Here is a 57,671-nt window from a genome sequence, read left to right on the forward strand (position 1 = left end):
TCCCGGTTCTGGCCGGCCGCGGAATGGGAGCCCGGCCGCTCGCAGCCGTCGTTCGACAAACAGTTCGTCCGCGATTGGGCCACCTCGACCGGCTGGGACAAGGAACCGCCCGGCCCGGAGATCCCGGCCGATATCGTCGCCGCGACCAGGGAAAAGTACGTCCAGGCCTACGAACTGATCACCGGCCGCACCTGGTGAGGTGCCCGGCCGTTTCAGTGGCAGGCCGGCCACTGCCTCGGGCGCAGCGGCCGCCGGATGAATACGACCGATGTGGTGTGTGCGGTCAGAGCGCGGTCGACGTGTCCGCGAGACGGTCCGGGTCGACCGGGTCGCCGGAGTGGATGAGTTCCTTGATGCGGTCGCCCGCATCCCAGATGTTCACGTTCATCCCGGCCAGGACCCGCTGCCGGTCGTCGAGCCAGAACGCCACGAATTCGCGGCCGCCGAGATCACCGCGCACCACCACCCGCTCGTAGTCACCGGGGGCGGCGAAACCGGTGTATTCCATACCGAGGTCGTACTGGTCGGTGAAGAAGTAGGGGAGGCGGTCGTACGGGGCGGCCTTGCCGAGCATGGTCCGGGCGGCCGCCGCGGGCTGATTCAGGGCGTTCGCCCAGTGCTCCACTCGGATCCGGCGGCCCAGTACGGGATGTTCCTGTTCGGCGATATCGCCGATCGCGACGATATTCGGGTCGCTGCTGGTGAGTCCCGCGTCGACGAGGACGCCGGTACCGGTGAGCAGGCCGGCGGCTTCCGCGAGTTCGATACGGGGCCGTGCACCCACCGCGACGAGGACGGCGTCCGCCTCGAAGGTCGTACCGTCCGCCAACCGCACGCCGCGCGCCCGCCCGTCGGAAACAGTGATCTGCTCGACGCGCGCATCGAACCGGAACTCGACGCCGTGCTCCCGGTGCAGGTCGGCGAAAACCTCGCCCATCTCCGGGCCCAGCGCGCCCAGTAGAGGCGTAGAGGTCCCTTCGACCACGGTCACCGCCACCCCGGCCGCGCGCGCCGCCGCGGTGACCTCGAGCCCGATCCAGCCCGCCCCGATGACCACCAGCCGGCGCGCGGTGCCGAACAGTTCGATCAGCGCGTCGGATTCTTCGACGGTACGCAGGGTGTACACGCCGGGCGCATCGGCGCCCGGGACGGGCAGCGAACGGGATGCGGCACCGGTGGCCAGCGCCAATTTGTCGTAGGGCAGCGTCGAACCGTCCGGTAGCGCAACCGTGCGGGCGGCCCGGTCGACGGCGGTGACCTCGGTACCCGGCAAAAGTTCCACATTGTGGTCCCGATACCAGGCGGCGTCGGCCACGGTGAACTCGTCGAGGGTTTTCTTCCCGGCCAGGTACTCCTTCGACAGCGGCGGACGTTCGTAGGGCAGCCGCTCCTCCGCGCCGATGAGGGTGATGTGGCCGTCGAAATCGTTGGCACGCAACTCCTGTGCCAGTTTCGCTCCGGCCAGGCCGGCGCCGACGATCACGAAACGCTGTGCAGATGTCATGGACGGACTCCCTTGTCGTGAGTTGTTCCAGCGACGATCCGAACCTCTGTTGCCAGCGTACTGAGACCGCCCGCGATGTTCGCCCGGGATCGGGAACGAAAACGGCGCGGCGGCGGTTGCTCGGTGAGAGGCCGGGCCTGCGGCGCAGTGCCCGTCGACGACCGAACGAGAGGAACCGTCCGTGACCGATACGGCCGATAAGAAGGACCTTGCCGAATTCTGGTTCGACCCACTGTGCCCGTGGTGCTGGATCACCTCCCGCTGGATCCTCGAGGTCGCGAAGGTGCGCGATATCGAGACCCGTTTCCATGTGATGAGCCTGGCGGTGCTCAACGAGGGCCGTGATCTGCCGCCGGAGTATCAGGAGCTGATGGCGAGCGGATGGGGCCCGGTGCGGGTCGCGATTGCCGCCGCCCAGCAGCACGGCGACGAGGTCCTGCCGGCGCTGTATACCGCTATGGGCACCCGCTTCCACGATCGCCGGTCGGAGTACGAGAAGGAGGGCGATCTGCGAGCCACCTTCGCGGCGATCCTCGCCGACGCGCTCGCCGAGGCCGGGTTGCCGGCCGAACTGTCGGCCGCCGTGGACAGCGGCGAATACGACGAGGCGTTGCGGGCCAGCCATCACGCCGGGATGGACAAGGTCGGACCCGACGTCGGTACGCCGACCATCCATGTCAACGGTGTTGCGTTCTTCGGTCCGGTGCTGTCGCGGATTCCGCGGGGCGAGGAGGCGGGGAAACTCTGGGACGCGGTGGTCACGCTGGCGGCTTATCCGCACTTCTTCGAGCTCAAGCGCACCCGCGACGAGGATCCGCAGTTCGACTGAGGATCGTGCGGGCCGGTCCCGGCCGTCCGGCCGGAACCGGCCACCGGGACCAGGTCAGTGCGGGGTTTTCGACATCGTCACCGGTTGCCCGCCGGGAGCTCCCGGCGGGGGCGGCGGTGGCACGGTGAGCGGCCGTGACCCCGGCGCGGGCCGCCAGAACAACCGGCCGTGGCTGCTGCGGTCGCGTAACGCCCACATCCGCCAGGTGAGCACGGGATGGGAGGCCATGGCGTTCACCATCCAGACGAAGAAGCCGCGTTCCTGGGCCGCGCGGTCGGCCATTTCGTCGAAACCCACCGAGGTGTTGAGGTATTTACCGGCCGCCAATGTGCCCATCGCCGGCGCCGCGCCCTGCGGCCGGTGGCAGTAACCGTGGTTGTCGGCCGTGTACTCCTGCGACCGGATGAGCGAATTACCCAGGATGGGCAGGAACGGGACGAGGAACATTCCCAGCTGCCGCCAATAGGACGCGTGCCCGGCCGCGATATGGCCGACCTCGTGGCCGATGATGAACGCCAGCGCATCCGGTTCGCGGGCGGCGCCGCTGACCTCGAACAGGTCGCTGTAGACCACCACGTAACGGCGGAATCCGTGGCCGGAGGCGAACGCGTTGATCTGCCCGTTCCCGAGTACCACGTAGGCATCCGGCGCCGCCGCCATCCCGAACCGGGCCGCGGCCTCCTGCACCATCCGGTACCCCTCGGGGAACTGGGTCGGCGACATCTTCACGCCGTTGACCCGCTGCCGCGAATAGTTGAGTCCGCGGCCCAGCCAGATCAGCAGGGGCGCCCCCACCAGGATCAGGATGTACTCGTTGACGGCGCCGAGGACGAGCAGCAGAAAAGCCAGCAGATACGCAACCCCCGTGAACAGCACCACAACGGTCAGCAGCGGGATCTCCCAGCTGTGCCGGGCGGGCATCCCGAACGGCGAGAGTCCACGCGGCTCGTGCGCCGGCCCCGGCGGCGGAGGATAACCGGCCGGTAGGGCCGCCGGGGTACCCGGACGGTCGGTGAGCCACGGGTAGGGCCCGGGCTCCGGCGGAATCGCGCCCCAGTGGGGGCCGGACCCGGACGGTTGCTGTGGGTCGTGCGGCTGCATACCCCGACTCTAAGCGGACCTCCGCATCCGTTCGGCCGGGTGCGGAAGGTCACGCCGGGTTCGCGCGGTGCTGCCCGCCCGCCGTCATCGCCGGTTTCCGGGCCTGACACAATCGCGGCATGCGCGTATACCTGGGTGCCGATCACGCTGGTTTCGAACTGAAAAATGTCGTCAGAGACCACCTCGAGAAGGCCGGTCACGAGGTCGTCGATTGCGGCGCCCTCGTCTACGACGCTCTCGACGATTACCCCGCCTTCTGCATCGAGGCGGCCCGTCGCACCGTCGCCGACCCGGGCAGTCTCGGACTGGTCTTCGGTGGTAGCGGCAACGGTGAGCAGATCGCCGCGAACAAGGTGCCCGGCGCGCGGTGCGCGCTGGCCTGGAGTGTCGAAACCGCCCGGCTGGCGCGGGAACACAACAACGCCCAGCTGATCGGCATCGGTGGCCGGATGCATTCGCAGCAGGAGGCGCTGGAGATCGTGGACGCCTTCGTGACCACCCCGTGGTCGGACGAGGAGCGGCACCAGCGTCGTATCGATATCCTCGCCGCCTACGAGAAGACCGGCGAAGCGCCCGCCCTGCCCGCTTCCTGACGCGAGTGCCGGAGGGGCATACCCTGCACCGGCTCGCCTACCGGCACGAACAGCGCCTGGCCGGTGCGATGGTGCGGGTATCGAGTCCGCAGGGAAAATTCGCCGCGGGTGCTGCCCGGGTGGACGGGCGTATCCTGCTGCGGTCGCAGGCGTGGGGCAAACATCTGCTGCACGAGTACGAGGGCGAGCTGTTCGTCCACGTCCACCTGGGGCTGTACGGCACGTTCACCGAATCCGGTCTGCCGATGCCGGATCCGGTGGGGCAGGTGCGAATGCGGATGTCGGGTACGGGTCGCGACGGGTCCGGGTTCGGCACCGATCTGCGCGGGCCGACGGCCTGCGAGATCCTGACACCGCCGGAGGTGACGGCGCTCGTCGACCGGCTCGGACCCGACCCGTTGCGTTCCGATGCCGACCCGGACCGGGCCTGGGCGCGGATCAGCCGCTCCCGGCGCAGTATCGGCTCCTTGCTGATGGATCAGAGCGTGATCGCGGGGGTCGGTAATGTCTACCGTGCCGAAGTGCTGTTCCGGCACGGTATTTCCCCGTCGCGACCCGGTACCGGGGTCACCCCGGACGAATGGTCGGCGCTGTGGGCGGATCTCGTCGGCCTGATGCGGGTGGGGGTGCGCCGCGGGAAGATGCACGTGGTGCGCCCCGAACACGATCACGGCGCGCCGTCCTACGCTGCCGACCGGCCCCGTACCTACGTCTACCGGCGGGCAGGCGAGCCGTGCCGCTGCTGTGCCGCGCCGGTGCGGCACAGCGTTCTGGAGGGCCGGAACCTGTTCTGGTGCGCCGGCTGCCAGCCCGGCTGAGCCTGCACGTTCGGGTCCGCGCGGTCGGTTACGGCGGCATCCACCCGGCCGGCCAGGGCGGTATCGACTCAGCCCGCCACGGCGGCACCGACTCAGCCGGCGACGGCGGTATCGACCGCCTCGTCTGCGGGTTCGGCGCCGACGTAGCGGCGCCCGCCCGCCGTTTTCGCCGAGTACATAGCGAGATCCGCGCGGCGCAGTAGTTCGGCCAGTTCGGCGCGGTCCTCGGGCGGCGAGTAGGTGGTGCCGACACTGGCCGATACCGGTACCGGACCCGCCGCGGTCCATACCGAATCATTGAGGGCGAGTACGATATTCGCGGCCAGTTCGGCGACGCGATCCTTGTCGAGACCGGCCGCGAGTACGAATTCGTCGCCGCCGTAGCGGCAGACCACGGTCCCCGGCGGCGCCACCTCACGCAGGCGTTGTGCGAGTTCGACCAATACCTCGTCGCCGACGGCGTGGCCGTAGTTGTCGTTGATCTGCTTGAACCGGTCCAGATCCACCACCAGCAGCCCGACCCCGCGTTGCGGGTGATCGGCCATCTGCCGGACCCGTTTGCGCAGCAGGGTGCGGTTGGCCAGGCCGGTGAGCGCGTCATGGGTGGCTTCGTGTTCGAGCCGCTGTTGGAGGGCGGCGAATTCACGCACCCGTTGGGTGGCTTCGTCGGAGAAGTTCTTCTTCTGCTGAGCCAATGCCAGCTCCTGCAATGCCTGCGCGTAGCTGTCGATGGCCTGACTGGCCACGAGCGGCCACTGGGTGGCCACCAGGGAGCCCCGTGGTCCGGCGGGGAAGCCCAGCAGGGTGCGGGTCACCAGGGCGAGCATCCGGACCTGGTGCAGCGGCTCCGCGCACAGCCGCGCCCCGAGCCGGCGGGCAGCGCGAATCGGGAACGGATCGGACACCGTGAGCTCGAGTAGCTGCTCGAGGATATCGACGAGAACAGGTTCGATCTCGGCCGCGGTGATATCGGCATCGGGCTGGGCACCGGCCGCCACGGCCCATTCGCGGGCGGTGGAATGGATGGGGGGCCGGCTCTCAGCAGGCATTGCGATCACCGCAGGCGGAGGTAATCGCGCCGCGAATACGCGGCTTCGGTGCCGGGGTCACCCGGCTCTGTAGTACTGCTGTGCGGATGGTCCACCTTGTCGGGTGCACGCTACCGCCCCCTTTCCAGATACCCCGTCCGGCAAGAAGATCGTAGCAAGATGGTGGGGCCCGGAGACCTACGTTCTAGAACAAGTTCTCGAACCCCGGAACAACAGCAATCTCTGGCGTATCGTTCGGAATCCGCCGGTGTTACACACTTTCGCGAAATTTTTTCCCGAGCGCCGGGGGAATGCCCGGCCATCGTGTTCGGGCGCCCGATCGTGCCGGTCCGGTTCCGCCGGCTCACAGGGGCGGCCGGGCGGCCGCCGGCGGTGCACCGGGAGCAGGAACGGGGGCTGATTGGCGAAAAGAAAGTGGTATTCGGTACAGTCGCTCATGCACACGGCATCATGGTGATCACGCTGCCGGACGCATGCGGGTGTAGTTCAATGGTAGAACCTCAGCCTTCCAAGCTGATGGTGCGGGTTCGATTCCCGTCACCCGCTCTCTCCGAGACCGGAAACCACCCCTTCGGGGGTACTACGGGGTGTGGCGCAGCTTGGTAGCGCACCCGCTTTGGGAGCGGGTGGTCGCAGGTTCAAATCCTGTCACCCCGACATTTCTCGTCGATTGCCGGAGCCGACCCGGTGGCCTCAGCTACGCGCCCGGAACGGCTGCTTACCGTTGGGTGCCCCGTTCCGGCGGGCCGGGTAGGCGCGTGGCGGTGGCGGAGTCTCCACGGGGAGTTCGGCCCGGCGGCCGAAAGCCTGGTCGATCAGCTCCGATGCGGCCCGGGTGACGATGAGGCGCGCGATGGCGAGATCGGTTTCCAGTTTGGTGCGGTCTTTGATGCTTCGCTCGGACTGCTCGTAGCTCTTTCCGGCGAGGATATGGAAGATCTCGGCGGCATAGCGATCGGCGATACGGTCGCAATCGGCGCGGAGGCGCTCGATGAGCTGGAAGGTGGCATTGGGGGGCAGGCCCGCGTCGTCGAGTCGGGTGGCCAGATCGCTGCACCGCGGGTTGGTGACCCGGTAGACGTCGAACGGGTCGTCGCTGGCGGCGAGAGCCTGTTGAACGTACTCGGGTAGTTCGTAGGCCGGTTCCTCGGGTTCCGGCGCGGGAGGATGGTCCGGTGACGGGTGCTCGGACGCGTTCGGGTTCTGATCGGTGACGCCCAGGACGTCGGCGAGGCCGTCCCCGCGGTCCCAGGCAGAGAGCAGCTCGCGGATGCCGTTGAGTTTCATACCGCGGCCCAGCAGCCGGCTGATGGTCTGCAGCCGGTTCAGGTGATCGGAGTCGTAGTAGCCGATGCGTCCCCGGACATCAGGTGAGGGCAGCAGCCCACGCTCGTGGTACACGCGGACACTGCGCACGGTGGTCTCGGCGGCCCGCGCCAGCTCGTCGATCGTGTACTCGGATTCGCCAGGCATACCTATAGGAAACCATACTTGGGACCGTAGATAAACGGTCCGTAACCAAACGAACCGCTGTATGACGGCTTGAAATTGTGAAATGAAGATCAACGTACCGTTAAGTAGCGGTACGAGGCCTTGCTTCCAGGCCTGTCGATGTTCTACCGTCGTGATACAGCTGACACCAGCTGTTTCCGGGGACTGTTGAGCAGCCCTGACGATCCGCCCGACCAACGGGACACGTATCGGTACCCCCGGCGTGCCCTCGGCAGTTCCGGAGACGGTGATGAGCACAATACGAGTACGGTCGTTGAGCGTTGTCCTACCTCGCAAAACAACTGAGTCGCGGGTTTCCGCGCCACCCCCTTCCGTATCGGTGAAGTCGGCGCAGCGCCCACCGTGCGCGGAGCTGCCGGACAGCTGGGACCTGGATTCCGGCACCCCCGACGCCTGGCATTCGGCAGTACGTACTTGCTATGGCTGCCCCTTGTTCGAACAGTGTGCGCGCCTGGCGCAGACTCTCATCGAGCGGGGCGATGCACCGCGAGCCATGATCTGGGCGGGCATCGCCTATGACAACTCGGGCAACGTCATAGAGAACTTGGACCGGCATCGCACCGTGCCGATCGATCACAAACGGCCGATGCGGATCATCCGCAACGGCCCGCGCCCCACTCACGGCGCAGTGGTTTCCGGTGCGCCCAAACGTCATATCGTCCTGGGCCGCCCGCTCCAGCCGACGGGGACCGCTGCTGTCTGACTATGCTGCGGGGGCAAGCGCGGATCTATTTCTGGTGGTGCGTAGATGACAATCCTGGCGTTGGAGATCGGCACGACTCGGCTCGCTGCGATCGAGATCGCCGACGATGTGGGCTCCGACGAGGTCCAGCAGATACCGATACCGCGACAGGGCACCTGGGACAAGGTCCGCGAACTCCTGCTCCGAATAGCGGCGGGCCGGGAGGTCACCGCGGTGGGGATCGCCTCCAGCGGGCCTATCGATATGGCCTCCGGTGTCGTGGCACCCGCGCAGCTCCAGGAATGGCAGGCCGGTTTCCCGCTGGTCGAATCGGTCCAGAAGCTTTTTCCCGCCGCCGCCGTAGCGATGGCCTTGGACGGCGTATGTCTTGCGCTGGCCGAACGGCATTTCGGGGCAACTCGTGAGGTGATGGATTCGCTGTCGATTCTGCTGTCGGAGACGGTGTTCGGCGGGGTGATGGTGGGTGGTTTCGTGGTGGTCGGGCGGACCGGTAACGCCGGCCAGATCGGGCATGTCCTCGTGCCCGGCCACGACGATCCTTGTGCTTGCGGGGGCCGCGGCTGCCTGGAATCGGTGGCGGGTGCGCCGGCTGTGACGGCTTGGGCCCGGAAGCAGGGCTGGGCCGGGGATTCCGTGGCCGGTCTCGCGGCGGACGCGCAGGCCGGAGACCGTATCGCTGTGGCTGCGCTGGAACGAGCCGGGACCGCTGTGGGCCGGACGATCGCATCGGCGGCAGCCCTGCTGGATATCGATCGGGTCGTTGTCGGCGGGCCCATCGCCACCGCGGGTTCCGCGCTGTGGAAACCGCTGCAGAACGCGGTCGCGATGCATGCGCGGTTGCCCTTTCTCCCCGGGTTGCGCGTGGTTCCCTCCGAGTTGGCGGATCTGGGTCTGCTGGCGGGTGCGGGGGTTATCGCGCTGACCTCGCAGAATGAGTGATCCGCGCGCCGCACGGTAATTTTCGGCGCCCCGCCGGTCGTCGCGGCGGTCGGCGGGGGCGTCTCGCGGCCGGGTTCGGCCCCTTCATCCAGGACCCGAATCGGCTGTGTTCGTATCGGATTCCGTATCATTGCCTGTTCGGGTGGCCGACGGGGCGTGTTTCTCCGGCGGCGGCCTCGGGGCGGAATTCCGCGGCGCGTGGCGTATCGGTCTCGAGTTCACTGTTGAGCGTACCGCTGTGTAACGGTACATTATCTTCTGCGGGCGTTGTCGCGATAGTGACACGCACCGCGTGAAACGGTTGGACGCACGCGATGAGAGGGCGCAGTGATCCCCTGGGTGACGGTCGAAACTTTGGCGCCGGAAGGGTTCTCGGTCGCGTCGGTCGGGGATGCCGCACGCGAGTTCGCCGACTGGCGTCGTGTATTGCAGCGACAGTTCGCACGCACCCCAGCTCTCTACGATGGATTGAACACACGCGATATCGCCGAGGCCTTGCGCACCGCCACAGTGGGCGCCACCGACCTGGATCGCACCTTCACCACTCGATCCGGGCCGCACCGGCTGATGGTCCGGCCGGTATTCGGGCCCACCGGGGAAGTGCACGCGGTGCGCTGGTGGGCCGGACCCGCGGACGGTCACGTACCGCCGCTCCCCGCGGCGGTCGGCGCCATCTGGGATGTGGAAAGTCAGACCCTTGCGCAGCCCAGCGGTATCACGGCGCTGTCGGGTAGCGCGCCCGAAGAGTATGTGCCACGGATGTCGATCGCCGAATTCTTCCATCGTGTCTCGGCATTCGACCGGCACGCGGAAGTCCTCGACCTCCTGTACGGCCCCGCGGCCGGTGACAAAATGCAATTCGAGGTCACTGTGCTTCGTAATGCCGGGCGGGCAACCCGCTGGCGGATCTCCGCGCGGGCCCGCAACGACGAACACACCCGGGGTGCGTGGTGGCTTATCGAGGACATCACGTCCGAGGACAATCCGGCCATCTGGCCGACTCTGGAGAGTGTCGGCCTGCGGGAGGCGCACCGCCGGGCGGGCAACCATCTCGCGGTGGTCCAGTTGGGACATACCAGTATTTCGCACTGGCTCACCGATCCGGCGCCGTGGATACGCTGGGACTATCTGTTCCGGCCGGTCGATGTCTTCCATCCCGACGATCGGGTCCGGTTGGTGGAACTCGGTTCCCGGGTCCGAGGCGGAGAGAGCGCCGGCGTGACGGTGCGGGCATTGAACTACAGCGGCGGTTACACCCCGACCTCGCTGCTGCTGTATCCGTACCCGGGATTCTCCAACCGGGAGCTGGCCATCGCCCAGCTGGTGCGGGTGGCCGACGATATCCCCGTGGTGGAACCGGACCTGACAGGTCCGGTCGCATCGGAGAGTCCTATCGGCTATGACGATCAGCTGCGGTTCCGGTTGGCGGGCCGGCTACGGCACAGTCCAGTGTCCTGAGAACGGGCGTATACGCGGGTCCCCATGTCTGGGAAGATGTTTTTCTGGCAGTGGACAGGCTGCTCTCTACCATTCCGAGAGTGAGGACTGGGGCGGCTGGACGCGCGGATTCGGGCGAGGCACTGCTTCGCCAGATGGCCGCGCGGCGCCGGCGCGACAATATCGTCGTCGTGGTCCTGGCGGTGCTCGCGGTTCTCGGCGGTGGGCACGCCGTCTACAGCTTTTTCGCCCCCGATCCCGCCCCTCCGGGAGATGAGGAGATGGTGGGTGTTACGGGGCACGCGAGCTTGGCGGCATCGTTCGCCCAGGATTTCGTTGTTACGTATCTGAGCGCCGACGCGAACGATCAGGACGCGCTGTCGCGTTACGTCGACGGAACACAGCGGATCTCCTTACCGAAGACAGGTGCACAGGTCAACGCGCCACTGGTGGTCTATGTAGCCCGCACTCTCGACGCCGGCGCTGTCGAGGTGTGGTCGGTGACTGTATCGGTGCAGATGGGCCGGCCCGGATCGGGCGCCGCGCGGCATTACTACCGAGTCCCGGTGTCGGTGTCCGAGGGCAGTCTGCGTGCGCTCACCCTGCCCGCCGCCGTCGAACCGCCCGCAGTGGGCTCGGATCTGGCGCAGGCATATTCGTCCCCGTGCGGCGAGGAAACGGCATTCGCTCAGGTTGCCACCGGATTCCTGAACGCATATCTGACCGGCGCCGGTGATGTGGCGCGTTATGTCACCGTCGACTCCGGAATCTCGGCACTGCGACCGGGGCCGTTCACCGAACTCGGCACCGTGACCGTGACCGCCGAGGATTCCGGCTGCGGGACCGCCGGCACCAGCGCGCAGGTGTTGGCAACAGTCACCCCGAAAGGGGCAACCGGGACCGCGCCGGCGCTGGCCTACCCGCTCACCATGGTCCGCGGTGAGGGGCAGTGGCAGGTGCGGGCCATCGAGACACTCCCGGCGCTGAAGGAGCCACTGACCCTGGTCGTGCCACCGGGGGAGAACACCGGCCCCGCCACCGGCAGCACCACGGGAGCCCCGACGAGTACCGCGGAGATCCCCCCGGCGACCCAGAACTGATACGAGGCGGCAACCATGAGCAATCTCAGCAATATCCTCTACGGCATCCTGGTATTCGTACGCTGGGCCGGACTGATCCTCATCACCATCGTCTCGATGGCCGTGCTGATCTCGGAGGCCGCGAAATCCAAGCTGTCCCCGGCCAAGATTCTCGGTGTCGCGGGTTCGGCGATTCTGGCTGCCGTACTCTTCTGGATGCTGCCGACACTGGTGAACTTCGCCCGCGCGGACGCCAATATGATCGTCCCGGACCACCCCGTCGGGGGCGGTTATCAGTGACCACGCAGGTGATCAAGATCTTCACGCCGGTCAAACGTGTCCCCACCATGATCGGCAAGGCACAGAACGGGCAGAAGTTGCCGTTCGGGCCCTATACCTTGCCGCAGGTGGCAGGTGTCGCCATCGGTTTGATCATCACGGGCGCAGCGGCGATGACCCTGCCCGCGAATCCGGCGATCACCTTCCTGGCCGGGCTGGCGCTCACGGCCGTGCTCGGTTTTGCGCTGGGCCTCGTCCCGTACACGGGTGTGCGGTTGTTCTCGCGGATGGTCTGGTTCGCACGACTGATCTGCTACCCGAAACCGGTTCTTGCCTCGGGGATGCCGGTGACCCCCGAATCGGCCCGGATCACTATGTTCGTCGAGGAAACCGTGGTGGCGATCCTGCCGCACGAACCGGTTTCGGGTAGTCCACGGAAAAGCCGCGCCCAACGGGTCTCCGCCCGGGGCGGTCAACTACTGGATCTGCTGAACACGAGCCGGGTCCCGCGCACCGTGGAGGTGGTGGACTCGAGCCCACCGGCATCGAGCTGGCGGTCGATGATCAGCAGTAACGGGGGGCGATCGGCGAGCGGAGAGGGACGCTGATGGGGTTCAACCGGGATCTGCAACCCACGGCCGCGATTCGCGGGCATCTCCAGTTCACCCATTCCGGTCTGGTGACGGCCACGTACTTCATCACGCCGCTCGGGTACGGCCTGCGTAAGGCCGGAGATAAATTCGATGTCAAACTCGCGCACCATGCCCTGATAAACAACCTGCCGAACGGGTCGCTGCTGCTGGGGATCCAGGCTCGGCAGAACACTCTCGACGTGCTGAGCAAAATGGTCGAGGGTGTGGATCTGGACGAATGCGCCGACTACGCCGACGAGGTGTTCGCCTCCTATGAGCGGGTCCGGGCCATCTCCCCGCAGACCCGGATCTATCTGCTGTCCATTCCGGTGGGTACCGCGAGTACCGGCGGAATATCCGCGCTTTCCCGGATGTGGCGGGGGAGTACGACGACCATCGATGCCACCGCCGTCTCGCGGGCCGAACTGGACGCCTACGAAGAAGAAGCCAACGAGATCCTGTCCCGGGTCGGCGGTGAATTCGATCCGGTGCCGGTGCCTGCTGCCCTGTTCCAATGGTTGTGGGAGCACTATCTGGCGCGCGGTGCGGTCGGTGATCCGGTGGCGCCGACCCGCGCGGGTGCGCTCGACGAGGCAACGGCGGCGGTTTTCAAATCCGCGGCACTGGACGAAGGTGCCCGGGCCGATTCTCAGCGCCGGCTGCGCCCTTCGTTCGTTCCGGTGATCAAGGTGGTGCAACCTGATACCGGATACCGTCCGTCCTACCAGGCGATGCTGACCCCGCGGTCGTTCCCCTATTCCGGAATGATGTTCCCGGGCGGTAGCGAGTTCCTGAATGTGATCGACGGTCTCGGCGGCGCCGTCACCGTCGACTGGGGAATGCGAATCTCCACCAAACCCGCCGATCAGGTGCTGAAGAACAACGAGGTGAACCTGCGCCGTCTCGGCGAACAGATGGACCAGCGTGATCAGGAGGTTTCGTTCGCGCAGAACACGCTCATGTCCAAGGCGCAGATGCTGGGCGAATACAACCAGCACTTCGAGGTCAACGGCGGGGAATCGGAGGTGTCCTTCACCACCGTGATCGCCGTTGGCGGGCCGTCCCGGGACGAGACCATGGATGCGGTGAACACTCTGCGCCGCCGCTACAAGCGGTTCCAAGTGGAAATGGCTGCGCCGGTCGGTGCCCAGGTGGATTTGTGGTCGCTGCTGGTCCCCGGAAGTCCACCGCGCCGGGCGTTCGACGATTTCGCCCATATCGTGCCTTCGGATATGTGGGCGGGTTTCGTTCCGTTCACGACGAGCCAGATCGGTGACGACAGCGGTCCGGTGATCGGACTCAACCTGCTGTCCGGGCATTTCGAGCCTATCCACTTCGGGATCATGGAGGCTGCGCTGCACGACCTCTCCGCGTCCTTCGCGGTCACCGGCGAACTCGGTTCGGGCAAATCGTATTTCCTGAAACTCATGGCCGTGCTCGTTCACGATATGGGCGGGCAGTTCCTGGCGATCGACCGAAGCCAGGTGGGGGAGTGGGAGCATTTCGCCGCCGCCATCGACGATGCGGTGGTCATCGACTTGGCGAACCCGTCGGTCTCGCTGGATCCGCTGCGGTTGTTCGACCCCCGCGTCGCCGGCGAACGCGCGCTGGATTCCGTGCTGCCGTTGCTCGATCTATCGCCCACCTCGGGTACCGGTGCGGTGATCAGCAACCTGCTGTCGCCCAAAGGGATCGCCGAGCACAACATCGCCAGCCTCCTGGACCTCTACCGGGTGGTGTGCCGGTTGCGCGACGAGCCCGGGGCCCTCGACGAATACGCGGATCTGGCGTCCCGGCTGGGAACCATCGTCGAACGAGTACCGGTGCTGTTCGACCCGAATCTCGCACCCATCCGGCTGGATGCCGCCGCCACCGTGGTCCGCAGTCACAACTTGGCCCTGCCGACGGCCGAGGAACTGACCACCCCGCACCTGTACAACCGGCTGCCCTTGACCAAACGACTCGGGACCGCGCTCTACGAGCTCGTGGGCGTGACCGCGCGGGAAGCGTTCCTTTCCGACAACGGACGTTTCGGGTTGCTCGTCGGCGACGAAGCGCACCATTTCACGCAGACTCAGGTCGGTGCGTCGGTGACCTCGGATTTCAGTCGTGACGGCCGTAAACATCTCGCCGCGATCGGGCTGGCCTCCCACGATCCCGCCACCGACTTCCAAGGCGCGGCACATAATCTCATTCCGAACCGGTTCGTCTTCCGGCAGCGGGACGAAACCCTGGCCCGCAACAGCCTCGAGTGGCTGGGCGTGGACCTGGAGGAGGCCCCGTACCTGTTGCAGGCCCTGCGCGAGGAGACCTCGCCGCCGGTGGGAGCCGGACGGCAGGTACCGGAAGAGCGCCGCGGTGAGATGTTCATGCGGGACGCGTTGAGCCGGATCGGGCGTGGCAAAGTGCTCGGGCCGGCCCGAGCGGACCGAGCGGAGGCCATCACCAGTACGCCGACCGTGGCGCCCCGTACTGCCCGGAGGGAATCGGAGGCTGTCCGCTGAGTCCGCTGGGGCGGCGGGTGAATCGGTTGTGGTGGCGTCGGACGAAAAGTCGAATACGAAGTCGAAGAAAAAGCTGATCGTGGTGCTGGCTGCCATGTTGTTGTGCTGCTGCGGCGGGCCCGCGCTCATGGTCGGGGGGCCGTTCGCCGAGTTGACATCGATGGCGAAACAGGATTTCGGGCGCCAGTGCGATATCGCGCTAGGACCGGCCACCGGTACAGCGCCTACCACCGCGACTCCCACCAGCACCCGCACCGGATCGGTTCCCACCGCGCCCGGATCGCCCACCTCTACTCCCACCGGTAACCCGTACGCATCCTTGACCTTCGCGGCCGACGACCCGGCCGTCGCACCGCGAGACCGGGAATGTGCGTCGGCCATGCGGGTGGCTCCCCGTCAAGGTCCGGCCCTCCAAGAGGGCAGCAACGCTCCCGCCGCGGTATGCGCCGCCGATCTCGCCCTGAGGTATCCCGAGGCGGGCGGTGCGGCGGATCCGGCGGAGTATGTCCGAGACGTGATCTACAGCGCCTCGCTGGCCATCTCGTCGCAACGATGCCTTCCCGGTCGTGCGCCCTATGCTGCCGCAGCGGAGAACTGCGGTGACACCACGAACGGCGAACCGGTGATCTTGCCGGAAACCGTGCGGGAGCAGGCGTTCTGTGGGCATGCGGTAGATCCTGCCGCAATATCGGCCGGTGATCTGGTGTTCTGGGATTACCGGGACAACGCCGCGCACCGGGCGGGCATAGCGCTGGGTTCCGATGAGTTGGTGACGGTCGAGGGCGGGGAGTTCGTCCGGTCGGGTATCCCCGGCGCCGGGCACGTCCAGATCAAACGGGTATTGCGGGAGGTGTCGTGACCAGCGCGGAAATCGGGCCGTTCGCAGTAGAGGCCGAGTACGACGACGATCCGGAGAACGATGGTGCTCCCGGAACCGGATCCCCGTGGACCGGTGAGCGCCGGCGGTGGGGCGCAGGCGGCGGCAATCCGAGCGTGCCCGGCGCACCGGCAGCGCCGCCCGGCCCCGCCCCATCGTCCGGCGCCACCGCGACCCCGGTAGCCCAGTCCGTGCCGGCGCCGGCAGCGCCGCCCCCGGGCCTCGCGCTACCTGGTCTGCCGGTCCTTCCGTTGCCAGGCGTGCCCGTACCGGCAGCCGGTACACATCCGGCACCGGCGCAGCCCGCGGCAGGCCCCGCACCCGCTTCGGCCCCGGTGGCGGACAGGCGCGCGGAAGCCGAACCCGAGCCACTGGTCGATCCCGAGATGCTGGCGCGGATGGCGCCCATGGCGATGATGGCGGGCGCGGCCCTACTACCCATGATCGGGTCGGCGCTCTCGGGCCTCACGGGTGGCGCCGGTGGTGCGGCGCCTGTAGCCGAAGACGGCGCGACGGGAATGTCGCCGGAAGCCGACCGTGCGATGAAGGTGCTGAAACTTCTCGAGGATATGTACGGCGAGGGTGAGCCCAAAGACCCCGAGATGAAGAAATTGAAGGAGGAAGCCGGCAAATCGGATTCCTCCTCCAGCGGTGCCGGGCCCGCCATGTTGAAGGCCAGGATGCTGTTCCAGGACAATGCCGTGACCGCCTTCAACAACCTCGACAAACAACTGGCCAAATACATTTCCGGTCTGGCGGGATCGAACAAGATCGACAAGAATGCGGTGCGGTCGCTGTTGAAGCAGGTCAATGCGGCCCTGGCCGAGCTCGGGCCGATGGCGTACACCAAGGAAGGCCAGCAGAAGGTACGCAAGATCCTCACCGTGGCCCTGGAGGCGGCGCACAAGATCGTCGCCGGCGGGTCGGCGAATGCCGGTGACGCCGCCTCCGCCATCAACCAGTTGACCAATCAGTACCTGTACAACCTGTTGGGCAAGGAGCTGCCCGGCGGGGTGAAATTCGCGTCGGGCAAGAGCAAGGGTAAGGGCGAGACCCCGATCGAAGGGGGGTCCGCTCGTGCGCAGCATGCTGTGAAGACCGCTCTGAACCAGGTCGGCGATCCTTATGTATGGGGAGCCGAAGGGCCGAACAGCTTCGACTGTTCGGGTCTCATGCAGTACGCGGCGAAGAAAGCCGGCGTGAACATCCCCCGGGTCGCCGACGATCAATTCAATTCGCTGCCGAAGGTGGCGAACAAGAATATCCAGCCCGGTGACCTGATCTTCCCCGAGAGCAGTTACAAGAACGGGGAGATGGGGCATGTGATGATGTACATCGGTGACGGCAAGTGCGTGGAAGCACCGAGCCGCGGCAAGGATGTCCGAGTCACCGATTTGCCGCCTAGTTTCGCGGCGCGGCGCTGGGCCGACTGAACCGGCCCGACAGGTGCCGATCCGCCGCTGTCCTCACGGATCGAAGGGATCCAGGCCTTCGCTCGGATCGAGATGGTCGAGATTGGCCAGCCGCAGATGCCACCGGTAGAGGTCGCGCTGGGCGGCGAGGTCGGCCGGATTCGCCGCGAAAGAGTTTGCTGCCGACTCGAATCCTCGCGCGGCCTGGTTGCCGATCGCCCAGCGGGTATCGCGGCCGACCATATTCCATTCCTCGGGAGTGATCGCCCGGCGCAGTGCGATATCGGAGTCCCAATGCTGCTGGACCCGGTTCATGAAGTTCTGGTCGATCACAGCTCCGGGGCGCGGCCGGTTGGTGTGGCGCCGGAAGTTGGTTCCTGCCATCGCGGCCTGGGCCGCGAAGGCCGCGCGAGCCTCCAACGGATCGGTCGGGCGCATATGGTTTTCGACGGCGCGGGCCGCGGCGATCGCTTTCTGCAATGGTTTCCAGCCATAAGGATTGCCGGACATACTCGAGTTCATGGCAGCGAGTGCACGCAAACTCTGGTTTGCCACTGCATCAGGGGCTCCGCCGGCGAGCAGTACGGCATTCAGCCAGTTGCCCGGAACTTTCATATCGCCCAGCCCGTCGAGAGCGTTCGCGACGCCGAGTGCGGTGTTCATGCCCCCGAAGGGCGCGGCGCGTTGCTGCGCTCTCATCAGCCAGTTGGTGCGGCCCTGTTGCGACCAGTCGTACATCTGCTGGCGTGACGCCGCGGAGCGGATATTTGCGAGATCCGAGGCTTTCTTGCCCCGGGCCAACGGGTTCAACGGGCTCGGAGTGGCCATCATGAGCCAGCCGGTGATCGGCGAGCTGTTGATCGTGCTCAGCGCAGCGAGCATACCCAGCCCGCTCAGCGAACCGCCGCCACCCGATCCACCGGCACCGACACCCATACCGAGTGCCGTACCACCGCCGCTACCACCCCCACCACCGCTTTGACCGCCCTGGATGGCCATCGCGAACCGATTGGCCACCCAGCTGTTCCCGCGGTCCAGGCTCTTGCTGAGGCGGCGGATCTGGGCGATGGCCACGATTTCCACCACACAGGCGATCACGATCACCGAAATCACCTGGCCGGGTGCCTGGTCGAACAGATTACTCATGAAGAGTATGTATATGCCCAGGAAGCATGTAAAGGCGGTCATTCGTGCCGCGGAGATGAATCCGTCGACGACGTTGCGGACCAAGTAGGTTTGTGTCGGTCCGTAGACGAAACCGCCCGCCGCGAAACCGAGTATCGCCATGAAGCCGTGATAAATGGTGTCCAAGGCCGCTTTGGTGACTTTCAATGCCAGATAGATCGCGAACAAGAGCAGCAGGGTTGCGCAGACCAGCAGGATCAACCCGGTGCCGACCTGTCCCATCGTCGGATTGTCGGCTTTGGTGGACGCGGCCTTGTTGTTGCAGTCTTCCATTGCCTTCCGGACATTGGCGTCGTCTCCGGAGAGCACACCGGAACTCCAGGCCGAGCGGCAGGAATAGTAGTTGTCGACGACGTGCCCGAAGTTCCACACCTGCACCGGTTTCCGAGCGAAATTATCGGCCAGGTCGTTCTGCATCCCGGTGACCAGTGTCGACGGATTCGGGCTACCGTCGCCGGTGAGGCCGGCCGCGACCGATATCCCGACATCGCGGCCCACAGTGAGCAACCCATCCGATGAGAGCACATCGTGCAACGGTTCGGCGAGGAAAATCGGGCCGAGCACCGCCACACCGAACATTGTGACCACCTGCATGGTGGCCTTACCCGGAAAACCGCGGACGATGAACCAACCCACGAAGAACGCGCCGATGGTGACCGCGGTGATCAGCACCATGGGGGTCGCGACCTGGCCGACAAAAGCATCGGCCACTCCGATGAGGGCGTCGGCGAACATATCGAGCCAAGCGAAACTCAGGGTGAACCCGATAATCCAGATCGCTGTGGTGACGATGGATATATAGCCGACGAACTCCACACCGAGAAGGGTCCACAGAATTGTGTTCCCCGGGTTCAGTAGATCCCCTCTGTCGGTGGCGAATGTGTAGCTCGCGAGGGGAACGCCTTCGGAATCCCGGACATTCATCCAGCTGAGACCGTCGACCTGGGAAACGCCGCTGCTCACCTGGGCAGTGGCCACGGCGCCGACGATGCCCGGGAATACGACCAGAACGAAAAAGATCGCCAGTGCCCACAGCATCCGCCGCCGCCAGGGGCGTTCGCGTACCCAATCCTTGGCTCGGCGAACGAGAGTATCGGGATACCAGCGCAGTGGATTCCAGAGCCGGTGCTCCGCGGCGGAGGCGCGGACGGTGGTGCCGGTGTGCGCTGAAACTGCCGGCCGGGTCGGTGTGGTCATCGAGCGCTCACCGCCGGTTTTCGGAATCCGGGGCCATCGGCGCATCCGGCCGGCGGCCGCGGTTCGCAGGCCCTGGGGATCGGCACGGACCGCTGGTCGCATCGGCTCCGCAGCTCGAAGTACGCAGGTTCATCAAGGCTTCCTCCTGCGTCGTCATTCAGCTCTGGCCTGGGTGAGGGTATCCGTGCGCGAGCACGCGGCTGCACGCTCGATAATGCCCTGTTCCAGCAGGTCAGGGATTCCCCGTGCTGGGAATCCAGGACAATGAGGGCATCACGAAGGGAGGCGCGCATGGTCGGCTGCCGATGCCGGGTGCCTTCTCTCGGCCGGTTCGGAACAGGCCACCGTGGGCGGCGCCGCGGGCTGTTGTCCGTGGCGGTGCGCCGTGCTCTTCGAGGCCGGTGAGGTCGTGGGACTCGGCGACTTCTTCGAAAACAACTGGGACGAACTCGTAGTCGGAACGGTGAGCGTGGTGGGGTTCACGCTCGGGGGTCCGCCGTTGGCCATCGTTCTCGGCTCTGTGGCGGGCGGAATCACCTCCGCTGCACAGAACGAAGACCCACTGCGTGGGGCGGCGTTCGCAGCGGTGGGCGGATTATTCGGTGGTGCCGCAAGTTTCGGTGTGAAGGGAATTCTGGGGGCAGGCGGCAGCGTCCTGGCCCGCAACCTGGGGTGGCGAGGAGCGCTCCCGAGGGCGCTGAACGGTGGACATGTCGCGGCGTGGAAGACTTATGCAGGCCTGCTGGGGGCGGCGACCACCGGGTGGACGGCGGACGGTGCAGTGCGGGACACGGTATACCAGCATCTCGGATACCCCGCCATACCCCTGATCGATATCAGCGCCGAGGAACTCTCCGACATTCCCGACGATATGCCCCATATCTACATGCCCGATCCGCACAAGCTGCCCGAAGGCCTCGAATTCACCGGGGCGATGCAACAAAACTTCCGGACGCTTCCCACCCTCGCATTCGACAGCTGGATCGCTCTCGGTGAGAAGCCCGTAGAGGCGCAGAAACTGCCGGAGGAAATCGACGTCACCGATATCTTCGGAGAAGAACACGCCGGGATACCGAGCTACGCGCACCGGGTCGAACTGTTGCGGGATCGGTACGCCGCGATACGGTCGCGATCCGTAATCGTGGCGGAGGCTGTGAAACGGTCTTCGTCGCTCTGCCGAGGAGGTCGATACGACCTGGCGGCATCGATCACCGCACAGAACAAATACGCGGGTACCGATCCGCGCGATATGAAGAATCTCATGGTTTTGCTCGCCGAGCACAATGAGAAGCTGAGCGAGGCGAGCGGCATCCCTGTTTACTTCGTCGATCCACAACGGCTGGGCGAGGGGATGCAGAGCGAGGACGCGTACACGTTCGTCCTGGTGGAGTCCGGCTATGCGAACGTCGAAACGCTCATGTCGTATTACGCCGGGCAGTTCGAGGAGTTGGCGGCGCAGGTGCAGCGGCAGGGATCCGATGACGAGGATTCCGGCTCGGAAGAAAAGAATCGCTCCGGCGACTCCACGGGCGATCCCGAGTTCGATCCCGCTGCCGCCGCTGCGGCAGAGGCGGCTGCGGCGGCAGAACGGTCGGCGGCCACCGAGCCCGGTCGCGTGCCGGCACCTGAGCCGTGGGATCTGAGTGCCGGTGCCGGTTCGGGCAACGACAACGATTCCGGGGCGGGGACAGAGACCGGTTCCGGCCCGGTGCACAGTGCATCAGGAGCGAGTGGCGGCGAACCTGCGGGTCCTGCTGCTGCCGGACAGCCGGGCATGATGCCGGCGGCCGCGGGCGTCGGTGGTCTGGGGTCGGCTTTCCAGGGAATGCTGCTGCCGCAGTTGTTGAAAGGAGCGCTGGGCAACCGGCGGAACGATCCGGAAGACAGGCTCCGCGCGCAGGACCGCGCCCCGGAGGACGGCACTTCCGTCACTGCGCTCCGGCCCGGGGTGGTTGCGTCGCCGAGTCCGGGACAACCGGCTACCGGGCAGAACGCCGGAGCGCCGGCGGCGCCCGCCGGACCGGCCAAGGCGGTATCACCACCAGCCGACAACTCCCCACCACCGGGAAGGGCGACCGGGCACGCCGAGTCCGGGCGTGTGGTGTACACATTCCCGGATGGACGTACCCAGGAGGTATCCGTTGTGGTGGCTCATGGACTGGACCGGGCCTTCGGCAATGCGGCAGGTACCGATGCCCAGGCCGCCTATGCCGGTACGGCGGCCGAGTGGTCGGATCCGAAGCAAATCGGTACGCGTATCGATCCCGCTCAGCTGACAACCGGCGACGTGGGACTGTGGGAGAACCGCAACGCCCTGCTGGTGGTCTTCCCGGCCGAATCCGCCGCCGAGGCGACGGTGGAAGCGGTGATCGACGGGGTACTGCAACCGGTGACCTCGCTCGCGGAAATGCGTGATGCAGAGGGCGCGTTCGGTGCGTTCAGCGGGTTCTTCCATCCGCCTGGTACCGAAGCGGCGGTATCGGCCGGAGCTGCGGATCGTTCAGGTGACGCCACCGTCGGTCCCGCTGCGGCCGACGTTGTGGTTCCGGCGTAGGAGGCACTGTGGTAGAGATCCGGGATGTCGCTGCGCTGGGTGTCGATCTCACAGTCTCTGGATTGACGAGTAGGTTCCTCGGCGGTGGCGGTGGTGGCAACGTCATCAAGCAGTTCGGTGGGGACACCGCCGGTGGTTTCGCCGGCGGTGCGGCAGCCGGGATGATCTCGAACGGTCCCAGCTGGAATTCTTTTTGGGAAGGCGGAGTCGCCGGCGCCGGTGGTGCGGCGGCCGGCTCGCTTCTCGGATTCGCCGGACGCAGGGCCCTCAAGCACTACGGCCCCAAGGCCGACGAGGGATTGTCCGAGGCCAGAGATGCGCACGCCGGTGCCGTGGACGAGGCCAATGCCCTGGACAGGGCAGATGATGCCGTCGAGGCCGCCGGAAAGAAATGGAATGATGCGGAGGCCGCGGTAGGTCGTGCGGAGGACAGTCTGACGACTGCGCAGGATCGATTGCGGCGTGCGGAGGCGAACCTGGCCGCCAACCCGGGAGACGATGCGTTGCAAGCGCGGGTGGGCGCCGCTCAGGATCGGGTGGATGCCGCCGAGGACGCATTGACGGCCGCGAAAAGAGCTCGGGACGAGGCCGGTGACGAGGTCGACAGTGCCTTGCGGGCATATGACGACGCGGATGCTGCCGCTCCTCGCATGGAGGATGCCGCCGACGCCGCTGCCGTCGCCGAACGTGCCGCGCAACGTAAGGCCGATATGTGGGGGACCAGCGGTCACGTGGCGAAGTACGGCCACCCTTCTCTGGTCGCGCTCGGGTCAGGCTTCGCGGTAGGCGCCGGCCCGATCGACTGGGGATCCGGCGGCGGCGGCGGCCCCGGCGGCGGCGGGACTGTTCCACTTGTATGGGACGGGCGTGCCGCGGCGGCAGGCCTCGCCGGAAAGCCGCCGTTTACGGAAACCGAAACCAATCCTGGCGTTGTGGTGACCTTGGGGCAGGGTGGCTTTCTGCTGCGGCCCCAGGCACTCAGCCCCGAACTGATCACTGCTTTCAGCGGAGCGACGGGGTCTTTCGCCGCCACGGTGGTCGACGTCTACAAGATGAGTGGTGATCTCGAGAAGAAGATAGAACTACGGCTCGACCCCGCCCCGCGCATGCCACAGGGGATCACCGTCGGTAGCGGCAGCGGTACCGATAGCTATGAAGAGGCCACCGACAGGGTGGATACTGCCCTGGACGAGCTCTACAAATCGGAGTTGGGTAACAAGGAGACTGCGGCGAAGGTCGAGGATATCTCGGCGACGGTCAAGGACAGCGTGGCGTCTGTGATCAACGGTCACAACAGTCAGGTGCAGCAACTCACGTCGACGGATCTCGAAATCAACTTCATGAAGCTGGTCTCGCAGGGGTTCGACGAACTGATCGGCATCCTGGAGAACGCCGCGAACGCGATGGACCGGGCGGCCTCGGGGATCGAGGATCCCAGCGCCGGCGACGCGGCGGCGGCCAAGCGGCTGAACGAGCGGGTGGGCAGTCTCGAGAACAGCCTCAACAATCCCGCGCTCTGGCCGGACGGCTCGCAAATCAAAACCCCCGACCCTGGCGGCCTCGATAACCTCGGTGTCGGTACTCCGAATCTTCCCGGCACGGCCAGTGCCGACCTGGCCGACGCGGCGAAACAAATGCAAGACCGGTCGAACGATGCACTGGAGGCGTCCACTCCGGACATACCGACCGCTCCGTCCAGCTCGCTCGGCGGTATCGCGAATCCGATGGCCGCAGCGGCGGGTAACAACCAGATGGACAGTCTGTTCCGCACGATGATGAACCAGATGATGATGTCGAAAATGTTGGGGCGTAACGCCGCCGACAGCGATTTGGCCCGCCGGGTCGACGATCTCGATCCCTCGCGCTACGACGTCGCGGCACAGCCCCAGATGCCCGCCACTCGTCCGGCGGCCACTACTCCATGGTCGACTCAACCGGCTACTCCACAGACACCGGCGCAGCCGGCCAATCATCAGTCGGGTCCACCCGCCGGCGCGACCTCCAACCAAACAGGTTCGGGGATGCCGAGGCGAGTACCGGGCGCGGACGGTCTGGTGGTTTACCCGCTCCCGGACGGCCGGACTCAGAAAATCACTCTCACGCGGGCTTTGGGGCTCGACAAAGGGTTCGCGAACAAGTCCGGCACCGACGCACAGGCCGCCTATGCGGGGACACCGGCCGCGTTCACCGATCACAAGGATATCGGTATGGCAATCGACCCGTCCCAGCTTTCCACGGGCGATGTCGCGATGTGGCGTCGTTCGGCGAAGGAGGACGGAAAGGTGCCCGCCGGTGCGAACGCGGTGGTCGGTACCGCTGTAGGGGGGCCCGCGAACGATGACAACTCGCCGGCGGAAGGCGCGGAGAAGCCCGAGGGACGACAGTCCGGCGATCCCGGAGGAGAACCGGAATATCGGACCGCGCTGCTCGTGGTCTTCGGGGACGGGGAGAGCGGCACGGTGGAAGCCATTGTGCAGGGCGAACTTCAGCCCTTCGACCCGGAGCTGGCGGATGCGGACGGGCCGATGGGTGAGTTCGCCGGGTTCAAACGTCCCAACGGGCTGGAGGACACCGGGGCCGACGGCCAGGATACCGATACGGCGATGAATACCGACCAGCCGGTGGCGGATATGCCGGCGCTGGCCGGTCCGGCGTGAGGGTGCGAGAGTAACAGGTGAGAGGAGACCGGTATGGCGTTGAATGTCGATCTCGGTGAGCTGGTGGCCGTAGCCGGGAAATCCGCAGATATGGCACGTCTCACCGGTGCCGCGATGCCGCGAGAATGGGTACTCCCCGCGGGGGCGGACCCGATCTCGGCACAGGCCGTTCCTCAGCTGAACGCCGATGCCGCGGCGCTGTTCAACGCAACTGTCGGAGTGCTGAACAGGATTCAGCGCGATGCGCACCACATCGGTCAGGCGGCAGTCGAGTACGCCGCGGCCGATGACGAAGGTGCCCGCCTGGTCGACGGGTCGGGCGGCAATCTGGTGGACAACCCGGTTCCGTCCGTGGAACAGGTGGGACTTCGCCGGGTACCGCCCGGATTACGCGATATGCCTGTGGTATCGGGAGATCCGCTGACCTTCGCGCAGCAGTTGCACAGTGGTCCGGGGCCGGAACCGGCTCATCGGTTCGCCGATTCGGTCCGGTTGTTCAACACCAGCTCCCGCGTTCAGGCCGCTGACGACATGGACCGTGCGGGATCGGTGCTGCAGCACTGGACCCCGGTGGGCTCCGAGGTGGCCACGCGATTCGCGACCTACCGCGGCTGGATGGACACGCTGGGCGACGCGATGGAGAAACTGGCCCAGGGGGCGGAGTCCTACGGCAACGCGTTCGCGCGAGCCAAAGCGAAACACCCGACTCCGGAAGAAATCATGGCTGCCCGGAAGAAGATGCTGGCGGCGGCGCGGTCCAAGAACGAGGTGGCGCTTGCCGCGGCGACCGCGGAATACAACGAAATGAACGTCCGGGCGGGTGAAGCGACGGGTTCGTATGTTTCCGAGACCGGGACGGGGGTCGCGAATTCGTCGGAGGGGTCCGGCGCGGCGGCAGCCCAGACCGGAGCGGGGTCGGGCGACCAGGGGCTGTCGCAGATGTTGCCCATGCTGATGAGCATGATGCAGCTGGGCCAAGACGGGCTGTCGCCGACCGAAGAGATCTCCGACGACTATTACGACGACTATTACGACGACTACGGTCTGGGCGATTACAGCGTCCCGTCGTACGGTAGTCCGACCGGCGGTACTCCCTCGATGCCCAGCGGGGGAATTCCGAGCGCGTCGGAGGTGCAGACGTTGTCCGGATCGACCGTGATGCCGCTGACGCCTGCCGTGGGTGGCAGCCTCGGTTCGCCGCCGCGGGTCCCGGGGGCGGACGGTGCGGCCGGTGGCTCGGGAAATTCCTACGGGCGTGGGGGAGCGCCGATGATGCCGATGATGCCGATGGGGGGAATGGGCGGTGCCGGGGCAGGAGGCGCGGGCGGTGGTGGCGACGAGCGCAACCGGATCGTTGCCTGGCACCCCGATCGCTTGATGTACGTCGATGACACTCCACACACCGAACCCGTTATCGGGGAACGGCCCACCATCGCGCCGACGGTCACACAACCGACCCCGGCCCCGGCCAATCAGGCCCCGACTCGCACCGGAGGCAACGCATGAGTATTCATCCCGATGTGCAGGCCGCGCTCGACGCGGCCCGAGAACTGCGGCACCGCATCGCCGATATGCGCGAGCGTATCGACGCGGTGCGCGCCCGGCGCCCGTCGCCGAGCGGCACGGTGATTCCGGAGGTCGACGCTATGGGCCGCTTGACGAGTTTGTATCTCGCTCCCGGGACCGCGGACCGATTCAGTGGCGAGGAACTGGTCGCCGAGATCATGGCTGCGATCCGGGAAAGCACGCAGGATGCGGCCCGTCAGTATCAGGTGATCATGGAGACGGTGATCACGGATGATGTCGCGGAGATCGCGGGCGATGACGCCCGGGAGCCGGCCGGGGTCGGAGATCCGGCGCGATGACCGCACCTGAGGAAGCCGACGTCGACGAGTCGGTATCCGCGGCCGACGCCATCGGGTGGCTGCACGAGGAAGGGCTGGCCCGGCTTGCGGCGTTGGGTGGCGATTCGGGTCATCCGACCGTCGCCTTCGCCGTGGACGTGGCGACCGGCATCATCACGAAGTACCCGGCGGCCAATGCCGGCATCGGCGCGGATTCGAGTACCGTCGGCGCCGACGATCTGCCGGGACCGCTGGAAACCGCTCGCCGACTCGTGATCGTGGGAATCACCAGTAGTGAACAGTTGCTGGTGGTGGATCTGGCGGGCTCGTTGGTGATGGGGATCAACGGTGACCGTCCCGAACTGGCCGCACGATCGTGGGTGAGCCAACTGCTCCTCAATCCCGAGGTCACGATTACCACCAACAGTGCCGAGGTCGCGCTCGGCGCCGGCCCGCGCTGTCGCAAGAGTTTCATTCCCGGCGGCGGCGGTTCGATCGTCAGTGTGGATGACGGTCGGCCGCCCGTCACCACCGTATCGATGAATTCCGATGCCGACGGTGCCGATTATCTGGAGTTGCTCGGTGACGGTTCCGGTGAGATGTATCTGGGGGCCCGGGTCTGGCAGCTACGCGTGGTGCTGACCATTGCCGACGCACCGTGGTCGGTGCTGTCGGAAACCCTGGCCGAATCGGCATAGTACAAGCGAGGAGATTGCGATGGCCGACGACTACGATGACTACACCGCTGACGGTTTCGACGATACGGCGGACGCGAAACCTCCTGCCGCGCCCCAGATACACGAGGTGTTCAACCCCGACCACACCGTGGGCGTGGCCTGCGGCCGGGATGGCGAAGTGGTGGGTATGCACATCACCGACGACGCCAGGGAGAACGGTGATGCCTGGCTGAGCGCTGAAATACTGAAAGTTGCCGGGCTCGCGCACGCGAAATCACGGCTGGGGTTGCGCCGTGAGATGGAGGTCAACGGGGCGCGTTCCTACACCGTCGACTCGTTCGGGCTGCCCACCGAAGCTGCGTACCAAGCGCTGGAGAACGAAGCCTTCGGCCTGAGGCCCGCGTAATCCGTACCGGTGGGACCGGTACGGCCGAGAGAGGACACGACCATGGTGAAAATCCTTTCGCTGGACGATTTGACGGCGATCGTGGGTGATGCCGCAGGTGCGGTGTCGGTGATGACCGACTGTGTCGGCACGACCGTGGATTCCTGGTCGACGGAAACGAACTCCGAGTGCGCGATCGACCGGGAAATGCGCGGAACGCTGGAGGTGATTCGTGACCTCTTCGCCGCGGGGTTGACCGGAGTGCTCGAGCAGTCGGGGATCACTGTGCAGGCCACCGATCTCGGTAAGAACGTGTTGCGCAATTCCGATATCGACGGCAGCAATGTCGTGCAGTCCGCCGAGGCCTGACCGGCCACGATGGCACCGGAGCAATCGAGTCCGCACTGGGACCGGATCGTCGGGGACAACTGGCCGCAGATATCGCCGTCGGCCTGGCATGCTCTGGAGACCGCCGCACGGGAAGGCGCAGAAGCGCTGAACCTTTCCGATATCGAGCAGGCGCGGCGCGCCTTCGAGGAAACGGTTCAGCAGTCGGCGGGCCTGGAATACATCCGGATGGCGCTGGTTGCGCTGGAAAACAATCCGCGAGCGTTCGCGGCGGCGCTGACGGCCGCGGCCGACACCTTCGGCACCCTCGGCGATATCGTACGCCGCACCCGGAACCAGATCCTCGATGTGGTCGGCGACGCCGCGGACCGGATCGAAGCGGCCACCCGAGGTGACAACAACGACGACGGTGAAGTGGACGACGAAGCCGAGGCCGAGACGGACCGGCAAACCACCGAGGCCATTCTCACCGAAGCACGGGGCGACGTGGACGATATCGCCGCCGCGGCTCTGCGTTCGCTGGGGCCGCAGGGCCTGCCGCGATTGGACGATATCGCCGAGGCGCTGGGCCAACCCGGCCCGTGGCGTAGTGGCGCGGCGCCCGGCCAGGCGCCCCGGGCGCCGGGTGCCGGTGCTCCCGGCGACAACGGTCACCATTGGGCGCCGGGCACCGGTTTCGATCCCGGTACGTGGAAACCCGGTCACACCGGGCTGGTGCCGCCCGATGCCGGATTAGGCAGGGTGCTGATCGATTTCATCTGGGATCTGCTGACTCCGGATCCGGTCGCGCCGGATCTGCAGCTCCCGCCCCCGGGGGGCGAGGTAACAGCCGAACCAGATGTACCTACCGGAATTCCCGCGACGCCGCCCGGCCAAGGAGCCGATGGGCAAGATCAAGCCGTGGGAGGCGCGCCGCCGCCCGGGCCGCGGACAACGATGCCGGCTCCCGATTCCGACGGCAGTACGACCGGAGTACCGGCCGATGATGTGCCTGCCGCCGGCGGGAACGAAACAGGCGTAAGGACTACGGATTCGCCCGCCGAGAACGCGCCCGTAGGCGATCCGGAGGCGTCCGCGGTCGAGTCCGGAACTCGGGCAAATCTGGAGGATTCCGATATCTCGCGCGACGATGCGCGGACCGATGACCCAGTCGGCCGGACCATGAGCGTGGCGCCCGGCATGCTCGCGGCCGGGCTACCGATGGGATCAGTGGGCCCGGCGAGCACAGAACCGCCGGTGACCAGGAGCACCGCTGCGGGCGGCGGTTCGGGCTCGGCCGGTTCGGTAACAAGCTCTGCTACCGGTTCGGCCGTGGGGTCTGCCACGCAGACGTCGCGTGGTGCCGCGGGACCGATCGAGGCGCAAAGGGGCCCCGGTGCGACTGGGAAGACGATCAGCGCGGCGAATACGCCCGGCGTGGTGGCGCCCGGGGGGAGAGCTCCGGGATTGCTTCCGGACAGTGATCCGGGCGGGGACAAACGTCGCGGTGCGGGTGAAGTCGTCCAGGACGCGGTCGGTGCGGCCATGATTGCCTCGGCCGCACCGGCATTCGTGGTCGGGGAACGAGTCGACGGCGACCTGGTCCTGGCCCGCACCCTGCTCGGTGGTATCCGCGCCGCCGCCGACCCGTGGGTGGTGGGCGTGGACTGGGCGGTGGCCGTGCTGCGGCATCCGGGCGGTGTCAGCGCGTTCGTCACCTCGAACGAGGGGCGCGGATGGCTACCCGCGCGGTTGTATCTGCCGGCGGAGCTGTCGTTGCCGTGGCTGTGGACGGTGGCCGAGGAATCCGGTTGGGAAGGGATCGCGGATCCGGCACGCGTTCTGGTGGAGTTCGCGATGGCCTGGGGTGCGAAGTCGGGGTCCAAGTTGTCCGCGCTGGCGTCCTCCCAGCCGATCGATCCGGTACTCGGTGGCCAGCTCGTCACAGTCGCGCTGGCCGGGTCGGTGGGCCCATCGGACGCGATGGATCTGCGGAGTCCCACGGCCGGGATGCTGGATCGCCTGGGGCTCACCGCCAGTGCGCGCCTGCTCGATCGGGCGACTTCGGTCCCGGATCACGATGTGGCGCTGCGCTGTCTGGAGCTGGCAGTCGATGCGCATATCCGCGTTGAGCGGGCGGGTGTCCGGACGGTCGACGCGATGGGTGCTCCCGAGATCAGGCTCCGGATTCTGCGGGCCCTGCGGGACCGTCGTGAGTTCGCGGCCGGCTGGTGGGAGGAGATGCAGGACGCAGACGACCTGATCGCGGCGACCGCGCTCGGGCACCGCGCCGTCACCAGCAGGATCGCACTCGGCGAGTTGCGGCCCGCGGCGACAGATTTCGAGCCGGATTCGGAGTTGTCGGTGCTGCGTGCGCTGACTTTCCAGCGCCGGTGCAACGAACTGGTACTGCTGCTGGCCGAGGAACGGACGCGGCAGACCCTGCGCGACGCCGTCTACGCACATTCGCAGATCCTGACCCATCCGCATTTCGCGCGGCCTCCGGCGGCCGCGCCGGTGCCGCGGCGGAGCGCGGTTTCCACCGGCGGCGCCCGGTGACCCGAGACCGTCCGCCTTTCCCGCCGCTCCCCAACGCTGGGAAGGATCGACAATTGGTGGGTCGGTGGTGGAAAGGATTGATCGGGCATGCCGGAACGGCTGGATATCGACCCTGAGTTACTGCGCCGGCTGGCACTGCAACACGATCAGGTCGCGGCCGAGACACGGGAATGGGCGCAACCGCCCTCCGATTGGCTCGCCAATTTCGAACCGACGTACGGCAAGATTGCCAACCCGGTGAAAGAGGCGCTGGAACGTTACTACACCGCCCGGTTGCGGGCCGGTGAAGCCCTGGCCCGGGAACACGAGGAAACTGCTCGATCGCTCCGCGAATCCGCGGACACCTACGAACGGACCGATGCCGAGGGCGCGGCGGCGCTCGAAGATCCGGACGCGGACACCCGCCGGACGGACCCGATGTTCGGCAGCCCGGCTCCATCGGTGAACGGTCCGGCCGGAAATTCCACCGGAGGCCCCGTGCCGGTCGGTGCGGTCCCGCCGAACGGGTCCGGTGCGGTGCCCGGGGGTACCACTCCGCCCAGTGGGATCGACCAGCAAGGCGCCGGTACCCCGGCGGGTGCCGGCGCTGCGACGCCGGGCGCCACGTCCGCTCCCGGGGCTGTGCCTGCCGGAGAGAACACGGCTGCCACCGGCGCGACACCTGCTACTGCACCCGCCACCACCGCCGGTGCCGGGACGGGGACGGGCCCTGCCGGGGCCACCGGTACGGTGCTGCCGCCGGGTGCGATGGCCGGCGCCGGTATGCCGGCAGGCGTTGGCTCCGGTGGCGAGGATCGCGGCTCCACCGCGCCACCGTCCGGAGCGACAGCGGACGGGACCGGAGTTGTCCCGGTCGTCCCGACTCCGTTCAATTCGGCGGTATCGGCTGCTACCGACCGGGAGGCCGAGCCCAACTACATCGTGGGCGATGCTGTGCACGAGGATCTGGTATTGGCCCGGACCTTGCTCGGTGCGGTACTGGCGGCAACCGAGTCCCAGGTCGGAATGACGTGGGCGGTGGCGGTGCTGCGCGGTCCGGCCGGTGCCGGGATGTTCATCACCTCGAACGAGGGGCGTGGCTGGCTGCCGGCCGGGCTGTATCTGCCGCGTCAGGTCTCCACGCCGTGGTTGTGGGACGAACTGCTCGGTGCCGACGGCGACGAGGCCGCTCCCTGGGAAGGAGTCGCGGACCCCGCACGGGTACTGGTCGAATTCGGCCGGGCCTGGGGAGCGAAGGCCAATGCTTCCCTGTCCGCCCTGGTTTCGTCGGGCCCGATCGACCCCGGTCTGCGCGGCCGCCTGGGAGAGGTTGCCATGGAGGGGCTCGTCGGGTCCGCCGCCGATGTGAACTTGCGGGTGCTCACGCCCGATACCGCAGATCGGCTCGGGATCACCGGATCGACGCCGGCGCTGGAAATGGTGGCAGCCGTGACGGACTCGGATGTGCGTGCACGATGCGTCGGACTGGCGGTGGACGCCCACGCCCAGCTCGGTCGCGTTTCGATACCGGGTTACCGGGATGCCTTCGGCACCCGCGCACTGCGGGACCGAATTCTGGCCAAGGTCGAACGAGGCGAGGAGATTCCGGCATCCTGGTGGGACGAACTGCGCGACGCCGACGATCTGCTGGCGACAACCATGATCTCGCAGCGCCTGGATGTGGGCCGGGTGGACCTCGGCGCCATCCGGGTGGACGACGAGGTCGCCATGTTGCGTGCGCTGGTCTGGGAACGGCGCTGTAATGAGCTGGTGGCCTTACTGAACCAGGAGCCGGATCGTCAGGTGCTCCGTGACGCCGTATACGCGCACGGCCAGATTCTGGAGCATCCCGCATTCGTGACGCTCCCGGCCACCGTGGCGGCCGGTACAGACACTGTGGTGGACCGCCCTGCCGGTGCCGTCGGCTCCTCGGTCACCGCTCCCGGCGGTGCGGCGGTGACTGCTCCGGATGCCGGCTCCGGCCCGCCGCCGGGTGCCGTTGCGCCGCCTGTTGCGCCGCCGCCGGAAACCCGGCAGTCCTACTGAGTCCGCCCTGCCACCACCGCGTGGTGGCAGGGCGACCAGCGCGGACCGTTGTTCTCTTCGGGCGGTGCCGGATTCGGCAACACTTCGAGCGGGTCAGTGGCGCCGTTCGGCCGCCGGCTGCCCAGTGGCCGGCCACTCGGCGTCTGCGGCGTCCGCCCCTGCGGCTGCACACCGCGCCATGAGCCCGAGGGATCCGGTCGATAGCATCCGGTATCGCCGATCGCCCGCCCGCGTGGGCACTGCCGAGGCGGGTCAGACCTGTTTGCTGGGAGGTGTCGGGCCGTAGGGGATATCGGTCTGCGGTGTCCCCGGGGTGTTCCCGTTCGGTGGTGCGGTCTCGCCGGGAGTGGGCGATGCGCCCTGTGGAGCAGTGGGATCGATGGGGGTGGGCCCGCCAGGGGAGGGGGCCGGTTCGCTGGGCGGGCCCTCGCCCTCCTCCTCTTCGTCCTTGTCCTTCTGTCCCAGGAGTTCGGGCAGCATAGGCATCAAGGCCATGGGCAGCATGGCCAGCATCGGCAGCATCGAACCGATACCACCCATGGCGTTACCCATGGCTGCCCCGGCCTGACCGGCCGCGCCGGTTCCACCGGGTCCGCCGGCACCCGAACTACCGCCTGCCGCGTCGATATTCGTATCCTGCGCGGCACTTACCTTGTCGTGGACGGCCGTTACCGCTGCCGCGATATGGTCGAAGATGGCCGCTTGCTGGGCGGCATTGAGCTTCTTTCCGCGGACCGATCGCAATGCCGCGTTGAGATCGGCCTCGATATGCTGGATGGCGAACAGAGTTTGCGCCTGCTCGGCCGCAACCCGCTGTGAGGTGCCGCCTACCTGGGCGTCCATATCGACCATGGAATCCTGGCGGGCGCTCGCGGACATCACCTGCTGTTGATACTGTTCGACGCCTCTGCCGGATCCCGGCAGGTTCGCCGCCTGTACCTTGTCCGGCGTTTTCCCGCTCGCTGGTGGTGGCGGCGGATCGGTTCGGCCGAAGCCGAGGATGTCCACCGACTTCTGCATCGCCTGCTCCGCGCTATCGATGAAGGCGTTGACATCCGGTTCGTCGGGGAGCCGTACCAGAGAGATCTGATAGAACGGTTTCGAGCCCCCGGGCGCCGAGATGGCTTGCAAGCCGCCGGATGTGCCCGCGGCCGTGCCGGAACCGGAGGCGGGCTGCGCCGTCGCCGCAGTGGGCGTCCCGGTGGTTTCGCTCGTGGTCTGGGACTTGGCGGCCAGTACTCGGTTGCCGTCCAGGGCGGTTGCGGATCCGGTCTCCGCCGGACCGGACGTGGTCGAGAGCCGCTGCCCCGTGGGCCCGGTATCACCGGGCCTGGTTCCCGGGGTGGTATCGGGGGTTTCGAGGTCCGCGTCCGTCGTTGCTGTATCCATCCGCTGTCGTCGCCCTCCCGTGCTGTCTGCTTCATTGTCTTGTCTTCCTGAGGATGGGAATAGGACCACCGTCGTTCACGCGGGTGTTGTCGCATAGTCGAAACAAATAAGAGGGCTGTATTGCCGAAAAGTTGCCCGGGGGTGCCGGGGCAGGGAGGTGAGGCGGTGCGATGGGCGAGGGTGAGCTGATCGAATGCCCGCACTGACCGACGATGTGCACGGTGTGCTGCAGGAGTTGCTCGGGTTGTACGGCGCGGGGCAGCCCGCCGACCGTGTCTCGGCTGCGTTGGCGCAGAGTGCGGCCACCGATCTGAGTCGGCTCTCGGGTATCGGCGCCCAGGGGTACGGAGACAAACTGGGCGTACACCGAACCGTGCTGGAGACACAACACGGGCGAGACGGAATCGTGGGCAAGACGGTCACCGAGTCGGGAACCGGCACGCTGAACGGTCGCGGAATCCTGACGACCCAGATCTCCGATCTGCAGGCGCGTATCCAGGCCATCACCGCCGTCGGCGATACCAGATTCAGTGGTCCGGCGCTGCTCGATTCGGCCCAGCAGACCATCGTCAACGCGACCAGGCAGGTGAACGCCGATATCGACGCGGCACGTAGACAGGCAGCGCAGATCATGCCGCCGGTGGCGCTGGCCGGCCGCGCGTCCACCGCGTCGCAGGCTCCCCGCAAGAGGCGGCGCCGGCGGCGACCCCGGATGGTGTCGAGCCGGCAGACCGAGACACAGCCGGTGCGCCGGCGAACCCGCCGGAACTGGGACAAGACGAAGGGCGGCCGGGCGGCGCAGGCCGCGGACGGCGCCCTCGGCCTGCCCTACATCTGGGGTGGCGGCGGCGCGGGCGGGCCCAGCGGCGGCGGCTTCGACTGTTCCGGGTTGACCCAGTACGCCATAGCGCAGGCCACCGACGGTGAAGTGGTGCTACCGCGGACCACCTATGAACAGATCTACGCTGGTGAACGTATCGATCCACGTGATGTGCGGGCAGGTGATCTGGTGTTTCCGGCCGGATCGTTCAGCGCTCGCGGGCCCGAACATGTGCAGTTGGCTGCCGGTAATGGAATGGTGATCGAAGCGCCGTATTCGGGCGCCACGGTGACCTACTCGAGCATGCCCCCTGATGCCGTGGTGATCCGGGTCGTCTGAGCAGGATTCTCGAACTTGGCCATCGAGCTACCCCATGAAGTCGTGGTGTTCCTGAACTTCATCGGTGTGCCGTATCCGGATATCGATGAAGACCAGGTCCGCGAGCTGGCCGGGCATGTGCGCACATTCGCGGACGAGGTGTCGGGGACGCACGAATCGGCCACGGGCACGATCTCCGAGATGGGCGCGGTCTATCAGGGACAGTCGTATCGCGCGCTGGTGGCGTCCTGGGCGCAGCTGAGTTCCACGCATATGGAGCGGCTCGACGAGTTGTGCAAGATCGTCGCCGACGCCCTGGAGATCGCCGCCGATGTGATCACCGCGGTGAAAGTGGCGGTACTGGCCGAGCTCGCGCTGCTCGCGTCCGCCTATACGGCGGCGATGGCCGCCACCGTGGTCACCTCCGGAACCTCGGCCGCGCTGGGCCAGAGCTTGGCGCTGGCGGCTCGGCGGTTGGTCGATGCCATGCAGGACATGCTCGTCGCGTACATCGTGGCGGAGGTTCTGGGCAAGGCAATCGAACCGCTGGAAGCGGCGGTTTCGGACATGATCCGGGGCGCGGTGTACGAAGCGAGTGCCGATATGCTGGGAGTGGATCCCGGCGGTAGCGACGTGGTGCTCATCGACCCGGACGAACTCCGGCGCTACGCCCAGGTTCTCGATGATCACGCCGACGACATCATGAATCATGCGGCGAAGTTCGGTGAGAATGTCGCGGCGCTCGATTTCAGTACGCCGGTCGGGCCCCCGGGAGTTACTACTCCACCCGCCACCAACAGCGGCGGGCCGGGTACGAGTGGGCCGCGTTCGACGGCCGCGCCGGGTGGGGCGCCGGTCGCCGATAGGCCGGACGGCAATCCGGCTCAGCGGAACTGGATACCCGGTTCTGCCGGTGGCACACCCCTTCCGGGAGAAGCTGTCACCCCGGACCCGGAGGAGTCCCGGCCGGGGGCGAGACCGCCGGAGGCAACGGGGGCGGCGGCGCCCGGTGGAGCATCGGCGCCGGGCAACGGACCGCCCCCGGCGACCGCTCCGTCCGATACCGGGTCGCCCATCGATGCCGCGCCGGCCGCGGCAGATGCGCCACGCCCGGATGCCGCCGGGGTTCTCGGCGAAGCGGATCCGGCGCGGCAGTCGGATCCGGCGCGGCAGTCCGATACGGCGTCGGCCGAGCATGCTCGGCCGGCAACCGATAGCGCTCCGGTCGGCCGTTCGACGGCGGGTGTGGGAGAGGCTGCCGGATCCGGTTCCCAGGCTGTGCCGGGTGCCCAGACCGCAACATCGTCGGGAGCGCCCGCCCCGAATGCTCAGTCACGGGATCAGCAGACTCCGTGGAAGCGGCCGGTCGCGCCGGCCACCGGGGCGGCGAATCGCAGTGCGGGCCCCGCGTCGGGGGCGAAATCGCCCCTTGCCGCCGTCGCAGCGAGTCGGCCGGGTGGACTGCGTAAGGGGAGTCCCTGGGCTCGACCGGCCGTCGAACCGGTGCCTGCATCGACACCGTGGTCGAAGCCGGGCGAAACTGCGGCGCAACCGGTTGCACAGCCTCCTGCGGTGGTGGCGGCAGAGGAGACCGCGCCACCTACGGCTGTGCTGTCCGAATCGCAGACGAAGCCCGCAGGCACGGAGAGCGGCACCGGTGAGCCGGAACGAGCAGAAACCGCACAGGCCGCAGTGGTTTCGGCGCCCTCAGCGCGGGACGAAGGTCCACCGCGGGGCTGATATTCGAGTGCGGCGGCCAGTGGCTCGCTGTTCCACCGGCCGCCGCGGGTAGGTCATCAGGGATGAGGGAACTGATGACCTGACAGCGACTATATACTTCTATATCGTGCCGTTCAATAACGGCGCTATAACCATTGTAGTGAAAGATGAATTCGCCAGGTCGATGGGAAGCGCGCAGAGGCGGGATATGTTCCTCGTAGCACCGAAGCGAAGCCTGTATATGACATCAAAAGCGCTGTTCTCGGACTATTCGGCGATGCCTCGGTCCCTGGATCGGGGGGGCGCCGGTTGTCTGTGGCCGAGGTGAGACGCAGATGCGCTGGCTATCTCGCCGCCGTACCTTGTGCCGCTAAGTAATGGGAAATGGTGCGGCGGACCGAGTGCGTAGGGGTGGGTGGCTAGCTGCCCGGATCTCTCGTCGACGAAATATCGGGCACCTGCCGTAATCCGCCCACGCCACCCCCCTTCTGTACTTCCCAGTGGGGGGAAATGGTCGAGGAGTGGTGTGGGTCCGTTGTGGCATACCCTGCCATCAGACGAGGGTCGGCGGAAGGGAAGTCCGAGTTGTCAGCGGCCGAAGACGCGTTCTACACGGGCGTGCAGAGTTTGGGACTGGTCGCCGGTGGGGTGCGCAACGAGGAACATGCGCGCGCCGCGTTCACGGCGGCCACTGATCTCGATCCGGATATGTGCGATGCCTGGCTGGGCCGGGCGATGGCGGGTGAGATCACCCAGGAAGTCATTTACGGCGCCTACCGCTCCTCCCACAATCTGTACCGCGACCAGCAGCGTGCCGGGTTGGCCGACCGGGCGCTGTGGTGTCAGGTGGAAATCGGGGTCTTCGGCCTCCGGGTGGCCATGGCCGACCGCGACCAGATAGCCATATCGCAGGCCTGTGCTTACGCCGACGGGGGCGAATGGCAAGAGGCGGTATCCATCCTGGACGAACTCCGGGGTGACGATGTCGCCGATTTCGCCCGGATTTCGCTGTTCTATCGCACCGGCCGCTGGCCCGATGTGCTCACCGCACGCTCCGAGAAGCCGGTGCTCGAGGACGGGTTGCTCGATATCGCCGCCGAACTGATGGCCGCCAGTGCCCTCGCGCATCTCGGCCGGTTCGGGGAGGCGCTGCCCCGGGCCCAGCGGATCGTGGAGGACAGTCAATCCGGCAACCTCTCCTACATCTGGGCCGATGCGCACTACCTGCTGGGCATGATCCAGCGGCACAGCGGTGAACACGACCTGGCCGACAAACTGCTCAAGGGGTTGCAGGGTTCCGGTCTGTGGCCGAACCGGCCGGAGTGGCAGCTCGCCGTGCGCGACAAGAACTTCCGGCTCGAGGTGACCACCCCCGCGGTGATCGCGTCCCGCACCGATATCTGGAACCCCAAATCCGGCGACGATCCCGCCGAGGTGGCGGCGAGCGCGGCCAAGGCCGAACGCGACGAACTGTTGGCCGAAGCATCGAAACTGCTGCAGTCGCAGATCGGCATGGATTCGGTCAAGGAGCAGGTCGACCGGCTCAAATCCGGGGTGCTGATGGATCAGGTCCGTGCCAAACGCGGGCTGGCCGTGGATTCGCGGTCCAACCATCTGATCTTCTCCGGCCCGCCCGGAACCGGTAAGACCACCATCGCCCGGGTGATCGCGAAGATCTTCGCCGGGCTCGGTGTGGTCGAGAACGCCGAGGTCATCGAGGCCTCGCGCAACGATATGGTCGGCACTCACCTCGGGCATACCGCGCCCAAGACCAACGCGCTGATCGATTCGGCGCTCGGTGGGGTGCTGTTCATCGACGAGGCCTACACCCTGATCCAGGAAGGCCTCTCCGGCGGTGACGCCTTCGGCAAGGAGGCCGTCGATACGTTGCTGGCGCGGATGGAGAACGACCGCGACAAACTGGTCGTGATCATCGCCGGTTACGAGGCGGAGATCGATCGGTTCCTGCAATCGAACGAGGGTCTGTCCTCGCGCTTCACCAAACGGATCCGCTTCCCGAGCTACGATCCGAGCGAACTGGTGCAGATCGCCGATCATATCGCGGGCAAAAAGGATTCCATCCTGTCCGACCAGGCGCGTGAGGTCCTGCGTGACCGGTGCACCGAGATGTCGGAGCAGAGTCGTAACGGTCGACGGCTGATCGACCTGGCAGGTAACGGCCGGTTCGTGCGCAATGTGGTGGAGGCGGCCGAGGCCGAGCGCGATTTCCGGTTCACCCGGGAAAATGTCGATATTGCGGCGCTCACCGACGAGGAATTGATGACCGTCGACGCCTTCGATATCACCGCGGCACTGCAGGGGTTGGCTCCGGCCGGCAAATAACGCCCCCCGTTCGCCTCGAATGGCATTCCCAGCGTTGGGGACTACCCCGCGCCGGCGTGCGCGTTAGGTTGTGGCCGAGGTCGGCGGAAGGAACGTATACCGGTGGCACGCTTCCGGGTGGTGACCAAACACCAGGTTTCGGGTTGGCGGTTTCTGCTACATCGGATCGAGCACGCCCTGGTGCGCCGGGACGCTTCGATGATCGACGACCCCTCCCGGGGCCGGTCCACAGCGCTTGCCGTCGGGGTCGTGCTGGCCTGTGTGGGGATCGCCGGAGCGGCCGTCCTCGCTTTTTTCAAACCCGCGAAACCGGTGGCCAACTCACCCATCATCGCGGAGAAGGACAGCGGTGCGCTGTATGTGAAACTCGGCGAGCGACTGCATCCCGCACTCAACCTGACTTCGGCGCGGTTGATCGTCGGGCAGGCCACCAATCCTGTCGAAGTCTCGCGCAGCGAGCTGGAAAAATATCCGCGCGGTGCCTGGGTGGGGATACCGGGCGCTCCGGGACAGATCAACGACGCAGGGGAAAAGGATTCGGAGTGGACGGTGTGTGACACCGCCCGCACCGGAGCGGCGGCACCGGTGGATCCGAAGACGGGACTGCCCATCCTGTCCCGCTCCGCGGTACTCACCACGGCGATAGCGGGGCCGCTGACCGTGGACGACGACGCGATTCATGAAATGCGTGCACCGCAGGCCCGGCTGCTGCGTGGCGAGGACGCGACCTGGCTCGTCTACCACGATTCGGAGCAAGGCATAGTGCGCGCCGAGATCAATATGGCCGAATCTCCGGTGCTGCTGGCCCTCGGAATCGACTCGACGGCCACGGTGGCTGCCGCCTCACCCGGCCTGCTCGGCGCCATTCCCGAAGTGCCACCGATACGCGTACCCGATGTACCGGATGCCGGTGCGCCGGTGACGTTGAAACCCGCACTGGACGCGGTGGTCGGTTCCATCGTCACCGCGTCGACTCCGAACCAGCCGGCCGACTACTACCTGGTCTCGAACTCCGGGCTGGTACGGGTGAGCCCGGTACTGGCGGCCATCGTGCGGAATGCGAATTCGCACGGCGTGGTGGCCACGGGAAGTATCAGCCCCGATGTGGCCGCGGCGAATCTGCGGCCGGGGGATTGGCCGGGCACGGCCACCTATCCCGCGCAACCCGTCGAGATCCTGGATCCCATCCGCGACCTGATCACCTGCTATCACTGGTCTCGCACCGGAACGGACCCGAACGCACACACCAGGCTGTTGTTCGGCCGCGAGCTCCCGCTCACGAAACAGGAGCGGGGCCGGACCGTGCAGCTGGTCACGGCGCCGTGGTCCGGCGGCGCGACCGCCGACTATGCCTACCTGCCCCGGGACACCGGAAAGTTCGTCCAGGTCACCGGCGCCGAACCCGGTTCGCCCCTGCGTGAGTCACTGTTCTGGATCACCGACAGCGGCGTCCGGCACGGGATCGATGCGAAAGTGGAAGGCGGTGCCCGTGATCCGTCGCTGTCCGCACTGGGCCTGCAGGAACCGGTACCCGCACCGTGGCACATCGTATCGCTGTTCGCGGTGGGGCCGACGCTTTCGACAGCCGACGCGATGATCCAGCACGACGGTATTCCGACGAATATGACAGGCGTGCAGATGCAGGGCAAGAAATGACCGCGACTCGCCGCTTCGTGCGGCCGGCCCGCATGGTGCGGGGTCCCAAAGCCCCGGCCGTCACCGAATTGCGTTTGCAGCCACCGACCGAATTGCCCCGGCCGGTGCCGATGTCGCGGATCAAGATGATCATGCCGGTGATCATGGTGCTGGCCATGGTCGGGATGATGGCGATGATGTTCTCCGGCGGACGCACCATGTCCCCGATGATGATGATGTTCCCGATGATGATGATCGTGTCGATGTTCGGCATGTTGGGCGGGACGCTGGGCGGCAGCGGAGGAGCGAACAGTACAGCAGCCGGGCTGAACGAGGAACGCAAGGATTATCTGCGCTCGATCACCGATAACCGCAAAACCGTTCACGAGGCCGAAACCGAGCTGTACGAGTACCTTTCCTACACCCATCCCGGCCCGATGGGACTGAACCGGCTGGTCGGGGGCAACCGGATGTGGGAGGTACAGGTCGCCAATCCCCAGTTCCTGCGTGTCCGGATGGGGCGGGGCCGGATCGCGAATCAGGTCCGGGTGATCGTGCCGGAAGCCGCCCCGACTTCAGATCTCGATCCGGTCGGTGTCGTCGAACTGACCCGGTTCGCCAAAGCGTATTCGACAGTCGGCGGAATGCCGGTGGCGATCAACTTGTTGTCGGCGCCACTGGTCGGCCTGGACGGCGATCCCGCCGCGGTCGCCGGGCTGGCCAGGGCCATGATCGCCGAGATCACGGTCCTGCACGGGCCCGACCAGGTCGCGGTGGCCGCGGTACTCAACGATCCGGACAGCCCGGAATGGTCGTGGCTGAAATGGCTGCCGCATACCCAGCATCCGTCCGAGACCGATGCCATCGGGTCGAGCCGGATGGTGTACCGCACGGTGGCCGAGCTGCGGACGAAAGTCCTGGCCGGGCTCAACCGGGGTCCGTTCTCCGCGAACAACGAGCCCACGATGGACAAATCGCATTTCGTGTTGATCGTCGAATCCGGGGGAGCCAACACCGACCGGGATATCTCCGGTATCGACGGCTGCACCTGGTTGCGCTTGGGTGAGTCCGAGCAGTCACTGCCGCGGTCGCTGAGGTTCGGCATCGGTGATGATTACACGCTCGAGGAGATCACGACGCGTGGTGCACGACTCGTCGGCACCGCCGACAGCATGTCGGTACCGCACGTGACGGCGGTCGCCCGGCGCCTTTCTCCCTACCGTTTGTCCACGGTAGTCGAGGCGGTGGCCGCGGAGCAGGCCAGCGGAAGTACGTCCTGGGAAGATCTGGTCGGCATCACCGATCCGGGAAACATCCGGGTGGACAGGCAGTGGCCGTCCCGCCGCGACGCCGACCGCAATCGTCTCAACATTCCGTTCGGTTACGACCCCACCGGTCAGCCGGTGTTCCTGGATATCAAGGAATCCGCCGAGGAAGGTATGGGCCCGCACGGGATGTGCATCGGCGCGACCGGGTCGGGGAAGTCGGAGTTTCTGCGCACGCTGGTGCTCTCCGCGGTCGCACAGCATTCCCCCGATGTGCTGAACCTTCTTCTGGTCGACTTCAAGGGTGGTGCGACCTTCCTGGGGTTCGACCGGCTCTCTCATGTGACCGCAGTGGTCACGAACATGGAGGAAGAGGCCGATCTCGTCACCCGTATGGAGGACGTGATCAATGGCGAGATGGCGCGCCGGCAGCGCATCCTGCGTGATGCGGGGAATTTCGCCAGCGTCGCAGACTACGAGAAAGCCCGGGAGCAGGGCGCGCAGTTCGAGCCGCTGCCGACATTGCTCATCATCCTGGACGAGTTCGCCGAACTGCTGGAACAGCATCCGAGCTTTTCCAAACTGTTCGTAGCCATCGGTCGACTCGGCCGCTCACTGCGGATCCATTTGCTGCTGTCCTCGCAGAAGGTTCCGGCGAACCGCATGGGTGAGCTCGAGGCGCACCTGTCCTATCGGATCGCATTGCGCACCAACCAGACCAGCGACTCCCGCGACGCCATCGGTACGGCCGATGCCTACCATCTGCCGAAGAAACCGGGGTCGGGGTATCTGCGAGTCGGCGCCGGTGATCTCCAGCGCTTCCAGGCCGCGTACGTGGGTGCGCCGTACAGCGCCCCTGCCCAGGCCACCGCGTCGAGTGCGCAGCGGGCCCGCCGCCCCGGGGGTGGGTACAAGCCGCCGCAGCGGTTCACCGCCGCTCGTATCGTCGAGTCGCGTGCAGTGCAGGTGGTCGAGCCGGTAGCGGCGCCCGAACCGGAGGACAACGACAGCGAACCCGTCACCGTGATGGAAACGGTGCTGCAGCAGTTCGCACGGCACGGGCGCCCGGCGCACAAGATGTGGCTTCCGCCGCTCGGCGTGCCGCCGACGCTGGACCGGTTGTCCCAAGCGGTCGAACCAGGCACACTCCGGTTGCCGTGGGCGATCATCGACAAGCCGCGCCAGCAGCGGCAGGACGTCTGGTCGGTGGACCTTTCCGGAGCAGGGGGTCATGCCGCCGTCGTGGGTGGACCGCAATCGGGTAAATCCACCGCGTTGCAGACATTGATTCTCTCGGCGGCCCTCACCCACACTCCCGAACAGGTGCAGTTCTACTGTTTCGATTTCTCCGGCGGTCTCTCGGCCTTGCGTACGCTGCCGCATGTGGGGGCGGTGGCCTCGGCGCGCGATGTGGACCGTATCCGCCGTACATTTGCCTTGCTCCGCAATCTGCTCGCCTCCCGGCAGTCCCTGTTCGACCATCTCGGGATCGACTCCATGCGAGAATTCCGTCGGCGCCGAGCCACGCCGGAAGGTACCGCTGAACTGTCCTCCTACGGCGACGACTACGGCGATGTATTCGTGGTCGTGGACGGCTGGGATATCGGTTTCACAGTCAACGGGCCGTACTACGACGAGTACATGCCGATCATGGAAACGATTGCGCTACAGGGCCTGAACTACGGCATACACCTGGTGGCCGGTAGTTCCCGGTGGGCGGCCATCCGCCCGGCGGTCAAGGACCTCATCCAGACCCGGTTGGAAATGCGGCTCGGTGACCTCACCGATACGGTATTCAGCGCCCATCGTGCCGTCGTCGCTTCGGTTCCGCCGAACCGGCCGGGCCGGTGTATCTCGGCCGAGGGTCTGCATATGATCACGGCTCTGCCGCGTACCGACGGCAACGGCGATGCCGACACTGCCGCTGCCGGGCTCGGCGCGACGATCACCCAGGTGAGTCAGACGTTCACCGGACGACGCGCACCCGAGGTGCGACTGCTCCCGAGCCAGGTGACCATGCCCGAAATCCTGGCTCGGATTCCACCTCCGGCGAATCTGGCCGAACGACTACGAGTGCCGTTCGGAATCCGCGAATCCGACCTGGGCCCTGCCGTAGTGGATTTCGGAGTATCCACCCATTTCATGGTCCTCGGATCCTCGGGAAGTGGGAAGTCGACCGTGCTCGGGGCGTTGCTGGAGTCCATCCGGAATCGTTTCACTCCGGATCAGGCGCGGGTGCTGCTGATCGACTACCGTCGGCGGCATATGGACGCGGTGCCCGAAGAACAGTCGATCGGGTATCTGACCAGCAACCGCGATCTGGTACAGGATCTGCCGTTCGTTGCGCAGAAACTGCGTGCTCGGCGGCCCCCGGAAGGGGTTACCTCCCAGCAGTTGAAGGAGCGCTCCTGGTGGACCGGACCGGAGATCTTCGTGGTGGTCGACGATTACCATATGGTCGTTCAGCGTGGGCAGGTGAATCCGCTCGACGCACTGAAGGAACTCATCGTCGACGGCCGCGATACCGGCTTTCACCTGATCGCCGCGCGCAGTATCGCCCAGGCCGACTCGGCCATGTACGACAGCGTGCTCGGACAGGTGAAGAACCTGAACTCCTCGGGTTTGATCATGGACGGGACCAGGATGGACGGAATGCTCATCGGTGATGTGAAACCCACCAAACAGCCAGTGGGCCGCGGCATTCTGGTGGAGCCGCTCTCGTCGACCAAAGACCTGGTCCAGTCGGCTTGGGCCCCTGAATAACGACCGCGCCCGGCGGACCGCTCAGTGGGACTCTCCAGTGCTGGGAATGGCCTAGCGTTCTCTCTGTACTGTTCTGTTACCGCAACCCGGTGACAGGCGTGGAGATTGATCGATCGGAGCCTCGATGATCCCTATCCAAATCACTCCTGATCTGCTGCCGGCAATCAGCGCGGGATTCGCTGCCCAGGAAGCCAATCTGGTCGGTACGATTCAGACCACGGCGTCGGAGTTGGGGCCGGAACCCACCGGACCTCATATGCCGGGCTTGCTCATGTCGGTCGGCTTCGGTGTCTTCGGGGCAGTATTGACCAGTCTTCTGGGCGCCGGCAGCGCCGAAAAGCTCGACGGTGTCGCCAGAATTGTTCCGGCCGCCGGTGCCTTCAAGGCGACGGATACTGCCGGGGGTGTGTCGGTCGCCGCGGTCGGTGATTCTGTAGCGCCTTCTGTATTCGGAAACTGATCGAGCTCGTCGCGGAGTGAGGGTGCTATGCCATTCTTCGAGTACTTCGCGCTGGAACCGATCCAGAATCGGGAGCTGATCGACAGTGGGCCCGGTGCGGCTCCCATGTACGACGCTGCACGTGCCTACTCGACGGTGGACTACGCACTCGAATCGGCAGCGGCCGGTACCGAAGGTCTGCTGAAAGATCTGGCGGAGGCATGGCCCGGTGGATTGAGTTCCCAGCGTGCGCAGTCGGCATTCGCCGAACACAATCAGTGGGTGCGTGACCAAGCTCGGATCTCGGCGCAGGTCGCCGCTCTGGCCGCTCGTGGGGTGAGTTTGCACAACGCGGCACTCACGGCGATGCCGCCCAAGTTCGAGATCGAGTTGGTGATGGCGGCGCTGGCGGCAACAGCCGCGGTGATGGCCGTCAGCGGACCTATTGCCACCGCCGGTGCCGGACCGGTATCCGCGGCGGCAGCACTGGTTTTCGCTCCGGCGAGTGCGGCTCACGCGCTGTTGGAGGCGAAGTATGAAGAGCTGAGGATCCGTGCCGCCGGTGCCATGATGGGCTACGAGATCGGAGCTGTGGGACTGCTCGTGGATCTGGCCGCGACGGCGGGTTCGCTCACGCCGCCGCCGCCGATCGCGATGCCGGGGCCGGGGCCGGGGCCGGCGCCGCCCGGTCCGCAGGTGACCGACCTGTTGAACAACTTGATCGACAAAGGGCCCGATAGTCCGTATATCCCCACCGACTCCGGTCCCGGCCCGGGGCCGGGACCGGGTAGTCCCGAATCCCCCGGTGGTGGACCGGAATCGGCCGGTGGTGGATCGGAATCCGGTGGTGACGCCGGGAATTCCGGCCCTGGCGGCGAAGGGCCGGATTCGGGGCCCTCGGGATTGGACCAGCAACCGCTGACCGACCCGCAACAACCACCGGCGCCCCAGTCCGGTTATGGTTCCGGCCTCGACGGTTACGGGACGGACTCTTCGACATCCACTCCGCTACTCGGTGTTTCCGCGGAGTCGACCACTCTGGCCGCTCTCAACGGTGGCGCCGGAGCGCTGACCGGATACGGACTGGTCCGGGGTGGGGTCGGTGCTATGCCGGGCGCGGCAACGGGTTTCCGGTTGCCCACAGGTTGGACTCCCGGGTCGGGTGCCGCTTTCGGTGCACCCAGTGCCGCGTCGGCCCCGTCCGCCGTGCCCGCGCGCAATGCCGCGAAGCGGGTATCGGCGCCGACCACGCAGATGCGGCGACGGCGGGACGAGGACGAGAGAAGCGGGAAGGTTTTCACCCCGGGGGAGCAATACGAGGTTCCGGAACTGGAACGGCCACCGGCGATCGGAGTGATCGAGTACCAGGACGAAGAACCGGATATCGACCCGACCGCGGACTCCTCACTCGTGGGAGTACTGGATCGGTTGGACGAAGTATCCGAACCGGAGAATGGATTCAGCGCCCGGTGAATCGGCCGGGGTTCACTGGAGTATCGGAAGGAATAGCATCATGGCTGGTAGCGGTAATTTCACTCGGGCCGACGAAACAACTCTTATGGATTTCGCCAATGGGATGAACGGGCCGTTGCAGACGCTCGAGCGTAATCTCGGGGAACTCGGCGGTTCGCAGAACCTCCTCCAAGAGGCATTCAAGGGGCAGGCCGGTGGTGCGGTTTTCAATGCTTTCGGCAATGTCCTGGACACGGGCAAGCAGCTTGCTTCATACATCGAGCAGATCTTGAACATGATTCAAACTTCGGCCGGGGAGTTCGCCCACGAGGATGCGGCGGCCTTGCGGACGATGCTCAGCGGTATGGAAGACGGTGGGCTTACGGACGGGGGCGTCGCTACGGGGGGTGCCAGCGGCACATGGACCGACGGAACGTTCGAACAGAACTGGGATCCGACGAAGGTGAAGGGGGACTGGAACTGATCGCTGATCACCGACCTGTCGTCGGCGTCCGTACACACTCCCAAGAGAGAAGGGTTTATTTCCGATGAGCCAGCCTATTTATACCGACAGAAACACCATTATGGAGGCTTTGGGCAAGGTGAAGACCGTTGTCACCGATATGGAGTCGAACATCGCGACTCTGAATCAAAAGGCGGCCGACCTCCTGGCGTACGATTTCCAGGGTGCCGGCGCCGGCGGTTACGAGAGCGTCGCGAACGAGTTGGACCGGCGTCTCAAGGCCTACGATCAGAGCATCAAGAATCTCGACAAGTCGACAGAAGGTGCTGCTGATCTGATCGGTAACGCGGATCAAACGGTCGCCAGGATGTTCCGGAATCTTCTGTGAGGCGTGTGGTGGATTGACCGACTATACGCCGGTCGGAATCGCCGTGGCGGAGGAATCCGGCGACCCTGTGTCGGTGGATCTGAATGTCGATGCCGCCCTTGTCCTCAAGGACATGGTCGGCATCGACATCTACCCTCAGGTACTTGCGATCAGGCCGAATATCTTCCGGATCTCCGACCGCGACCGAGTCCGGGCCGCCGTCGTGGAACAGCTCACCGCGGACGGGATCATCTCCGGTGGCGAGGTGGATCCGGTGGTGGCCGGGTGGTTGCGGTGCCTGGAACGTCCCGATACCGAGCTGGCTGTGCGAGTAGTCGATAACGGCCGCGGTGGTCATGCCGCGACGATGCTGCGTCTATCGCTTGTTCGTAGCGGAGAACGGCACGTCCTTGCCGTACGTTGCGACGACGAGGTCGTTATCCAGTCGGTGTTCCATAAGGGCTCGCAGCTCGATACGCTGACGGCAGTATTGGAATCGGTACTCGGTGAGTATCCGGTACTCGATTTCGACACTTTCACGTCGGCCGAAACCGAACCGGACGAGGCGCCCCAGGATCTGGACGGCGTGCGGGCCGGGCTCCGCGAATTGGGTGCCACACCGCGCACCGCGAATGCACTCATCCGCGCCTTCGGCGAGGTTGTCCGCCATGCCGAGGTACTCATGATCGAACATCGAGACGGCGGGGCCGAAACACCCGACTTCACAATCTGTATGAATGTGTTGGACACGTTCTCCGGACGGTTCGTGATCACCCCCAGCGTGACGTTGGACGGTCGGAAGCGGAAGACGTTCCGGCCGGGTGACCGTGCGGCCCTGCACAGTGGTATCAACACTCTGGCGGAGCTCCTGCCGGGGAGCAGTTGGTTCCATACCGCGCGCACCGGTTGACGTTCCAGTGCTGGATGAGAGGACGGTGAGATGAACCGGGCACCGACAACCAACGGCGACGCTTCCGCGGCGCTCGCAAGGGGTGGGTACGACGCGTATTTCGCACAGCTCGAGGACCGTCCGTCGAACGGCCCCGTACCGGCGTCCGCGAGTTCGTCCGGTGCCTCGGTGAGCGAAGGTCCTCCGGTGTCCGGGCCACAGCCTCCGGAGCCCGGTGCCGGCGAGCCTGCTTCCCCAGAGGCCGGCCTTTCCTCCTCACAGAATATCGCCGCGCCGCAGCCGAATACGTCGTCTTCGGCGGTATCCGCCCCGGCGCCACAACCCGCTACGGCGGCCCCCGCTGATCCGAATGGGGTCTCCGACGGTGAGCTGGCCGAGCTGCGCCGACGGGCGGCCGATGCGCATCAGCAAGCAGCCGAGGCCGAACGGCAGGCGATAGCGCAACGTCAACAACAAGGAATGCCGGGCCTGGGCCCCGCCGTGGCCGGTCCCACCGGCCACGAGCCTGATCGGCCCGCCACAGCGGAGACCACGCACGGACCCGCGCAACCCGGTGCCGGTATCGCACCTCCGGCGTCCACGAACTATTCCGCATACGCGAACCCGGCTGTATCACCCGGCGCCTACAGCGGATACGGTGCCTCGCCGGGCCCCGCGCCGGCGTATGCCGCGACGGACCCTTCGCGGGTTCCCGACCGCGTCAATCGGCAGGCCTACGAAAGCACCGGCCGCATCGAGGTATTACCGCCCGCGCTTGCGTCTGCGGAGCTGTTGGCCGAGATCGCCGCGGTCCGGCAAGCGCATCTGCGTTCCAACAAGGGTGTGCGCGGGGCGCTCAACAAGGTCGGTTTCAATCTCGGGCTTTCACCTGCCGAACAGCGCGCCGAAAGCCGCCGGACCCAGATCCGCCGCCAGCTCACCGCGCCGTACCAAATTGCCGTAGTGAGCGTGAAGGGCGGCGTCGGCCGCACCACGACCGCCGCCGGGCTCGGGTCGACCTTCGCCAAGCTGCGGCCCGATCGGGTGGTCGCCATAGACGCCAACCCGGATTTCGGTGATCTGTCCAGTCGTACGGCCAGGCACCAATACGGGCTCTCCCTACGCGATCTCGCCGCGGCGGGGGAACGGCTGGACTCGTTTTCCGCCGTTCACTCCTACACCGCGGTCAATACCGCGGACCTGGCTGTGGTCGCATCGCCCTGGAACACCGACGCGGGCGAGGCCCTGTCGGGCGACGAGTACCGGCGCGGCGTGGAGATACTGCGGCGCCATTACAATCTGCTCGTGGTCGACTGTGGAACCGGAGTGCTCGATTCGTCGACGAACAGTGTCCTGCACACAAGTGACGCGGTAGTCGTGGTAACTCCGGCGACTGTAGGCGGCGTCACCGGCGCGGTCGCCACGCTGAACTGGCTCAGTTCGCACGGTTTCGATCATCTGATCGGGAACTCGGTGGTCGCGATCGTGCGACAACATCCGGTCAAACCCACCGTGGATGTCGAAGCCATCGAGAAACTGTTCGCTTCGGCCCAGCGGCCGACGGTGCAGATACCGTTCGATCCGCATCTCGCCGAGGGCAGCGAGATAGATCTGCGTATGTTGCAGAAGGAAACCGCGCTGGCATTCGAAGATCTGGCAGCAGGTTTGGCCGATGACTTCCCCGGCTATCTGGCCGAGCCGTCCGGTGGTGACCCCGGAGCCATGCGGTGACCGCAGTGCAGACGGCGCCGCCCTCCCCGTCCGGTGGCGCCGCCCCCGCTGAGGTCGCGCGCGCCCGGATCGCCGTGATGGTCGCCACCTATCAGGTGGATGTGGTGGTGCCGACCAAGTTCACCGTCGAAACCTTCATCGACGATCTGGTCGCGGTACTCGCGGACGCGATCGGTGATCCGGACGTGGATTTCAGCCCGCCGCAGGGGCAATGGAGTCTGGCGCGACCGGGCGAGCCGCCGATTCCGCGCTGGCGCAGTCTCGGCGACCACGATATCGTCGACGGAACGGTGCTGATGCTCGCGCCGGTCGAATCGGCGGAGGTTTTCACGCCGGTGGTCGAGGACATCACCGACGCGCTGGCCCTCATCAACGAGCGCGAGTTCGCCGAGTTCGATCCCGATACCGCGGCCGTTGTGGGGCTGGTGGTCTTCGGAATCGGCGCGGTGGGAATCGCCACCATGCTGTCCTGGGCGTGGACCCGGACCGGGTCGCTGCTGTGGTGCGGTCTACCGGCGTTACTCCTCGGCGTGCTGTGCTGGGCGGCGGCCGTCGGGATCCGGGGCAGTGGGGCCAAACGCCGGATCTCGTTGGGCGCCGCACTTGCCGCACTTCCGCTGCTTTTCGCCGGCAGTGCGATGCTGGTGCCGCCGGCCTACGGTGAACCGGGACCGTTCGCACCGGCCAATATCGCGGCGGGTGCGGTGGTCACGGCCGTAGCGGCGATGGCGATGATGCGGCTGACGGGCTCGGGTATCGCGACCTTGATGGGTGTCTCGGTTCTCGGTATCACTGTCACCGTGACGGTACTGCCGCTGGCCTATTTCGACCTCGCCACCCGGCAGGTGGCCGGCGGCGCAGTATTCGCCGGGTTGGTACTGCTCACCCTGGCGCCCCGGATCGCGGTGCTGATCGCCAGGATCCGGCCCCCGGATCTGCCCGACCCGGGCAACGAGGTGAACCCGGCGACGCTCACCGATATCTTCGATGCCGAAACCCACCGCGATATGGAGCAGAGCGCCGAGGATACCGCCGCGGCCGAGCAGGCGCGGCAGGGCAACGAGGTCGGTATCGAGAGCCGGGCGCGGCTGGCAGTGACCAGCCTGCGCGGGCTCGTGGTGGCTATTTCGGCGCTGCTGTCGGTGTCGACCGTGGTCTGTGCGGCGGTGAGCCCGGGCGGTATCCGGGAGATAGTCATGGGCGCCGCGGTCGCCGGGATCCTGGCCATGCGTTCGCGCTGGTATCCCGATCGCGTACAGGCCATCGCCCTGATCACGGGGTCGTCCGTGACGGTGCTTGGTATTGCGTCCGTACTGGTCGGAGCCTACGGCACTCCCTTCGCGGGCCTGACGGTCGTGCTCATCGTGACGGTCATCGCCGCAGCCGCGCTGACCGCGGCGCTGCGTCTGCCCAGTAAACGGCTGACACCGGTCACCCGCAGGATCATCGATCTGATCGAGTACGCGCTGATTCTCGTCGTTCCCGTAATCGCCTTCTGGATCATGGGCGTCTACACCGCTATGCGAGGAATCTGATGCGACCGGGCAGGGCCCTGGCAGCAGCGCTGGCCGTACTCGTCCTGAGTGTCAGTGCCGGTCCCGCAGCCGCGATGGTGCCGCCCCAGGCCGTGGTGGGGGCACCGCCACCGGACGGTCCGCCGGGACCGGAGTTGCCGACCAAACAGGAGAGCGGTTGTCTGGCCACGGGGGTTCTGGACGATACCGACATATCCCGGACACCACCGCCCGAGTTGGCTTTGAACCTGGCCGACGCACGCACATTGAGCCGGGGCGCCGGTGTGACGGTGGCGGTGGTCGACACCGGAGTAACGCCGCATCCGCGTCTACCGACGCTGGCGCCGGGTGGTGACTATGTGGCCGCGGGCGGGGACGGACTGCAGGATTGTGACGCCCACGGCACGCTGATCGCCGGGATCATTGCGGGCGCTGCGGATCCGGTGGACGGGTTCACCGGTGTCGCACCGGAGGCCCGGATTCTCTCCATACGTTATCGGTCCAGCGCATTCCGCGCGGAACGCTATGCGGGCGACGATCGTGACCGGCAGGCCCGGGAACTGCGTACGCTGTCGCGCGCCATCATTCATGCGGCCAATCTCGGTGCGGGAATTATTGCGGTACCGCTACCGGTATGTGTGAAAACAGATTCCGGTGTCGACCTGGGGGTGCTTGCGGAAGCCGTCGGTTACGCCGTGCATTCACGTGGATCGCTGATCGTGGCCGGCGCGGGTAACACCAACGGTCAGGGGTGCAATGATCAGAACCCCGGCTACGATCCGGCGCGGCCGGGTGATCCACGGAACTGGCGTGATGTTCGCACCGCATCGGTTCCGGGCGTGTTCAGCGAGTCGGTGCTGTCGGTGGGGATGACCACCGCGCACGGCGGAATCGTCGGCGAATCGTTATTGGGTCCGTGGGTGACGATGGCCGCGCCCGGTACGAGCATCGAGTCCCTGGGGCCCGGGAGCCCGGGGCTGATCAACGGTGTCGGCACTCCCGGCAAACTCGGGCCGGTCGGCGGGACATCCTTCGCCGCTGCGTACACGGCCGGTGTGGCGGCACTGATCAGGTCCCGGTACCCGAACGAAACACCTGCCGAGATCACGGCCCGGCTCGCCGCCTCGGCGCATGCCCCGGCGCGTGGCATCGACAATACGGTGGGCGCGGGGCTCATCGATCCGGTCGCTGCGCTGAGCTATCGTATGCCCCCCGAGCCTCCGGAAGGCCTGTTCGTTGCCGCGGGATTCGAACTGCCCCCCGCACCACGGCCGCCGGATGCCAAACCCGGTATCACCGCCGCGATCGTGATCGTCGTGGCTGTCCTGGTCGGCGCAGCCGCTACCTACGGCGTGAGCGCGCGGCGGAGGCAACGGTGACGGTGACGGCGGAGCCGCCGGTGTATGCACCGGACCGCCGGGTCGCCGGCGTGGAACGCGGCCCGTTCGCAGTGATGGCGATCGGAGGCAGTGTGGTGGTGGCCGGACTATCGGCGTACCTGCCGTTGTGGGGCGCGTTCTCGATCGTCGCCGGACTACTGCTGACCGCAGTGGTCCGGATCAACGGCCGTACCCCGATCCGCTGGCTGCTCGACTGGCTCGAGTTCCGGTCCGGCCGGGATCGCCGGGCGGCCCGGCTCGGCGAGCCGCTACCGGTACGCGATATCGAGGTGCCGGCCGGGGTGTGTGGTATCGCCGAGGACGGCAACGTGCTGATCGCCATGATCCAGCTCGCCCCGAATCTCGATCTGCCGACGGTGATCGCCGAACAGACGATCTATACCGAGGACACGGTATCGGTCGAGAGTCTGCTGCCGATGCTCGACCACTACGGGATCGATATCGATATCGATATCGTCACCACCGGGCAGCGGGTGCGGTCGGCAGGTAGTTACAGCATGCTCTACGACCAGTTGATCGGTTCGCAACCGGTCGTCGGTAACCGGTTGACCTGGCTGGTTCTCCGGCTGGATCAGGAGCGAAATCTGAAGATGCTGGCGCGGCGGGGGCCGTGCGCTGTGGTCGCACCGAAAACTCTCGCCACGGCAGCGCATCGGATTGCGGGGCGGTTACGTGAGCGGGGTATGGCAGCCCATCCGTTGCCGGCGACGGCTGTTGCCGATGCCACCCGCCTACTCCATGTCGGTGTCGAACTGTCCGAACTGACCGAGCAGTGGGACTGCCTGAAGGCCTCGGTGCCGGGCCGTTTCGTCACCAGTTACGGGATCGATTGGTCGGAGCTCGACGTTTCGGGTCTCGACGATTGCTGGACGTGGAACACCGGGCGCACCACGCTGGTGGTGAGCCTGAGCGGTGTGGACGGGCCCCGCGCGGCAGTCCGCTATATCGGCCCGGCGATGACCGACGAGCTGCCGGATTATCTGTGCCGGCTGCCGGGCAGGCAGGCACTTGCGTTGCGCGCCACGCTGCCCACGGGTGTCTCGCTGCGTGCCCTGACCCGCGATGAGAACGCTGTGGAAGAAGCGCCACCCGAACTTCTGACGGGCCTGTCGGTAGCGATCGGTCCCAACGGACAGATTCTGGGCGCGATCAGCGGGCAGCCGCGTCACCGGCTGGCGCTTCCCCTGTTCGACCCTGCCCGGTACAACCCGCGGCGCCGGACAGTGGATGTGCAAGCGATGCTTCCGGTGGCCCAGCAGCTGGTGCTGCGCGCGACCGTGGTGGGCGCGGATATCGAGATCCATACGAACCGGCCGCAGCGCTGGCAGCATCTGGTCAGCGCGGTGGGTGATACGAGGTCGTTGCGCCTGGCCGATGCCGACGGCGGCGATTCCGAGATGGATACCACCATCGCGGTGTTCGACCAGGTGCCGCCGCTCGTCTCCGCGGCACCGACCACGGTATCCATCAGTGATCCCGGCAGCCCGCGGCGCGGTGCGGTGGATCTGGCCATCGAGCAGGTGGGGGAGGCGCAGCTGGATGTGCGGATCCCGATGCGTACGGTGCGGGTGAATCTGGTGGAGCCGCGCGGCGAAACCCGCTATCTCGAGAACAACGACCGGCCGCCGACGGGTGCGGTGGCGGTACAGAGCTCCGAACGGACCGTCCCGGTAACCCGGCCCCGTGGATATACCGCCCGGTGACAAGGGCAGAACAGGTAATCTCGATGACCGTGGTAGCGGAAACCGAATCGGACAGCGGTAGATTCGACAACTCGGAGGGAACGCAGGAGCACACTCCACGACAAGCCGCGGCGGCGATCTTCTCCAGCAGACTCTCGGAGCTGATCGCCGAATCGGTGGTTTCCACCGAGGACGGGTCGACCCGCGGGCTGACCTTGTATTCGCTCGCGCAGCATCTGGAGCTGGCCTATCCCGATGTGCCGGTTTCGCAGTCCGGACTGTACCGGCTCATCCATGGTGATGCCATTCCGCGGCTCGATCTGATCATTGCCTTGGCGCGGGTGTTCGATGTGCCGCCGGAGTATTTTGTCACCGCCGAGAAATCACGCTGACGGGACTGCCGCGCCCGCAGATCATTCCCATCTTTGGGAATGCGACAGGGGGTGCTGATCGGTGAACCGATACGATTCCGGCTATGCCCGATGCGGATTCCGGAGATGTATTTCTCCGCAATCGAGGTGCGATTCTGGATGCCCTGCTGGCGGATCCGGCTTTCGGGCTCACCGATCGGCCGACTGTTGACGTTGAGGAACCGCCGGCGGTCGCTGCCCCTTCCGTTCGAGCGGGTTTCGACGAGGCGCTGCTCGGTCCGGCCCCGGATTCGGGACCGGTAACCTACAGTCGCTCGGCGAGCCGATCGGAACCGGAACCCCCCGCTGCCGAACCGGATTCCGGACCGGTGCCACGGCAGTCGACGGCCGGCCCGTCGGCCAGTGAGCGGATCAATGCCCTGCTCAGCGGACAGCCTATGGATATGGGCACAACCTCGTCGCTGGCCACCGAGAATGCCGAACGAGCCGCGTCCCGGCTGAACACCCCCGTGGCGACAGAGGCCCAGCCGGAACAGCCTGCCGAAAACGAGCAGGCAGGGGGCTCTCGGCAGACACCGCAGGAGATGGCCCGGGAGGTTGCCGAGCAGCTCCGGAAGCCACGGGTCGCGCTGGCCGTGGCCGCGGTGGTCGCCTTGCTCATCGTGGTCTTGCTGGTGGTGACCGGTGGTGAGGAAAAGTCCGGAAGTGCACCGCTGGCCGTCACCGCGGCGCCCACTCAGGCGCCGCCCGCCACAGAGCCGTCCGGTAGTGGGACCATCATGCCCGAGGCCGCGGAATCGAGTTGTCCGCAGGGCGGTACCGAAGGTATGGACGCCTTCTCCGGTGAACCGGACAAAGCATGGTCCTGTCCGCGTGCGTACAAGCTCGACGGTCAGGTCCTGCGGATCGATCTGGGGCAGGAGTACGAGATCGACTCGATCGGTATCGTCCCGGGGTGGGACCACGTCGGTACCGATGGTGCCGACCAGTGGACGAAGTTCCGGACGGTGAGCCGTGTTTCCTACCAGTTCGAGGACGAGGACCGGACCACCTACACCCAGGAGACACTGGATCAGCGCTCGCTGGTGGTCACCCGTATCGAGCCGCCGCTCAAAACTTCGGAAATCGTGCTGACGGTATTGCGGAGCGCCGGCTCGCGGTCTGTCAATACCGTCGCGATCTCCTCGATCATCATCACGGGGCAATGAGCCGGTCATGAGATGCGGAGTCCGGCGATGACACAGGTGCGCTGTCAGTACTGCGGGCATACCGCAGGGCCGGCCGTTTCGGCCTGCGCCAATTGCGGTGCTCCGCTACCGGACGCGCGCACACCGGACTCGCCGAGGGGCGCCGGTCCGGGGGTGGTGCACCGAGGACTGGGTGCTCATCTCGCCGAGATGAGCGGTAGGGCCGGTGGATCCATATCGTGGCCGGGCGCGGGGCATCACCCGGGTGCGGAGGCGTCGCATCATCACCACGGTTCGCCGCCCGAGGGCGGCCCGGAACGGCCACCGGGTGCAGCGGTCCCACACCGCCGGCACGGTGTCCTGAGATTCCTTCGTTCACGGATCGCTGGTGAGGCGGAAGCTGTCGTCGCTGCACACCATCCGAGATGGCAGTGGCGGGCGGCGGCCGGTGTCGCGGTGGCGGTTCTGCTGGTACTGGCTTTTCTGATGGTGAAATCCTGTGCGCTCAGCGCCCCGCCGCTCACCGCGCCGCCTGGTCTGGGCGGTGTATCCGCGCCGGGCGACCCGTCGGCCGTGCTGCCGGGCCCGCTCCGGGAGGCCACCTGTCGGCCGCACGACGAGACCGACGGAGTGCAGAGTTGTGTGCTCGCTGCCGGAAGTCCGTTGCTGGCCGGGGGGATAACCGGCGGACGGGCTCTGTCGTTCCAGGTGTACAGCGCCCAGCCGGTCGTACTGGCGCAGGCTATCGCGCAATGGCGCACCGCCAGTAGCGAAGTAGTCGTCGACGGGGAGATTTTTGCGGCGATCAGCGCGTCCTCGGCGGTCTGGTTCGCCGATACGAGCACCGGACTCCGTCTGGATACCGGGGCGTTCACCGGGAGCGCCGCGGCACGGACCTTCCTCGCGCAGTCGGGTCTGCTCCAGTCCTGACTATTACTGTCCGGCAGGCCGGTTGCGGTCTGTTCGCCGGAACGGACGCGGCTGTGGCCCTCTTGCCCCGGACCGGAACGTGCGGTGGTTTGCACATCCGTAACATACCGCTATACAACGGCACAATAAACGCGTAGGGTAGCTGTATCAGGATCGAAACCGAAGCGGAAAGGCGCGGATCACGGTGACGACAATGCAGGACACAGTTTCGCCGATGCGATTCCGGATTGATCCGAACGAATTGGGTACAGCGCGTTTCCGGACCGCGCTGTACCGGACGGCGGATGCTCCGCCGGGGGAGTGGCGGTTCACGCTC

Annotated in this window: 45 protein-coding genes, 2 tRNA genes and 1 pseudogene (1 of these 48 running past the window's edge); 42 read left to right on the plus strand and 6 right to left on the minus strand. The window is 66.4% G+C overall.

The window, feature by feature from the left end; genetic code table 11:
- Positions 1-198: phosphoribosylaminoimidazolesuccinocarboxamide synthase (locus ON22_RS06535; RefSeq protein ID WP_043739897.1), on the plus strand; the 198-nt coding region annotated here is incomplete at its 5' end.
- Between the two features lie 85 nt (positions 199-283).
- Here ON22_RS06535 and ON22_RS06540 read toward each other — a convergent pair.
- The gene (locus ON22_RS06540) at positions 284-1,504 is read right to left on the minus strand and encodes an NAD(P)/FAD-dependent oxidoreductase (RefSeq protein ID WP_033247368.1); all 1,221 of its coding nucleotides are present in this window, start codon (positions 1,502-1,504) and stop codon (positions 284-286) included.
- Between the two features lie 181 nt (positions 1,505-1,685).
- Here ON22_RS06540 and ON22_RS06545 point away from each other — a divergent pair, with 181 nt between their 5' ends.
- The gene (locus ON22_RS06545) at positions 1,686-2,333 is read left to right on the plus strand and encodes a mycothiol-dependent nitroreductase Rv2466c family protein (RefSeq protein WP_033247369.1); all 648 of its coding nucleotides are present in this window, start codon (positions 1,686-1,688) and stop codon (positions 2,331-2,333) included.
- 54 nt (positions 2,334-2,387) lie between these two features.
- Here ON22_RS06545 and ON22_RS06550 read toward each other — a convergent pair whose 3' ends face one another.
- Positions 2,388-3,434: a M48 family metallopeptidase gene (locus ON22_RS06550; RefSeq protein ID WP_051157230.1), complete on the minus strand. Its 1,047-nt coding sequence runs from the start codon at positions 3,432-3,434 to the stop codon at positions 2,388-2,390.
- Positions 3,435-3,553: 119 nt separating this feature from the next.
- On the opposite strand from ON22_RS06550, the gene ON22_RS06555 reads away from it, so the two are divergent.
- Both ON22_RS06555 and ON22_RS06560 read left to right on the plus strand, forming a co-directional pair.
- Positions 3,554-4,027 (plus strand): ribose-5-phosphate isomerase, encoded by a 474-nt coding sequence (locus tag ON22_RS06555; protein ID WP_033247370.1) that lies wholly within the window; start codon positions 3,554-3,556, stop codon positions 4,025-4,027.
- A gap of 5 nt (positions 4,028-4,032) precedes the next feature.
- The gene (locus tag ON22_RS06560; RefSeq protein ID WP_033247371.1) at positions 4,033-4,845 is read left to right on the plus strand and encodes an Fpg/Nei family DNA glycosylase; all 813 of its coding nucleotides are present in this window, start codon (positions 4,033-4,035) and stop codon (positions 4,843-4,845) included.
- 92 nt (positions 4,846-4,937) lie between these two features.
- Here the strand turns inward: ON22_RS06560 and ON22_RS06565 are convergent, their stop codons facing one another.
- Complete coding sequence (locus tag ON22_RS06565; protein ID WP_033247372.1) at positions 4,938-5,894, minus strand: GGDEF domain-containing protein; 957 nt, start codon at positions 5,892-5,894, stop codon at positions 4,938-4,940.
- A 475-nt stretch (positions 5,895-6,369) separates the two neighbouring features.
- On the opposite strand from ON22_RS06565, the gene ON22_RS06570 reads away from it, so the two are divergent.
- Together ON22_RS06570 and ON22_RS06575 are read left to right on the plus strand one after the other, a co-directional pair.
- Positions 6,370-6,440, plus strand: a tRNA-Gly gene (locus ON22_RS06570).
- A 37-nt stretch (positions 6,441-6,477) separates the two neighbouring features.
- Positions 6,478-6,551, plus strand: a tRNA-Pro gene (locus ON22_RS06575).
- 36 nt (positions 6,552-6,587) lie between these two features.
- On the opposite strand, the gene ON22_RS06580 is transcribed toward ON22_RS06575, so the two are convergent.
- Positions 6,588-7,367 (minus strand): MerR family transcriptional regulator, encoded by a 780-nt coding sequence (locus ON22_RS06580; protein ID WP_051157231.1) that lies wholly within the window; start codon positions 7,365-7,367, stop codon positions 6,588-6,590.
- 358 nt (positions 7,368-7,725) lie between these two features.
- Between ON22_RS06580 and ON22_RS06585 the strand changes: the two genes are divergently transcribed.
- The 9 genes from ON22_RS06585 (at position 7,726) to ON22_RS34425 (ending at position 17,289) form a co-directional block, all read left to right on the plus strand.
- On the plus strand, positions 7,726-8,109 hold the full coding sequence (locus tag ON22_RS06585) for a hypothetical protein (RefSeq protein WP_156052458.1): 384 nt from the start codon (positions 7,726-7,728) through the stop codon (positions 8,107-8,109).
- Between the two features lie 45 nt (positions 8,110-8,154).
- Positions 8,155-9,048, plus strand: coding sequence for an ROK family protein (locus ON22_RS06590; protein ID WP_033247374.1), 894 nt, complete (start codon positions 8,155-8,157; stop codon positions 9,046-9,048).
- Positions 9,049-9,387: 339 nt separating this feature from the next.
- The gene (locus ON22_RS06595) at positions 9,388-10,506 is read left to right on the plus strand and encodes a GAF domain-containing protein (protein ID WP_033247406.1); all 1,119 of its coding nucleotides are present in this window, start codon (positions 9,388-9,390) and stop codon (positions 10,504-10,506) included.
- Positions 10,507-10,586: 80 nt separating this feature from the next.
- On the plus strand, positions 10,587-11,585 hold the full coding sequence (locus ON22_RS06600; protein ID WP_231508787.1) for a conjugal transfer protein: 999 nt from the start codon (positions 10,587-10,589) through the stop codon (positions 11,583-11,585).
- Positions 11,586-11,600: 15 nt separating this feature from the next.
- On the plus strand, positions 11,601-11,864 hold the full coding sequence (locus ON22_RS06605; RefSeq protein WP_033247376.1) for a hypothetical protein: 264 nt from the start codon (positions 11,601-11,603) through the stop codon (positions 11,862-11,864).
- Positions 11,861-12,451: a hypothetical protein gene (locus ON22_RS37375; protein ID WP_174375561.1), complete on the plus strand. Its 591-nt coding sequence runs from the start codon at positions 11,861-11,863 to the stop codon at positions 12,449-12,451. Before ON22_RS06605 ends, ON22_RS37375 begins: the two co-directional genes overlap by 4 nt.
- Positions 12,451-14,979, plus strand: a complete 2,529-nt coding sequence (locus tag ON22_RS06615; RefSeq protein WP_033247377.1) for an ATP-binding protein — start codon at positions 12,451-12,453, stop codon at positions 14,977-14,979. The genes ON22_RS37375 and ON22_RS06615 overlap by 1 nt, the downstream gene beginning before the upstream one ends.
- A gap of 31 nt (positions 14,980-15,010) precedes the next feature.
- Positions 15,011-15,838, plus strand: coding sequence for an NlpC/P60 family protein (locus ON22_RS06620; RefSeq protein WP_156052459.1), 828 nt, complete (start codon positions 15,011-15,013; stop codon positions 15,836-15,838).
- Positions 15,835-17,289, plus strand: a complete 1,455-nt coding sequence (locus ON22_RS34425; protein WP_051157232.1) for an NlpC/P60 family protein — start codon at positions 15,835-15,837, stop codon at positions 17,287-17,289. Before ON22_RS06620 ends, ON22_RS34425 begins: the two co-directional genes overlap by 4 nt.
- Positions 17,290-17,322: 33 nt before the next feature.
- Here ON22_RS34425 and ON22_RS37380 read toward each other — a convergent pair whose 3' ends face one another.
- A complete protein-coding gene (locus ON22_RS37380; protein ID WP_174375562.1) occupies positions 17,323-19,650 on the minus strand; it encodes a hypothetical protein in 2,328 nt (775 codons plus the stop codon).
- A 385-nt stretch (positions 19,651-20,035) separates the two neighbouring features.
- Here ON22_RS37380 and ON22_RS06635 point away from each other — a divergent pair, with 385 nt between their 5' ends.
- The 9 genes from ON22_RS06635 to ON22_RS06675 all read left to right on the plus strand — a co-directional run bounded on the left by ON22_RS06635 (position 20,036) and on the right by ON22_RS06675 (position 32,678).
- Complete coding sequence (locus ON22_RS06635; RefSeq protein WP_033247380.1) at positions 20,036-22,204, plus strand: hypothetical protein; 2,169 nt, start codon at positions 20,036-20,038, stop codon at positions 22,202-22,204.
- A gap of 62 nt (positions 22,205-22,266) precedes the next feature.
- Entirely contained in the window at positions 22,267-24,861 is a 2,595-nt protein-coding gene (locus ON22_RS06640; protein WP_156052460.1) for a hypothetical protein, read from the plus strand.
- A 33-nt stretch (positions 24,862-24,894) separates the two neighbouring features.
- Positions 24,895-26,367, plus strand: a complete 1,473-nt coding sequence (locus ON22_RS06645; protein WP_033247382.1) for a PPE domain-containing protein — start codon at positions 24,895-24,897, stop codon at positions 26,365-26,367.
- Positions 26,364-26,726 carry a YbaB/EbfC family nucleoid-associated protein gene (locus ON22_RS06650; RefSeq protein WP_051157233.1) on the plus strand — a complete coding sequence of 121 codons (363 nt, stop codon included), beginning with the start codon at positions 26,364-26,366 and terminating at the stop codon, positions 26,724-26,726. The genes ON22_RS06645 and ON22_RS06650 overlap by 4 nt, the downstream gene beginning before the upstream one ends.
- Complete coding sequence (locus ON22_RS06655; RefSeq protein ID WP_033247383.1) at positions 26,723-27,403, plus strand: hypothetical protein; 681 nt, start codon at positions 26,723-26,725, stop codon at positions 27,401-27,403. Before ON22_RS06650 ends, ON22_RS06655 begins: the two co-directional genes overlap by 4 nt.
- Positions 27,404-27,422: 19 nt before the next feature.
- Entirely contained in the window at positions 27,423-27,788 is a 366-nt protein-coding gene (locus tag ON22_RS06660) for a hypothetical protein (RefSeq protein WP_033247384.1), read from the plus strand.
- A 42-nt stretch (positions 27,789-27,830) separates the two neighbouring features.
- Positions 27,831-28,136: a hypothetical protein gene (locus tag ON22_RS06665; RefSeq protein ID WP_033247385.1), complete on the plus strand. Its 306-nt coding sequence runs from the start codon at positions 27,831-27,833 to the stop codon at positions 28,134-28,136.
- A gap of 9 nt (positions 28,137-28,145) precedes the next feature.
- Positions 28,146-30,653 carry a hypothetical protein gene (locus ON22_RS06670; protein ID WP_033247386.1) on the plus strand — a complete coding sequence of 836 codons (2,508 nt, stop codon included), beginning with the start codon at positions 28,146-28,148 and terminating at the stop codon, positions 30,651-30,653.
- An 87-nt stretch (positions 30,654-30,740) separates the two neighbouring features.
- On the plus strand, positions 30,741-32,678 hold the full coding sequence (locus ON22_RS06675) for a type VII secretion target (protein ID WP_033247387.1): 1,938 nt from the start codon (positions 30,741-30,743) through the stop codon (positions 32,676-32,678).
- A 252-nt stretch (positions 32,679-32,930) separates the two neighbouring features.
- On the opposite strand, the gene ON22_RS06680 is transcribed toward ON22_RS06675, so the two are convergent.
- Entirely contained in the window at positions 32,931-34,067 is a 1,137-nt protein-coding gene (locus tag ON22_RS06680) for a hypothetical protein (protein ID WP_033247388.1), read from the minus strand.
- Between the two features lie 193 nt (positions 34,068-34,260).
- On the opposite strand from ON22_RS06680, the gene ON22_RS06685 reads away from it, so the two are divergent.
- From ON22_RS06685 to ON22_RS06775, 18 genes and pseudogenes are all read left to right on the plus strand, one after another.
- Positions 34,261-35,226: a C40 family peptidase gene (locus ON22_RS06685; protein ID WP_033247389.1), complete on the plus strand. Its 966-nt coding sequence runs from the start codon at positions 34,261-34,263 to the stop codon at positions 35,224-35,226.
- Between the two features lie 15 nt (positions 35,227-35,241).
- Positions 35,242-36,945, plus strand: a complete 1,704-nt coding sequence (locus tag ON22_RS34430) for a WXG100 family type VII secretion target (protein ID WP_156052461.1) — start codon at positions 35,242-35,244, stop codon at positions 36,943-36,945.
- 564 nt (positions 36,946-37,509) lie between these two features.
- Positions 37,510-39,267, plus strand: a complete 1,758-nt coding sequence (gene eccA, locus ON22_RS06695) for a type VII secretion AAA-ATPase EccA (protein ID WP_033247390.1) — start codon at positions 37,510-37,512, stop codon at positions 39,265-39,267.
- 102 nt (positions 39,268-39,369) lie between these two features.
- Complete coding sequence (gene eccB, locus ON22_RS06700) at positions 39,370-40,923, plus strand: type VII secretion protein EccB (protein ID WP_033247391.1); 1,554 nt, start codon at positions 39,370-39,372, stop codon at positions 40,921-40,923.
- Positions 40,920-44,930 carry a type VII secretion protein EccCa gene (eccCa, locus tag ON22_RS06705; protein ID WP_051157235.1) on the plus strand — a complete coding sequence of 1,337 codons (4,011 nt, stop codon included), beginning with the start codon at positions 40,920-40,922 and terminating at the stop codon, positions 44,928-44,930. Before eccB ends, eccCa begins: the two co-directional genes overlap by 4 nt.
- 124 nt (positions 44,931-45,054) lie before the next feature.
- Complete coding sequence (locus ON22_RS06710) at positions 45,055-45,390, plus strand: hypothetical protein (RefSeq protein WP_033247392.1); 336 nt, start codon at positions 45,055-45,057, stop codon at positions 45,388-45,390.
- A gap of 27 nt (positions 45,391-45,417) precedes the next feature.
- Entirely contained in the window at positions 45,418-46,842 is a 1,425-nt protein-coding gene (locus ON22_RS06715; RefSeq protein WP_033247393.1) for a PPE domain-containing protein, read from the plus strand.
- Between the two features lie 40 nt (positions 46,843-46,882).
- Positions 46,883-47,305: a hypothetical protein gene (locus ON22_RS06720; RefSeq protein ID WP_043739899.1), complete on the plus strand. Its 423-nt coding sequence runs from the start codon at positions 46,883-46,885 to the stop codon at positions 47,303-47,305.
- Positions 47,306-47,369: 64 nt separating this feature from the next.
- On the plus strand, positions 47,370-47,672 hold the full coding sequence (locus tag ON22_RS06725; protein WP_156052462.1) for a WXG100 family type VII secretion target: 303 nt from the start codon (positions 47,370-47,372) through the stop codon (positions 47,670-47,672).
- A 13-nt stretch (positions 47,673-47,685) separates the two neighbouring features.
- On the plus strand, positions 47,686-48,561 hold the full coding sequence (locus tag ON22_RS06730) for an ESX secretion-associated protein EspG (protein ID WP_231508788.1): 876 nt from the start codon (positions 47,686-47,688) through the stop codon (positions 48,559-48,561).
- A gap of 30 nt (positions 48,562-48,591) precedes the next feature.
- Positions 48,592-50,271 (plus strand): CpaE/TadZ family protein, encoded by a 1,680-nt coding sequence (locus ON22_RS06740; protein ID WP_231508789.1) that lies wholly within the window; start codon positions 48,592-48,594, stop codon positions 50,269-50,271.
- Positions 50,268-51,806, plus strand: coding sequence for a type VII secretion integral membrane protein EccD (gene eccD / locus ON22_RS06745; RefSeq protein WP_033247397.1), 1,539 nt, complete (start codon positions 50,268-50,270; stop codon positions 51,804-51,806). Before ON22_RS06740 ends, eccD begins: the two co-directional genes overlap by 4 nt.
- Complete coding sequence (gene mycP, locus ON22_RS06750; protein WP_081595382.1) at positions 51,806-53,164, plus strand: type VII secretion-associated serine protease mycosin; 1,359 nt, start codon at positions 51,806-51,808, stop codon at positions 53,162-53,164. The genes eccD and mycP overlap by 1 nt, the downstream gene beginning before the upstream one ends.
- Positions 53,161-54,888 carry a type VII secretion protein EccE gene (gene eccE, locus ON22_RS06755; RefSeq protein WP_231508790.1) on the plus strand — a complete coding sequence of 576 codons (1,728 nt, stop codon included), beginning with the start codon at positions 53,161-53,163 and terminating at the stop codon, positions 54,886-54,888. Before mycP ends, eccE begins: the two co-directional genes overlap by 4 nt.
- A gap of 23 nt (positions 54,889-54,911) precedes the next feature.
- A complete protein-coding gene (locus ON22_RS06760; protein ID WP_033247415.1) occupies positions 54,912-55,259 on the plus strand; it encodes a helix-turn-helix domain-containing protein in 348 nt (115 codons plus the stop codon).
- A gap of 422 nt (positions 55,260-55,681) precedes the next feature.
- Positions 55,682-56,446: a discoidin domain-containing protein gene (locus tag ON22_RS06765; protein WP_156052463.1), complete on the plus strand. Its 765-nt coding sequence runs from the start codon at positions 55,682-55,684 to the stop codon at positions 56,444-56,446.
- A 435-nt stretch (positions 56,447-56,881) separates the two neighbouring features.
- A complete protein-coding gene (locus ON22_RS06770; RefSeq protein ID WP_033247400.1) occupies positions 56,882-57,355 on the plus strand; it encodes a hypothetical protein in 474 nt (157 codons plus the stop codon).
- A 268-nt stretch (positions 57,356-57,623) separates the two neighbouring features.
- A pseudogene (locus tag ON22_RS06775) lies at positions 57,624-57,671 on the plus strand (NAD-glutamate dehydrogenase) (its annotated part continues 3,201 nt past the right edge of the window); the annotation flags it as partial.

It is taken from the genome of Nocardia carnea NBRC 14403 (assembly GCF_000308515.1).
GTDB classification, from domain to species: domain Bacteria; phylum Actinomycetota; class Actinomycetes; order Mycobacteriales; family Mycobacteriaceae; genus Nocardia; species Nocardia carnea.

Excerpts from the sequence above, each read along its gene's own strand:
- ON22_RS06540 (WP_033247368.1), bottom strand. The coding sequence starts at position 1,504 with ATGACATCTGCACAGCGTTTCGTGATCGTCGGCGCCGGCCTGGCCGGA.
- ON22_RS06550 (WP_051157230.1), bottom strand. The coding sequence starts at position 3,434 with ATGCAGCCGCACGACCCACAGCAACCGTCCGGGTCCGGCCCCCACTGG.
- ON22_RS06555 (WP_033247370.1), top strand. The coding sequence starts at position 3,554 with ATGCGCGTATACCTGGGTGCCGATCACGCTGGTTTCGAACTGAAAAAT.
- ON22_RS06565 (WP_033247372.1), bottom strand. The coding sequence starts at position 5,894 with ATGCCTGCTGAGAGCCGGCCCCCCATCCATTCCACCGCCCGCGAATGG.
- ON22_RS06580 (WP_051157231.1), bottom strand. The coding sequence starts at position 7,367 with ATGCCTGGCGAATCCGAGTACACGATCGACGAGCTGGCGCGGGCCGCC.
- ON22_RS06590 (WP_033247374.1), top strand. The coding sequence starts at position 8,155 with ATGACAATCCTGGCGTTGGAGATCGGCACGACTCGGCTCGCTGCGATC.
- ON22_RS06605 (WP_033247376.1), top strand. The coding sequence starts at position 11,601 with ATGAGCAATCTCAGCAATATCCTCTACGGCATCCTGGTATTCGTACGC.
- ON22_RS06615 (WP_033247377.1), top strand. The coding sequence starts at position 12,451 with ATGGGGTTCAACCGGGATCTGCAACCCACGGCCGCGATTCGCGGGCAT.
- ON22_RS37380 (WP_174375562.1), bottom strand. The coding sequence starts at position 19,650 with ATGACCACACCGACCCGGCCGGCAGTTTCAGCGCACACCGGCACCACC.
- ON22_RS06645 (WP_033247382.1), top strand. The coding sequence starts at position 24,895 with ATGGCGTTGAATGTCGATCTCGGTGAGCTGGTGGCCGTAGCCGGGAAA.
- ON22_RS06650 (WP_051157233.1), top strand. The coding sequence starts at position 26,364 with ATGAGTATTCATCCCGATGTGCAGGCCGCGCTCGACGCGGCCCGAGAA.
- ON22_RS06655 (WP_033247383.1), top strand. The coding sequence starts at position 26,723 with ATGACCGCACCTGAGGAAGCCGACGTCGACGAGTCGGTATCCGCGGCC.
- ON22_RS06660 (WP_033247384.1), top strand. The coding sequence starts at position 27,423 with ATGGCCGACGACTACGATGACTACACCGCTGACGGTTTCGACGATACG.
- ON22_RS06665 (WP_033247385.1), top strand. The coding sequence starts at position 27,831 with ATGGTGAAAATCCTTTCGCTGGACGATTTGACGGCGATCGTGGGTGAT.
- ON22_RS06670 (WP_033247386.1), top strand. The coding sequence starts at position 28,146 with ATGGCACCGGAGCAATCGAGTCCGCACTGGGACCGGATCGTCGGGGAC.
- ON22_RS06675 (WP_033247387.1), top strand. The coding sequence starts at position 30,741 with ATGCCGGAACGGCTGGATATCGACCCTGAGTTACTGCGCCGGCTGGCA.
- ON22_RS06680 (WP_033247388.1), bottom strand. The coding sequence starts at position 34,067 with ATGGATACAGCAACGACGGACGCGGACCTCGAAACCCCCGATACCACC.
- ON22_RS06685 (WP_033247389.1), top strand. The coding sequence starts at position 34,261 with ATGCCCGCACTGACCGACGATGTGCACGGTGTGCTGCAGGAGTTGCTC.
- eccCa (WP_051157235.1), top strand. The coding sequence starts at position 40,920 with ATGACCGCGACTCGCCGCTTCGTGCGGCCGGCCCGCATGGTGCGGGGT.
- ON22_RS06710 (WP_033247392.1), top strand. The coding sequence starts at position 45,055 with ATGATCCCTATCCAAATCACTCCTGATCTGCTGCCGGCAATCAGCGCG.
- ON22_RS06715 (WP_033247393.1), top strand. The coding sequence starts at position 45,418 with ATGCCATTCTTCGAGTACTTCGCGCTGGAACCGATCCAGAATCGGGAG.
- ON22_RS06720 (WP_043739899.1), top strand. The coding sequence starts at position 46,883 with ATGGCTGGTAGCGGTAATTTCACTCGGGCCGACGAAACAACTCTTATG.
- ON22_RS06725 (WP_156052462.1), top strand. The coding sequence starts at position 47,370 with ATGAGCCAGCCTATTTATACCGACAGAAACACCATTATGGAGGCTTTG.
- ON22_RS06740 (WP_231508789.1), top strand. The coding sequence starts at position 48,592 with ATGAACCGGGCACCGACAACCAACGGCGACGCTTCCGCGGCGCTCGCA.
- mycP (WP_081595382.1), top strand. The coding sequence starts at position 51,806 with ATGCGACCGGGCAGGGCCCTGGCAGCAGCGCTGGCCGTACTCGTCCTG.
- ON22_RS06760 (WP_033247415.1), top strand. The coding sequence starts at position 54,912 with ATGACCGTGGTAGCGGAAACCGAATCGGACAGCGGTAGATTCGACAAC.
- ON22_RS06765 (WP_156052463.1), top strand. The coding sequence starts at position 55,682 with ATGGGCACAACCTCGTCGCTGGCCACCGAGAATGCCGAACGAGCCGCG.